Here is a 57,671-nt window from a genome sequence, read left to right on the forward strand (position 1 = left end):
ACTCAATGGTATAAGAGGCTTGTTCCTCTGTAGGTTGGTTTAGGTTTAAAACCGAATTTGCTAGATACTGAATCGCATCTAGCACAGAACCATCAGTACCAATTAATACCTGAATTTGTTCTGTAGTCAAATTAGTTTGATCGATTGTCAACCAGTAATTATCTGGTTCTGGGGAATCGCCGTCTTGAGATTGGGTAGTTTCTAAATGACCCTGAATCTGTGCAGGGACTCCAGTGAGTTCCAGCAGGGTTTTTAACCACTGCTGACCTCGCTGCATCGAAATGTTGCTCATGATCCCCCTGTAGCCTTTTTCTTGGCACTTTTCGGTTCAAATGGCAATGCTTTTTGTTCGGTCACTGTTACTTCTTTCTCCTGGGTTTCTACAATTTTTTGTAGTTCTTCTGGTAGAGGTTCGCGGGAAAGAATATAAGTTTGTGCGGTTTGGAAAATATTACCAATCACCATATACATCAGCACCCCGGCTGGTAGGGGGAAGAACAAAAACATACCAGAAAAAATGACTGGAGTGATTTTGTTAACTGTATCCTGCTGCGGATTGCCACCACTGGAATTTTGCCCAGAGAGCATTTGGCTAACATAAAGGCTGATTCCAAAGAAGACGATCATGGCGACAATATCCCAGTGGATTGTACCATCTGGATCTTGTGCCCCAACCCTGCCTAAAGCATCAATGAATAAAAAGCCTTTTTCTGCTGCTAATCCGGGGATTGTTCCTTGAATGCTAACTTCTCCTGGTTGCAAGGCTTCTACATTGCCATCTACATCAATTTTTATCCGATCTTCCCCTTTGGTGACTTTCCAATCAGGAACTAGCTTATTTTCTGGGTGTTCTGCTAAAAGTACCTGAAAGGGTTTGCCCTCAACAGTCTGATATTGGATCTTAGTTTGTTCTCCCACAGCTAGTTTGTTACCACTGGGAAGGATTGCAGCTACTTTAACGTGTTCTCCATCCGCAACATAAATATTTTGGGGAGCAGTAGCAAAGGCTTGCGGTTGAATTTGCTCGATTTGTTCTGCGGGAAGAATTTGCAGGTTAACGCTGTAGTTTGCACTTGCAAAAGGCGAACCCCGCAAGGTGGCAAACAACGCTAATAAGACCGGCATTTGTACTAGTAATGGAAAACAGCCTGCTAAGGGGTTGCCAAATTCTTTTTGAACATTGACCATTTCCTCTTGCTGCTTTTGCGGTTCATCCTTGTAGCGCTCTTTAATTTCTGCCATCCGCTTCTGCATCAGAGGTTGTACAATTCGCATCTTCCGCATATTGCGAATTGAGCCAGCACTCAGGGGATAGAGCGCGAAGCGGACTATCAATGTCAAAGCAACGATCGCCAATCCGTAGCTAGGCACAATACCATAGAAGAAATCTATGATTGGCAGCATCACGTTGTTCGAGAGAAAGCCGATACCAAAATCCATTATTCTGAATTCAACCTGAGGTACTGTAAACTGACTGAATCTAATTTATCTAAATCATAAATTATGTGCGACTACCCTTAGCTACGGATAGCCGCACAATTAAATGGGAATTGGGCATTGAGAATTGGGCATTGGGAATTGGTAAATAACCAATAGTTTTTCTTCCCCTGCTCCCTGCCCCCTGCCCCTCTGCTTCCCCTGCTCATCACTTATTAGCAGTGGCGCTATATTCGGGATTTTTCGCAGCAATTCTTTCGTTGATGTAGTCATAGACTTCCCGGAATTTGGGAATTGCACGCAATTCGAGACGGCTGCCATTTTTTAAGGTTAGTACCATATCTCCCCACAAGCCAATGCCACGGGGGATTGTAACGACTTTGACAATTTCTGAGTAAATTATGTCAGTGCGATCGCGCCCCTGCCAACCTCCGCTCACCGTAACTCGGCGATCGGTAATGCGGAAACGCAGCCACAACGCTCTGACAATTGCCCCGACTGTTAATGGTATCCCAACAATGGTTAGCCCAATCAACAGGTTGACAATTAAATCCCCAATATGAGGACCACCTTCATAATAAACATCTTCACGAATTCCCATCGAACACCTCAGCTTGTGCCAACAACTGCTCTAATTCTTGCAGAAATTGTGGGCTTACGCACTTAGATTCTGCTGCTGTAGGTTTGACAATGAACACTAATCGCCATCCTGGTGATAATTTGGGCAGCAAATTATATAAAGCAGAAGTAATTTGCCGTTTGATTCGGTTGCGAACCACTGCCCTTTTGCTGACTTTTGTACTTATGGAAATTCCAATCCGCGTGCTGGCAAGAGTTCTTAAGTCAATTGGTTGTGTAGTTTTAGTGGCAGTGTCCAAAGAAGGTTTTCTTGAAAACAACGGCTTTAAGGCTCTCAATGTTAAATAAGAGCCATTACGCCGAATTCCTTCCCGGAAAACTGCCTGAAAATCCTTGCGGGATTTTAGCCGATTTGCTTTAGGCAAAGCCACAGATACTTTTTAACTCAATATGCCCTAAACGCTCAAACGATGACGGCCCTTCTTTCTCCTAGCGCTAATCACGTTTCTACCGTCTGGTGTCCGCATTCTGGCGCGAAAGCCAGAGGTTCTTTTTCTTTTACGGCTAGTACCGCCCAGTGTTCTTTTCATACCCTTCTCCTTTTAGGTGATTTTTATAAAAACTCACAATCTCTAATTGTATCACTTTTTTGGAAAATTGGGAATTTTAGCATGGGTAATCGGGCATTGATTACACCCACTCACCACTCAGCACTCACTACTCAACACTCTTAATTAATGCTCAAAATCCATGTTCCCATGTAGCGCAATAGTGGTACATCGCCAGGAGAAAGCACTTGACAGTTAAAGTAGTAAACTCCGCCGAAAGATGGGTTTTTCACGTTAGATAAGACTACCTCAACTGCGCTACCTGCTGGGACTGGCTCTTGAGGATAAATATTAATCAATTTACCTTCTTTGTCCCACTTAACCTCAGAAAGGGGAACAGCTTTGCCTTTGACTCGGACTTCAATTTTTTTCTGGTCAAAAGTTCCTTTGTAATAATTAGGGTAGGTAATGGCAAATTGACCAACTGCCAATTTCATTCTTTTCGCTGGAATTCTTAATATATATCGATCCCAACCATTGGCTTGTCCACCAAAATCTAACCGAAAGGGTAGTTGATTTTCGGCTTTAACGCCGCTAAATAGAGTAAATCCAGGTAAACTTTGTGCCCAAGTCAGGGCTGGAAATCCAGTCACTAAACAGCTAGTCACGGCTAAAGCGGAAAGTAAACGTCGCATAATTGAGCTTCCTCACCAAAAAATAAATCTGTTATCTAAAATAACCGTGTGTTAGTATTCGTTACTAAAGTTTACTACTCACTTCCTGACAATTGACGTTCAGGAAGAATAAAAAGTGCCATCCTACCTGATGTTTGGAGGACAGCAAAATTGCTTAGTTATAAATTTTACACTTAATCAATTTATTTTATGACCCTTACAGAATGCTGATTTGATAACTAGGTTGGTCAAATTTTCAACTAAATAGAAACATAGTTACGATTGGATTATGTTTCTAAATATGTATAAGTGTATCTAAATTTGGGAATTTTGTTATAAAAGTTGAGGTATTGAATCAGCGATCGCCAGTTAAGTTGGGCTAAATTGATTAAAATGAGTTGGAATCAAAGTCGTAATCATTAAAATTTGATTTGGAAATTATAAAGCTTTCAAAATTGGGTCAATATTACTCTATAAGAAAGGAATACCAAAATTTCTCAATCCCGAAAATAAGCTGAAGATAAAGATGCAAAATTTGGGAATCAATTTAGGATGTGCAATACGTAACCCTGTTTGCAACTATCTGAGAATATGACATCTGCGAGCGGCAAAGTCAGGCTTTGCCTGGATAGCTAAGATTGGGAGAGGAAAGTTTCAACGTTCAATCAATCTACAAGTAAAAGTCATGGCTGATGTTCCTTCCTAAGTACTATAAATACGGGATATCCCTCATCTAGACAATCGCTTACTTGGCAGAGATTAGGTATTTATCTTCAGGAGATTTCATGAGAATAGCAGTTGCTAAAGAAATTGAAGTTTGTGAACGTCGTGTGGCATTAATTCCTGACACCGTTGCTCGATTGGTAAAACAAGGTTCGGAAGTTTGGGTAGAAACAGGTGCAGGAGAGCGATCATTTTTCAGCGATTCTGATTATGAAGCCGCAGGAGCCACAATAATCGGTGATACTGCCAAATTATGGGGCGAAACAGATATTCTTTTAAAAGTTAGTCCACCACAAGAACGAGAAGATGGACGCTCAGAAGTTGATTTGTTAAAGGAAGGGGCTGTATTAGTCAGTTTCCTCAATCCTTTAGGCAATCCTGTTGTAGCACAGCAACTAGCAAATCGGAAAATTACAGCCTTGAGTATGGAAATGATTCCCCGTACTACTAGGGCGCAAAGTATGGATGCTTTGTCCTCACAAGCTTCATTAGCAGGTTACAAGGCTGTATTAATTGCGGCAGCTGCATTACCGAAATATTTCCCGATGTTAACCACAGCCGCAGGTACGATCGCTCCAGCGAAAGTATTTATTATGGGCGCTGGTGTAGCCGGATTGCAAGCGATCGCCACCGCTAGACGTTTGGGAGCAGTGGTAGAAGCCTTTGATATCCGTCCCGCCGTTAAAGAAGAAGTGCAAAGCTTAGGCGCAAAATTTGTTGAAGTCAAATTAGAAGAAGAAACCGTCGCCGCAGGTGGTTACGCCAAGGAAATTTCTGAGGCTAGCAAACAACGCACCCAAGAAGTTGTCGCCGAACACGTCAAAAATTCTGATGTTGTAATTACTACCGCCCAAGTACCTGGAAGACAAGCACCACGGCTAGTTACAGAAGAAATGGTGGCACAAATGAAACCAGGTTCAGTAATTGTGGATTTGGCTGCTGAACAGGGTGGTAACTGTGCCTGCACCGAACCCGGCAAAGATATTGTATGGAATGGCGTAACAATTATCGGCCCCATCAATCTCCCATCATCGATGCCAATTCACGCCAGCCAATTGTATGCCAAGAACGTAACATCGTTAATTCAACTGCTAATTAAAGACAAAGCTTTGCAGGTGGACTTTAGCGACGACATCGTTGATGCAGCTTGCGTTACCCACGCTGGTGAAATTCGCAATCAACGAGTGCGGGATGCACTACAAGCTTTGAATACTCAACAACCGGCGGTTAATTAGGGACTGGGAATTAGGGACTAGGGACTAGTGACTGGGGACTAGGAAATAGATAGTTAGCAATACTTTCTCAGTACCCAATACACCAATACCCAATCCCCAGTACCCAATACCCACTTATAAAAGGAGTTTTGATTTTCATGACAGAGGCATTACTTGCTGCTTTGTTTGTATTTGTTTTGGCATCTTTTATTGGCTTTGAAGTCATCAACAAAATCCCACCGACTCTACACACGCCTTTAATGTCAGGCTCAAATGCGATTTCTGGCATTGCCGTACTGGGAGCAATAGTTGCTGCTGGTGCGAGAGATACAAGTGTGTCAGTAATTCTCGGTTTGATTGCTGTGGTATTGGCAACAGTCAACGTTGTGGGTGGTTTTTTAGTGACAGATAGAATGTTGCAAATGTTCAAGAAGAAGGAGATTAAGGCGTGAGCGACTTTTTACCAACTGGCATTCAACTGACGTACTTAGTCGCTGCATCGTTATTCATTCTGGGCTTGAAAAAGCTGGGATCGCCTGCTACAGCGAGGAACGGTAATATTGTAGCGGCTGTGGGGATGCTACTGGCAATTGTGGCAACAATGCTCGATCAGCACGTGTTGAACTACGAGATGATATTGTTAGGCTTGGCCATTGGATCGGGAATTGGTGCGATCGTTGCCTACAAAGTCCAAATGACCGAAATGCCCCAAATGGTGGGTTTACTCAACGGTTTGGGCGGTGCGGCTTCCGCATTAGTAGCCGTTGCCGAATTCTGGCGGTTATTAGATAGTTCGCAACCGATACCGCTAGATGTGAACATTTCCATGCTGTTAGACGTGTTAATCGGTGGTGTTACCTTCACAGGTAGCTTTCTCGCCTTTGCCAAATTGCAAGGTTTAATTAGCGGTTCTCCGATTACATTTCCATTCCAGCAACCATTTAACCTCTTGCTTCTGGGTGCTTATATAGTAGGTAGTGCCTACTTAATCATCACACCAGATAGCTTACCAATATTCTTGGGAGTGGTTGGCGTTTCTTTAGTGTTGGGCGTGATGTTCGTCATCCCCATTGGTGGCGGCGATATGCCAGTAGTAATCTCGCTGTTGAACTCGTTGTCAGGTGTGGCGGCGGCGGCGGCTGGATTCGTGGTGATGAACAATATGTTAATCATCGCTGGTGCTTTGGTAGGAGCATCTGGCTTAATCCTCACCGAAATTATGTGTAAGGCGATGAACCGCTCCTTATTTAGTGTGCTGTTCAGCGCTTTTGGTACTGGTTCTAGTTCTGGTGGTGCTGCTGCTAGTGGTGGTGCAACCGATCAAACCGTCCGCAGCATTGATCCTGAAGAAGGGGCGATGATGTTGGGTTATGCCCGTTCTGTGGTAATTGTGCCTGGTTATGGTATGGCAGTTGCCCAAGCGCAACATAGCGTCCGGGAATTATCAGATCAGTTAGAACGGATGGGTGTTGATGTCAAGTATGCCATTCACCCCGTTGCTGGAAGAATGCCGGGGCACATGAATGTGTTACTAGCGGAGGCAAATGTGCCTTATACCCAGTTGTACGACATGGATGATATTAATCCCCAGTTTGAACAAGCAGATGTGGCTTTAATAATTGGGGCAAATGATGTGGTAAATCCGGCGGCGCGGAGTGATAAAAATAGCCCGATTTATGGTATGCCGATTTTGGAAGTAGATCGGGCGAAGCAGACGATTGTGATTAAGCGCGGGATGAGTACGGGTTTTGCCGGTGTAGATAATGAGTTGTTCTACAAGGATAAAACGACGATGCTTTTTGGTAGCGCTAAGGATATGGTGGCGAAGTTGGTTTCGGAAGTGAAGCAACTTTAACGAACCGCAAAGGGCGCAAAGTAAAAAAAGAATATAGAGAGTTTATTTGCCTTGGGGGTGTGATATTCCCAGGGCAATTTTTTTAGTTAATCAAAAAATACTTATGTCATTAGGGGTATTTATAGAAAACTTTTTTGTTTTAGTTTATGTTTAAATTCATTAAAGGTGAACTTACCTTTTTTTATAAATTATTATTTTGAACTAATTTTCTGAGAATAATTATGATGTTAATCTTTGTGTCCATATAATTTTTCCATATAATCCCCATAATCTATTAATTTCTTTAGATCACATGAAACTATTAATTCTTTCAAATCAAGACCTACATCTAGGGGCATCGAAAATGTCATATAGTCATCATCTTGAGCAACAATTCTCATTGTACGTGCCAATCTATCATGAGTTTGTGAAAATTGGAGCCAATAGTATTTTACAGGATAGTTTATAACTTCATTGAAGGGAGGTTTTAAATCGTAAATTAGTTTTTCTTCTAGCGCTCTCAGATTATCGTGTGATAAGTTATTAAAAGAACTAGTGTAAATTACTACAGAAGTATTGCCAACTAACTTTTGAATTAACTCTTGAATAAATTTGAAAGCCCTTATTTTATGATGGTTTTGCCAACGCTTTTCAATAGTTTGCTGGGTTGCTACTCCTATATAGAGAATTTGACTAAAATCCTCCAATTCTTTTTTATTGTTTAGTGCTACAACATAAATACCAGGTAAATTAGGTAATGATTGAAGGTCATTCAGATCATAAGTTTTTCCAGAGTAAAAAAAATTAGAAAAAGTTTTTATGTCTGTTGTCAGTTTCTTTACTGTTAATATATCTAGCATTTCGTTATGTAAATATAATATTGTTTATATCTGCTACAATGTTCTCAACCTCTGGGCAGAGTAAAAGATTGCTGTATACATTAGGGATACAACAATACTTGTCTCCTAAATATCATCTACTATACTACAATTAGTATAATTTATAGCATAGTAAATATTTAACCGCTATCATGCGATCGCTCTCTCTTTCCTCTGTCTTCTCTGCGCCTATAAAACTTCGTTAAAAAAGGCGATCGCCTACAAATCTCCAGCGTGCGATCGCTCTTTCTCTGTCGTTTGTTAAAAAAGGCGATCGCCTGCAAAATTTCTAGAGTGCGTAGGCAAAGCCCGCCGCAGGCATCGCACAATTCCACAAAATAACTAACTTGACTTACTTTGGAAAATATCGATAAATATCTTTACGATGTAGCACACGCTGAAATATTAGTGTTTCACCGTCAAATATAATTCCGATCCGATAATCACCTATACGAATACGATAAATATCATCATATCCTTGCAGCTTTTTGATATTAGTAATTTCTTCAAAATTATCTATTTGTGGTATTTCTTCAAAAGCAAGTATTTTAATCGTCTCATAGTAAGGTGTACTTTTAAGTCCTTTTAAATCTTTAATAAAACTGGATAAATACTGTGTATTCACTCTCTTTCTAATTCGGCTAATGCTTCATTAATATTTAATGGTATTTCTTGTTGTACTTCCTTTATTGCTAATATCAATCCTTCATCTTCAATCACTTCTAATAAGCGTAGATAGTCTTGAAAATCTATAATTACTTTACGAATGTTACCTTGAGTATCTGTGATTAATTCTTCCGCAAATGGGTATTGATTGGTTTTCATTTGAGTATTAGTGTTTGTAATCATAGAGAATTTGATTACCTTTACATAGTACAAGTATAGAATATTTTGAGTGGCGATCGCTTCACTACAACTTTGCGCCAAACAAAAAAGCGATCGCCTACAAAATCTCCATAGTGCGATCGCTCGGTTCATTTTCTAAATTTCTTGCCATTCTATAGCATCAATAAAAATAGATAGATGTTTTTTATTGCTTGTGGCAATAATAACTTCATACCCGAAATTAGCAACTAAAATAGTTAGCGTGCATGGCTATTTTAGTTTCCTGATACAGTGCCAACACTTAGATAATATCCAATGAATCAAGAATAGGTTCCTGAGCGAGGTAAGTGTAATCAATTAAGCGATCGCACTTCCTGTTCCTCTGTGTCCTCTGCGGTTCGTGAAAAAGCGATCGCCTGACACGGCAGTTTTGATTTTGAGTCTTCCCAAGTCCCGACGCTAAGACTTACCCTAGATTTTAATCCCCAAGCCCCAGTCTTAAGGATCAATTTAAGGCGAAGGTAGGGTCGTTAAGTGCTAATCTGAAAGGTGACATTGCTTAATTTTATGTCTTCTCCGACCTTATCTGAAATCTAGCTTCACTCATTAGGCGCAGCATGGTAACAACCGCAGAAAAAACAAACATTGGTTACATTACCCAAATCATTGGCCCAGTTGTAGACGTTAAATTTCCCGGCGGGAAATTGCCACAAATCTACAACGCTTTGAAAATCAAAGGCACCAATGAGGCTGGACAGGAAATCAACATCACCGTTGAAGTACAGCAACTGCTGGGCGACAACCAGGTGCGGACTGTTGCGATGAGTTCTACCGAAGGCTTAGTGCGCGGTTTTGAAGTCGCCGATACAGGCGCTCCCATTAACGTGCCAGTTGGTAAAGCAACCTTGGGTAGAATTTTCAACGTTCTTGGCGAACCTGTAGACAACAGAGGCCCAGTAAATGCTGAGGCCAGTTTACCCATCCACCGCTCTGCTCCCAAATTCACTGACCTGGAAACCAAACCTTCGGTGTTTGAGACTGGGATTAAAGTTGTTGACCTTCTGACTCCCTATCGACGCGGCGGTAAGATTGGTCTATTCGGCGGTGCTGGTGTTGGTAAAACCGTAATCATGATGGAGTTGATCAACAACATCGCTACCCAGCATGGTGGGGTATCCGTATTTGCTGGCGTGGGTGAACGTACCCGTGAAGGCAATGACCTCTACAACGAAATGATTGAGTCTGGGGTTATCAACAAAGACAACCTCAACGAATCAAAAATTGCTCTAGTTTACGGTCAAATGAACGAACCACCCGGAGCTAGAATGCGGGTTGGTCTTTCGGGATTGACAGTAGCAGAGTACTTCCGCGATGTAAACAAGCAAGACGTGCTGCTGTTTATTGATAACATTTTCCGGTTTGTACAAGCAGGTTCGGAAGTATCCGCACTACTGGGTCGGATGCCTTCTGCGGTAGGATATCAGCCCACATTGGCAACCGATGTAGGTGAACTGCAAGAGCGGATTACCTCGACTACAGAGGGTTCCATTACCTCGATTCAAGCGGTGTACGTACCTGCGGATGACCTCACAGACCCCGCACCTGCTACTACTTTCGCCCACTTGGACGGAACCACTGTACTGTCTCGCGGTTTGGCTGCTAAAGGAATTTATCCCGCAGTTGACCCACTTGGTTCGACTTCTACCATGCTCCAACCAAATATTGTTGGTGACGAACACTACAATACTGCTCGGGCGGTGCAATCAACTTTGCAACGTTACAAAGAACTCCAAGATATTATCGCCATTCTCGGTTTGGATGAATTGTCTGAAGAAGACCGTCTCATCGTGGCACGGGCGCGGAAAGTTGAGCGCTTCTTGTCTCAGCCATTCTTTGTAGCAGAAGTATTTACCGGTTCTCCTGGTAAATATGTGAAGTTGGAAGATACCATCAAAGGCTTCCAAAAAATTCTGTCTGGTGAGTTGGATGCTCTGCCAGAACAGGCTTTCTACTTGGTTGGCGATATTAACGAAGCGATCGCTAAAGCTGAAAAAATCAAAGGTTAGTCATTAGTCATTGGTCATTGGTCATTAGTCATTAGTTCAACTGCTAATGACTAATGGCAATTACAAAAGACAAAGGATAAAGGACGAAGGACAAAGGACAAATGACATTAACCGTTCGTGTAATTTCCCCAGATAAAACAGTCTGGGATGCCCCAGCTGAAGAAGTAGTTTTACCTAGTACTACTGGTCAATTAGGTATCTTAACTGGACACGCCCCACTTTTGACCGCCCTGGATACTGGTGTAATGCGAGTTCGCGGCGCTAAAAATCAGAATTGGGAAGCGATCGCCCTTTTGGGTGGCTTTGCCGAAGTCGAAGAGAACGAAGTGACAATTCTGGTTAACGGCGCTGAACGTGGCGACAAAATTAACCTAGAAGAAGCTCGTGCTGCTTACAACCAAGCAGAAGCGGGACTCACTCAAGTCTCAGCAGACGATCGCCAAGCCCAAATTAAGGCAAATCAAGCCTTTAAACGCGCCCGCGCTCGGTTTCAAGCGGCTGGCGGTTTGGTCTAATTTAACTTTCTATTTCAACTTTGTAGGTTGGGCAATGTCCAACCTACAAATTGTTTATGAAGATGAACTCAGGAGTCAGGAGCCAGAATGCAGTCTGGATTCTGTATGGGTGCTAAAAGTTTCTCCGTAAATGGATGGAGTATTCTGAATCCTTATTTATTAAATTTAAAAAAAATTACGTCAAGTTTAAGAAATCGAGGCAAGCTTTGTTGAAGTGTTAACTTAGCTAATTAGTTGCCCAAATGGGCACAATTTATGAAAAGCTTTTCATCTTTGCTTGGCACTCGTAAACAAAATAAGGTAGTTCGTTTTGCAGCATCTATCGTAGCAACTTTAGCGATGGCTGCGCCAACGTCTTTGGCGATCGCTAGCAGTATTCATTCTGCCAATGCTACTCCTGTAAAAGCAACTACTGCAAAAGAAATAACTTCGGTATCAGTCCAGCTAAATCAGACTACACCAAATATTGCTCAGTTACCAATTAGCAGGACTCAATATCAAACTGCTGGAATCGATCCTGTTGTACTAGTTCCCATATTGCTTGTCGGCGGTTTAGTTATATTCGTCCCCCTATTCTTTGGCGGACTAGTAGTTATTGGCGAACGTGAAGTTGGCATTGTGGTAAGGAAATTTACCCTTTCCGGGCGCGGACTCCCCGCCGGAAGTTTGATAGCCCTCAACGGAGAAGCAGGCTTACAGGCAGATACTCTAGCTCCTGGTTGGCACTGGGGCTATTGGCCTTGGCAGTATTCTGTCAAGAAAGAAGCGGTAATTGTCGTTCCCCAAGGGGAAATCGCCTTGATTGTGGCAGCAGATGGTCGACCCAACCCACCAGAGCGGATTTTGGGTAAAATCGTGGGTTGTGATAATTTCCAAGATGCTCGAAAATTCCTTACCGAAGGTGGTGAAAAAGGTCGGCAGATGGGTTTTCTCACCGCAGGTACGTACCGGATTAACACCGCCCTGTTTAAAGTCATCATGGCATCAAATGCCAGCGCTCATGGCATGGCTCCAGAACAGTTGCGGGTGTACAGTCTTGCATCTGACAAAGTTGGCATCGTTACTACCTTAGATGGTGTACCAATTTCTGCTGGTGAACTTGCAGGCCCCATAATTGAGGGACACGACAACTTCCAAAATGGTTACAAATTTATTCAGGGAGGCGGACGGCGAGGTTTACAAGAACAGATTCTACTTTCTGGTTCTTGGAACTTGAATCCTTGGTTTGTCCAGGTTGAACAAGTACCCATGACAGAAATTCCCATTGGGTATGTGGGTGTGGTGATTTCTTTCGTAGGTAAGGCACATCAAGATGTCAGTGGTGCAGCTTTCACCCACGGTAACTTGGTGAATCAGGGACATAAAGGTGTGTGGGTAGAACCGTTATATCCTGGTAAGCACCCGATTAATTCCCGGATTATGAAGATTGAACTCGTGCCAACGACCAATATCGTCTTAAACTGGTCGGGTCGGACTGAACGCCACAGCTATGATGCTAAACTGGCTTCTTTAACAGTGCGATCGCGGGATGGGTTTGCCTTTGATTTAGAAGTAGCGCAAATTATCCATGTGGGTGCTTTAGATGCCCCGAAGGTAATTTCTCGTGTTGGTGCTATGCAAAATCTGGTAGACCATGTATTAGAACCAACTATCGGTAATTATTTCCGCAACTCAGCCCAAGACTATACTGTACTAGACTTTTTGACGGCTCGGAGTGAACGACAAGCTGAAGCTGCTGAGTATATTAAAACAGCATTGCGGGCTTATGACGTGCAAGCGATCGATACCCTCATTGGTGATATCCAGCCACCAGCATCGTTAATGCAGACACAGACAGACCGGAAAATTGCCGAAGAAGAACGCAAGACTTATGAAGTCCAGCAGATGGCGCAAACCCAACGGCAGCAGCTTGTCCGGGAAACGGCGCTGGCTGATATTCAGCAAGAAATGGTAAAATCGGAGCAGAGTGTACATATTGCTGACCTAAAAGCCCAAGCTCAAATTAAGCAAGCGACCGGTGAAGCCGAGGGGACAAAACTCCGGTCAATTGCTGAGGCTGAAGGTATTCGCGCCACAGGTAACGCCAAAGCTGAAACCTACCGCGCTGGTGTGGAAGCCTTGGGTTCACAAGGTTATACAGCAATGCAACTAATGCAGATTATAGGCGATCGCAATGTTCGCTTAATTCCAGATGTTTTAGTTGGTAGCAACGGTAGCAATAACGGCTTAGTGGATGGGTTACTATCCATGATTTTATGGAATCAAACTGGTAAGGGTGAATTGACACCAACACCTTTGCATCCACAACCAGTAGTTACCAAAGGACAGCCAACTACAGAAAACGGTCTTCCACCGATAGTTGTAAATTTCCCTGTAGATAAGTAACATCAGGAACATGAGGTAGGGGCATAATATTCTTGTGCCCTTACAAAAAACAAACGGCTATATCTTTTTGTGGACATCTTGTAGGCAGGGAAATTTTGCTGTTACAAGAACGCTATCGTTTAATGAAGCAAATTGGTAAAGGGGGATTCTGCAAAACCTTCCTCGCTGTAGACGAAGGTCAGTTTCCTCCAATTCCTTGCGTTGTTCAAGAATTATCGCTGGGATCTGAAACGTCTAAAACCTACCAGCAAAAAGCCCAAAAGCTAGAAGAATTAGGGAACCATCCGCAAATTCCCGCTTTAATGGCTTATTTCCAGCAGGATGAGCATTTTTATTTAGTGCAAGAGTTTATTGCAGGCACTAATTTAGCTCAGGTGGTTGAAGAAGAAGGCGCTTTTAATGAAACTCAGATTTGGCAACTCTTAGAAGATGTGTTGCCAGTTTTGCAGTTTATTAGCGATCGCAACATAATTCACCGCGATATTAAACCCCACAATATCATCCGTAGATCCCCAATTACCAAGAAGGGAGATTTCGTCATAGTCGATTTTACCACTGCGAAAATCGTCACAGAAATCGATCGGTTAACATTGGAAACCAGTATTGGCAGTCCAGAATACGCTGCACCAGAGCAGACAAAGGGAAAAGCCGTTTTCGCTAGTGATTTATATAGCTTGGGTGTAACTTGTATTTACTTACTTACCCAAATTTCTCCCTTTGATTTATTTGATATTGCAAATAATTGCTGGGTTTGGCAACAATATCTTACTACTAAGGTTAGCGATGTCTGGCGACAAGACTCAAAGAGTCTACGCTTGGCGCAAATCCTCGACAAGCTGCTGCAAAACGCTATTACCCAACGCTTTCAATCAGCGAATGAAGTCATGCAAGTAATGGGTATGGAATATAAAACTCAAAAATTTAAACTACCAAATCCTCCTTGGCGATGCTTGCATACCTTAACTGGGCATTCTGGGACATTAAGTGGTGTGAATGCCCTTGCCATCAGTCCTGACGATTACACTTTAGCCAGTGCTAATGATGACAAAAACATCAAATTGTGGGATTTAAATACCCAAAAAGTTCTAGCTACCTTATCAGGACATTTTCAAGCTGTAAAATCAGTTGCTTTCAGTCCTGATGGGCAGATTCTCGCTAGTGGTAGCGATGATAAAACTATCAAATTATGGCAGTTTGAGACATTAAAGGAAATCTGCACCTTAGTGGGACACTCACACGCTGTAAAATCAGTTGCTTTCAGTCCTGATGGGCAGATTCTCGCTAGTGGTAGCTGGGATAAGACAATTAAACTTTGGGATGTAAATACTGGCAGAGAAATTTACACCATCGCTGGACACCAATTACAGGTAAATTCAGTAGCCTTTAGTCCTCAAGGACAGCTTTTAGCCAGCGCTAGTTATGACAGAACGATTCGCCTGTGGCAGATACCAAGAAGAGATAGGGGAGCAGGGGGCAGGGAGCAGGGGGATATAAATAGTGCTGAGTTAAAAGATCATCCACAAGGAACGGAGGAAATTCCCCCTTTCTCCCTGCCTTCTGCCCCCTTGCCTCATTTCCCCCTGCCCCCTGCCCCCTGCCCCTTTCCCCCTGCCCCCTTGCCTCATGTTCAAAACCGCCCATGCTATAGCTTGTTAAGCACCCTTTCGGGTCATGCATGGGCGGTTTTGACAGTCGCTTTTAGTCCCGATGGGAAAATTTTGGCGACGGGTAGTGATGATAACACTATTAAATTGTGGGACGTAAACACGGGTCAGCTAATTTGCACACTTGTAGGCCATTCTTGGTCTGTGGTGGCTGTGGCTTTTACTGCCGATGGCGAAACACTCCTAAGTGCAAGTTGCGACAAAACAGTTAAACTTTGGAAGTTAAGCACAGCAGAAGAGATTGTTACTCTCTCTGGTCATGTAGACTCAGTATCTGCTGTTGCTGTGAGCAAAGTTAGACAATTAATTGCAAGTGGCAGCAAAGACAAGACTATCAAACTGTGGCAGCTTGTAGAATAGCGCGATGCCGAATAGCCCGTCGTAGACATCGCTAATATTGTAATATCAGGCGCTACCTGTGAAGGCAACCTCTGGAAATTTCAACTGAGCTTCTGCCATTGGACGGTTTCTGCCTTCCTCTTGCCAGTAGTTAATCACTTCTGTCGCTTTATTAAGCAACTCGACACGATCCACATCAGTAATCCAATGTTTGGACTCTAATTCCTTTTTTAATTCTTCCCAGGCATCATTTCTGGGCCAAAAAAAGTACTTAGTCAAAGGACTTGTACCTTTGCCGACAATTTGATCGACTGCTAGAGCAACGTTTTCGTCTAACCACAGAATTTTCAAAATAAACTTGGTCAATCACACCTCCGGGAATTTCCGGGCATTACTGAACTAGGATAGCGATCGCTTATTTTAACGCAATACCCCATCAAATGACCAAACTGTGATTGGATTGGGTTAGCATAAGGTGTAAGTCGGCGCTAACAAAGATGCTTGTGACCGAAACAGACCCATGATACAGAGCAAGTAAATTTGTTTATGGGAATTTTGAATTTTGAATTTAAAGCGAAGCGACGCAATCTCACTTCTCGCCAGAGGAAGCCCTTGACCCGAATTTTTTACCTGAGTCATAAGCGCATTATGATGATTTAAAATTCTTTTGCTTCTTACTCCATGACTCAACCAACTTCTGCAAAAGCGATCGCTATTTTTGATATTGATGGCGTTGTACGCGATGTTAGCGGTTCCTATCGTCGGGCGATCGCAGATACCGTAGAATATTTTACTACCCAAGCATATCGTCCAACCCCATTGGATATTGACCAACTGAAGTCTGAAGGCGTATGGAATAACGATTGGGAAGCATCGCAGGAATTAATTTACCGCTACTTTGAAAGCCAAGGACAGAGCCGCGAGCAACTGCAACTAGATTACAGTGCGATCGTTGCGTTTTTTCAATCGCGTTACCGAGGCTCAGATCCAAACAATTTTACAGGGTATATCTGTAATGAACCCTTATTATTACAACCCAGCTATTTAGAACAACTTACCCAAGCCGGGATTGCTTGGGGATTTTTTAGCGGTGCAACTCGTGCTTCCGCTAACTATGTATTGGAAAAACGCTTGGGTTTGGAATCTCCGGTGTTGATTGCGATGGAAGATGCACCAGGAAAACCAGACCCCACTGGACTTTTCGCTACAGTTCGTGAGTTAGAAAATGGAATTGAGCAAAGATTAGCTGTAGTGTATGTGGGAGATACGGTAGCAGACATGTATACCGTCGAGAAAGCGCGGAGTCTAGATTCTGCTCGCACTTGGTTTGGTGTAGGGGTTTTACCGCCTCACGTACAGGAAACAGCAGCGCGTAGTGATGCTTATGGTGAGACACTAATAGCAGCAGGAGCAGCAATAGTTTTGCGTAATGTCCAGGAATTGACCCCAAGGCAGATTCAAGAATTGGTAAGTTCATCTTCCTAATCTGTGTTCTAAGATTAATCAAGCTACGGGTGCATGAATAACTAGCTGATAACAATCTTCCTCCAATTATTGGGAAATTAATAAAAATGTCTGCACTTAAACTACCTAACGGGCCTCAAACTCACCCTTGGATACAGATGTATCACTGGCTTACTAATCCCTTAGAATATATAGAAGCCTGTACTAAAAGTTATGGTGATATCTTCACCCTCCAACTTGGATCAAATTTTGCTCCTCAAGTCTTCATTAGCAATCCCCAGGCAATTCAGCAGATTTTTACTACAGATCCAAAACAGTTAGACTCTGGTGAATCAGCAGGGATTAAAGCACCTTTATTAGGACAGCAATCATTACTGTCACTAGATGGAAAGCCTCATCAGCGACAACGAAAGCTGTTAACACCCCCCTTGCACGGGGAACGAATGCTGGCTTATGGTGAGTTAATCCGTGAAATCACAGAGCAAGTCAGTAGCCAGTGGCAGGTTGGAGAAACCTTTACAGTTTTGCCGTCTATGCAAGAAATCTCTTTTCAAGTGATTTTGAAGGCTGTATTTGGTCTAGAAGATGGCCCACGTTACAAGAAACTCAGCCAACTCCTAATTAAAATCCTAAATCCCAAAATCCCTTTATTAAGGACAGTTCTGCTTATTTTCTCATCACTGCGACAGGATTTAGGAGCGTGGAGTCCTTGGGGGAAATACTTGCGTTTACGGCAGCAAATCGATCAACTTATCTACGCCCAAATTCAAGAACGCAAAGCACAACCCAATCTATCTGGAACTGATATTTTATCTTTGATGATGGCTGCTCGTGATGAAGCGGGAGAGCCGATGACAGACTTAGAATTACGTGATGAACTGATGACCTTATTAGTGGCAGGTCATGAAACTACTGCAACTTCCTTATCATGGGCGCTGTACTGGATTCACCATCGGCCGCAGGTACGGGAAAAACTGTTGCAAGAACTAGATAGTTTGGGTAAAAGACCAGATGCAAACACTATTTTCCGATTGCCTTATTTGAATGCTGTCTGTTCTGAAACACTACGTCTTTACCCAGTGGCAACGTCGGCACTAAATCGATTGGTTAAATCACCCCTACAAATTGGGGGATACAACTTTGAGCCTGGAACTATACTAATTCCCTCTATTTATTTGACCCATCATCGAGAAGATTTATATCCTGAGTCGAAGCAATTTAAGCCAGAGCGTTTTCTGGAACGACAATTTTCTCCTTATGAGTATTTACCCTTTGGTGGCGGGAACCGTCGCTGTATTGGCATGGCATTTGCCTTGTTTGAGATGAAATTGGTGTTGGCAACAGTACTGTCTCACTGGGAGATGGAACTGGCTGATAGCAAACCAGTGCAGCCAGTGCGTAAGGGTTTGCTATTTAGTCCAGCAGGTGGTGTGAAGATGGTGGTGAAGGGGAAACGTTCTCAAAATCAGCCCATCCTTCAGACTAGTTCTAGTTCAGCGTGAAGAATTTTAGAATGCAGCTTACCAGGGAGGCATTTGCTATCAAAAACGTTGTAGATATGGTAGACGAAATTATTGCAGGAACGTCCCTTGAAGTCAGGTCTTTATAAGGATGTTCAAAGAATCCGGTCAGGAAATTGGAACGGATAAAACAAGTCTAAGTTCATCATCAACTTCATTCTGATTATTGTGTTTAAGCCAAGACAGGCTTACCTGTAGAAACAGCCTGCTCAATAATCTCAGCCGCTCGACTTACCCCCCCAGCCGCAAGAGTAGCTGCTTGTAATCTGAGGGCATTCTGTTTATAAGATTCTTCTGTCAACACGCGCTTGATAGCATTTTTCAATCTGGGAACATTCAGTTTTTTGAGGGTGACAAGCTCACCTGTCCCTGTCCAAGCAATCCGCGCTGCTACTCCTGGCTGGTCATTAGCAACTGGAATCGCCACCATTGGCACTCCTTTTTTGAGACATTCCATTGTTGTATTCATTCCCGCATGAGTAATCATGAGGGTGGCTCTTTCCAGCACTTCTAATTGAGGTGCATACTCAACTACTAAAGGATTTCCTGCCAAGTTTGGTAATGATTCTGGTTTAGCAGAACCTCCCAGAGAAATCACTAACTGAGCATCCAAATCTTCACAAGCTGAAGCAATAGTCTGAAAAACCCAAATCAGACGATTTTGTAATGTTCCCATCGAAGCATAAATTAACGGTTTCCCCGTCAATTTTTCGTAGGGGAAAGAAACAGGTGCTCGACTGGCTGAAGTATGATAGCTTCCCGTGAAATGGAACCAAGGAGCTAATTCTTCTCTGGGAAATTCAAACTCAGCAGGTGCATTACTTATTTGAGCTAGTGGAGAGTAACCATCTTTAAGACTAGAGTACAGGGGTAATTTCCACTCTCGACGATATTCATTAATCAAATCTTCAAGTGGTTTGACGACGCTATTAAGTAACGTGTAACCTATTTCGTTGCGTAAACGTGCCCACCCAGCTGGGCTATACTTCCAAGTTGTGAAAAAAGGAGGAATACTAGGTTCTTGATTCAGCACCACAGCGCTGCACACAATAATGAAAGGAATTTTCAGAAACTCGGCAATTGTCCCTCCCTCTGGTGAACTTTGGTTTACTAGCAAAGCTTCTACGCCTGCTGCTTTAATTGCTGCTGGAGCCTCTTGGAGTGTCACAGATGAAACAAGCTTCAGCAGGTCAATAGTGTATCGCAACGCAGCCAATCCCCGCAGTTGACCTAATTTGGCAAAGGTTTCTGCTGTTGAGCCAGGAATAAAATCTTTTTCACCAATTGCTTGGAATTCTATTCCTGCTGCCAGTACCTTAGATTGAGTATCGAGTGAGCCAAAGAAGGTGACGCGATGCCCACGTCGTTGAAGTTCCTGCCCCAAGGGAAGCATAGTGTTAAGAGGGCCGGTTGCTCCACCAGGACAGATGATACCAAAATGAGTCACGATCAATGCCTCTACTGGATTTTTAAGAATTTATCCAAAGCTGACACCATACTGGGTGGCCAACGGCGGATATTTTTTACCCAATCAATATCTTTGTAGCGGCTATCAAGTCCATAGGCTGCTACCCAGTTGCTTTCAGCTTCACCTTGTTCTCCATTTACCCAATATGCAGCTGTGAGGGCGGCACGCACATCAGCAAATTTGGAGTATTTACGGGCGATATTTCGCATTTCCCGGATTGCTTGCTCTTTTTGACCAGTTTCATAGAGGGCGAGAGCATAGTTAGCACGGGCAAAGGCAAAATTTGGGGCTATCTCATTAGATTTTTTGTAGTCCGCGATCGCATCTTCCCATTTTCCTAAACCTGTTTTGGCATTTCCCCGATTGTTATATGCCATCGCATCTTTAGGATCTAGTTCTAAGACATGATTATAATCTGCGATCGCATCTTCCCATTTTCCCAACCCTTCCAACGCCGCCCCCCGATTTAAATATGGATCGGTGACATTCGGCGCTAGTTCTATGGCTTTGTTATAATCTGCCAGCGCCTCTTGTAACTTATTCTGACTCACCCGCGAATTTCCTCGGTTACTCCACGCCCCCGCATTCGTCGGAAATTGCTCAATAATCTTTGTCCAAAAAGTTTCAGCTGTCGCAAAATCACCTTGATTTGTCGCTGCAAATGCTTGATTTGCCCATTCATCTCCTTGCTTTAACTGTTCTTCAGTAATGGGCGGTTGAGATTGTGCCATCACTGGAGTACCCCAGCCAAACACAAGTAATAGACTTAGAAAAATACCAATTAACTTAATCATCTAGGTTTACCTGTATCTAGGTGGGGAATTGGGAATTGGGAATTGGGAATTGGGAATTGGGAATTGGGAATGGTGAGCAGAGGGGAAAAAGGTAATTTTTATCTCTCCCATGCCCCATGCCCAATGCCCCATGCCCAATACCCATAATTACAATAATGACAACTGTTCATTAGGCGGCGTGAATCCCAAATGCTTATATGCTGCCTTAGTCGCCATCCTGCCGCGATGAGTTCTAGTTAAATACCCAATCTGCATGAGGTAAGGTTCGTACACTTCTTCAATTGTTTGGGTATCTTCACCCGTTGCGGCTGCCATTGTTTCCAATCCCACTGGGCCGCCATTAAATTGTTCAATTATCACACTCAGCATCTGGCGGTCTGTCCAATCTAAACCGCAAGGATCTACTTGGAATAGTTGCAGTGCCTCAGATGCAACGCTTTCATTAATCTCGCCAGATACTTTTACTTCCGCATAATCACGGACTCGCTTTAGTAGTCTATTGGCAATTCGTGGCGTTCCGCGCGAACGACGGGCAATTTCTGTTGCACCATCTTGTGTAACAGGGGTTTTGAGTAATTGAGCGGTTCGCAGTACAATTTGAGTCAGTTCGTCAACTTCGTAAAATCGGAGTTTTTGAATTAAACCGAAGCGATCGCGCAGTGGTGAAGTTAAAGCACCAACACGAGTTGTAGCTCCCACTAGAGTAAATTTTGACAGTGGCAAACTTCTAATCCGAGCGCTGGAACCCTTGCCGATAGTAATATCTAAGCGATAATCTTCCATCGCCGGATAGAGAATTTCCTCCGTCATCCGCGAGAGGCGATGAATTTCATCTACAAATAAAATATCACCTGGTTTCATATTTACCAGTAGCCCGACAATATCTCGTGGACGTTCTAGGGCTGGCGCACTAGTAATTTTGTAATTTACCCCCATTTCCGATGCTAAAATCATTGCCATTGTGGTTTTACCCAATCCAGGCGGCCCATACAGCAGTAAGTGATCTAACACCTCACCACGAGACTTGGCTGCTTTAATGGCAATATCTAGCACATCCTTTAAATCTTTTTGCCCAATGTAATCGGCAAATCGGTGCGGACGAATACCCTCTTCCTGCTGTTCTTGTTCATCAACAGCAGCTTCAGGCTTCAAAATATTTTCTGTGGATGGTGTTTTCGCCAACTCTCGACGCTGCTTTGGTTCTCCGTTGGGTTCTGGAGGCTGTTTTTTCGAGGAGATTATCGCCATAATTCAGCTATCTAGTGTTAAGGGACTGGGGACTGGGGACTGGGGACTGGGGAGTAGAGAAGGGAATAGGTTACACAGGTTATAGGGTACAGATTATTCATCTATAACCTGTCGCCTGTCACCTCTCCCCTAATTCCAATGCCCCATGCCCAATGCCCATGAAAATTTTCGTTTGAGAATACCCGCGCCAATTTAAAATTTAAATTCCGGTCAATTACCCAGAAGTACAAAAGTTATTATGTTATCTAAAAGAATCTTACCGTGCTTAGATGTGAAGGCGGGACGGGTTGTAAAAGGAGTTAACTTTGTCAATCTCCAAGATGCAGGCGATCCGGTAGAACTGGCCAAGGTTTACAACGAAGCCGGTGCTGATGAGTTAGTATTTCTGGATATTACAGCTACTCATGAAGACCGAGCTACAATTTTAGATGTGGTCTACCGGACTGCTGAACAGGTCTTTATTCCATTGACTGTGGGTGGTGGCATTCAATCCTTAGAAAATGTTAAAGCTTTGTTACGAGCGGGCGCAGATAAGGTTAGTATTAATTCTGCGGCAGTGCGGGAACCAGACTTGATTAATCGGGCAAGCGATCGCTTTGGTAATCAGTGCATAGTTGTTGCTATTGATGCCAGACGCAGAAATAACCCGGAGAATCCAGGTTGGGATGTGTATGTGCGGGGTGGCAGGGAAAATACAGGCTTAGATGCTCTACTTTGGGCACAGGAAGTTGAAAAACGGGGGGCCGGTGAACTGCTGATCACAAGTATGGATGCTGATGGAACCCAAGCCGGGTATGATATCGAGATTACACGGGCTATTGCAAACGCTGTAGAAATTCCAGTCATTGCTTCTGGTGGTGCAGGTAATTGTGAACATATTTACACAGCCCTAACTGAAGGCAAAGCTGAAGCAGCACTACTGGCATCGCTATTACATTACGGACAATTAAGCGTAGCGGAAATCAAAAATTATTTGCGCGATCGCAATGTGCCAGTAAGAACATTATCTTGATGCATATCTTGATCCATAAATTTTCAATGAATGACATCTATCTGCGGTTAGACACACTTACCAAAAAGGGTGTTAATATTATTTTACAAGTATTAACAAATATTAAAAAATATGTTGCTTCCTATTTTACTTTTTGATGTAGCTTTGGTAGCTTGGTCGCTGCACCTAATGGAAAGAGCCTATGAGAGTAAAGAATTTTCTCTCATGTTGGCTGGTACATTGGTTGCTCTGGCTGCTGCTGCTATGTTAGTAGTTTACTTTCTAATGGGACACTGTATGACATATTTGTTGCAAGTCTCCTTGTGATAGCTGAGTGCTAAAGAAGATATTTAAAATTTAGTTCCCACAAAAGCTTGACAAACTACTAAAAATTAAGCCATTATATATAATGGATTTCAAGGGGTTATAGCGCAGTTGGTAGCGCACCTCAATGGCATTGAGGGGGTCAGCGGTTCGAATCCGCTTAGCTCCATTATTAAGACTCCAAGACAGGTTAGAAGTAGTTTTACTTTCAACTTTGAATTGACCGCCAATCAAAGGTAATGCTTGAACAGAGGTGCGGCAAAGTTATGATGAAAAAGGTTTAATCCAACGGAGTTTAATTGCGATATCAAGAGCGATCGCAGCAAAGGTAAACCAAAATAAACTTTCTGCTGCTAATATCAAAAAAGGCCAAATTGTGGTGTGATTCTCTATTTGGGTTAATCCGCGCACCAAGCCAAAAGCCAACACACCGCCAGCTTTGAGTTGGGGATTTTTATCTGAGCGGATGATATAGCGGTAGGTTACACCAAATAGTAAGCCTGTAAAAGTTGCGATCGCAATTTTTTCCCACAAGTGCCAGTTAGCATCACTGTGCAGACTTACGAGGCTCTGAAAATACTTTGCTAGTACAAAAGTATTCAACAGACTGACAAGCACAAAAGCAAAACACACAGATAAACCTCCAACTATTCCAGCCTTGAGGGATTCTATGCGTTCTGCAATTAATTCGGGATCTAAAGTTGAGTTCACTCTATATTTAAATTAGGGATTAGGTATCGGATAAATTTTTCCTTAGTCTCTAATATGATAAATGCTAGAGCAGCTTTACAATTCATTAAATGCTGCTATTATATGGGAATTTTGATGATAAACTCAGTTCCCATGCCTGGTTGAGAATTTACATCTAATATACCTTTGTGTTTCTCTACAACTATTTCATAAGCGATCGACAAGCCAAGTCCAGTGCCTTTGCCAACGGTTTTTGTAGTAAACAACGGCTCAAACAAATGTTTTTTAAGCCGTTCAGGAATCCCAATCCCATTATCAGCAATCCGAATTACAACCAATTGTTCAGAATTTACTTCTGTTGAAATTTTAATCTCAGGAATTAGATTGCTCATTTTGCCTTGGATTATAGCTTCATCAAGGGCATCAATTGCATTTGCTAGAATGTTCATAAATACTTGATTCATCTGTCCTAGATAGCAATTTACCTCTGGTAATACTCCATAACTTTTAATAACTTCAATGCGGGGACGATCGCCATTAGCTTTGAGGCGGTGTTGCAAAATCATTAGCGTACTATCTAATCCTTGATGCAAATTAGCCGATATTGTTGTATCGCTATCCGAGCGGCAGAAGCTACGGAGTGAATTAGAAAGGTTCTGAATTCGTTCACTCCCTATCTGGAGTGAGTTCAAAATTTTTACCATATCTTCGAGAACGAAGTTCAGATCCAATTTTTCAATCGCAGTGGTAATTTTGGCTGTTGGGTTGGGATACTCTTGTTCATACAGTAAGAGCAACTCGGTTACTCCTGCAATATATTCTTCCAACGGGGGAATATTGCTAGAAATAAAGTTGATGGGGTTGTTGATTTCATGGCCAATACCAGCGATTAACTCTCCGAGTGTTGAGAGTTTTTCTTGCTGTACGAGTTGGACTTGGGCTTGTTGCAAAGCCTTGGTGCGATCGCTAACTTGTTGTTCCAAAGATTCAGTCAATTTTTTGAGTTGCAAATGCACGCGCACTCTAGCAATGACTTCCTCTTGGGCAAAGGGTTTCGGGATATAGTCTACTGCACCAAGAGAAAATCCCTTGGTTTTGCTTTCCGTATCTGCTAAAGCAGTGGTGAAAATAATCGGAATGTTTTGGGTGACGGGATTAGCTTTGAGGCGACGACAAGTTTCAAATCCATCAATACCGGGCATTTGTACATCCAGCAAAATCAACTCTGGTTGATTGCGTTCAGCTTGAGCGATCGCAGTTTCTCCATCAACTGCAACACGGAAACGAAAACCCTCGCTATTAAGCGCTGCACATAGGACAGATAAATTTGTCGGATTATCATCGACAATTAAAATAAATCCGTTAGGGGGTTTGATCATGATGAATTTAAAATTGGAATTTAACTGAAATTAATCGATATATTGTTCAATAAAAGTTTCCAAACGTTTAAGTTGGAAATTACTAGCAAGCTGCGTAAGTTGCTGGGAAAAAAGATTCAGCTTCTCATCAGATGCAGAAAGTTGTTCAACAAGTTCTAAAATATTTTGAATATCGCCATCTTGTGCTAGCTCGAGTAGCTCTTGCAACACCTCTTTGCTAGGATGAACTATTTCATTTTGTTCATTAAAACTATCTTTAGAGGTTTTTTTGATCGCATCTACTTTAGTGTCAAAAATCCATTGTAGTTGCAAAAACTGTCGTAGCATTTCTAGAAGATTTTCAGCTTCTATAGGCTTTGGTAAAAAGGCATCTGCACCTACATCAATACTCTTGTGCTGGTCGACTGCAAACACACTTGCTGACGAAGCGACGATCGGAATCTCTTTAAATGCTCCCACCTGACGTAAACGATTTATTAACTCAAATCCATCCAATATCGGCATCACTAAATCAGTGATAATTATGTCTGGTTCGTTGGCTAGAGACTGTACCCATGCTTCCTGACCATTACTAGCTTCTACAACAGTAAACCCAATCGGCTCTAGTAAATTTACAATTACCGATCGGTTTTCCCATTTATCATCCGCAATCAAAATGGTGCGTCTTTGTCCTTGATAACCGATAATAGTTCCCTGCTCAACTACTCTAGAAACCTTTGCCCAATCTTTAGATTCTGAAAATTTTGCCTCAAACCAAAAAGTGCTACCTTTGCCAAATTCACTTTGCACCTGAATTCGACCACCCATTAACAAAACAATTTTTTGGCTGATTGCTAATCCTAAGCCTGTACCTTCAGATTGTCGTTTCTGACTCCCCACTTGCTCAAAGGGTTGAAAGATTTTCTCAGCTTGTTCAGGGTTTATGCCAGTGCCAGTATCTATTACCTCAAAGCGAATTTTATAGTTATTTTTTCCATTAGCATTTGATTCTCGCTCGATGACGTAAGCTTTGAAAGTGACACTGCCTTGATGAGTAAATTTCATCGCATTACTAAGCAAGTTAATCAGTACTTGCCGCAAACGTTTTTCATCAGCATGAATACCCGTTGGCAAATCAGGATCTAGTTCGACGTGAAAGGCGATGACTTTTTGTTCTGCCCTGATGCGGCAAATTTCAGTCACGCTATCTATAAAGGCAGGCAAGTAGAAATCAACAGGATACAATTCCAACTTCCGGGCTTCGATCTTGGAGAGATCCAGGACATCATTAATTAAGGTTAAAAGATGAGAACCACATTGATAAATAACGCTGAGTCCTTTACGTCCTTTTTCACTCAAAGATTCTGTGCGTTGGAGAATTTGTGTATAGCCCAGGATACCGTTAAGAGGTGTGCGTAGTTCATGACTCATATTGGCGAGAAATTCACTTTTAGCTTGGCTGGAGTTTTGAGTAACTTCCTGTGCAATACGTAGTTCTTTTTCGATGCGCTTGCGCTCTACAATTTCAGTTGTAAGTATTAGATTGATAGCTTCTAGCTGGGCAGGGCTGGGTAGTGTGAGAGCTTGAGGCATCAGGTAAAATAACGCAAATGCCGTGTATATGGAAATAATGGCAGTTATAGCTTTTAAACCACCTGCAACCCAATAGTTTGGATGCCAAAGCGTCCAAATATCCATTATGTGTCCAGTACCGCAGGCAATAATAAAAGCACCAAATAACAAAAACACCCCATTGAAAGGAACGTCTTTGCGCTTGGAAATAAAGTAAATCAGTAGGAAGGGAATAGAATAATATGCCAGAGCGATCGTAGCATCAGAAATAATGTGCAGCCAAACTAATCCAGTTTGCCAGAGATAACAATGTCCGTGGGGAATAAAACCGTTAGATTGGAAAGGATAGTTGAAAAATGTCGGCATAATACTAGGGGTTGTTGGATTTGAAATATATACCCGTAACCCTAGTATTCCCAAACCATTAAGTGGTAAAGCGCGATCGCTATTTTTTTACATTAGTCTTTATTAATGCTTGAAGTACTAAGTACCAAGAAAGATGATGTATATTTTGCATAGGCATAGCCCGTCGTAGACATTGCCCGCCAAAGTTACAATCCCGTTTATAAAAAAATCTCAGCCTGCCCAATCCCTGTATGATAAATATTAGAAACCTTTTGTAATTATTTGAAAAGCGGGACTATGGAGATTTTGACACTAGGTTGGGTATCGCTGTTAGTTGTGTTCACTTGGTCAATTGCAATGGTAGTTTGGGGACGTAACGGACTGTAGAGGCATTGTGGAAAGTCCATTTTTGAGTATTTTAACAATAGTAGCCATAGTGCTGCTCGTAGTAGTTACTGGTGGTATTGGTTATTTAACCGTGGCAGATTGGCGCGATCGCCGTCGCCGAGACGAAGACAAACGCACCAGCCGCAGCGCCACTCCCAAGCGGCGATGATTTTTCGTGGTTGAAAAATGTTATTGTAGGGACGCGATAGTATCGTGTCCCTACATTGTTTTTTGGTATTCCAAGGAAATAACTGTTACCTTTGCGATCGCTAGGGGAATCATGAGATAGAAGACTTTCAATATTTAAAGTCCCATTGGGAATGGAAAACTCCTCTACTACTCAACCCATACAACCAAATTCAGAACAGCAAGAATCTCATTCACGTCAGAATGAGCAACAAAAAGCTTTATCTGGAGTTATTGCCCGCATCCGCGAGTCTCTAGATATAGACGCAATCTTCAAAATTACAGTCACTGAAGTCCGCCAACTTCTGAAAAGCGATCGGGTTTGCGTGTTTCGTTTCTATCCTGATTTGGCATGGGAAGGGGAATTTATCTATGAAGATGTGGCAACAGAATGGGATTCGGCACTAGCAGCTAAACTGCGCGACCACTGCTTTAGTGAGGAGTTCGCAGAATTATATCAGCAAGGTCGGATTAGAGCAATAACTGATATTTATCAAGTTGATGCTAGTGATTGCTACATCCAGATTCTGGAAAAATTCCAAGTACGTGCCAATATAACTGCCCCCTTGATAAAAGGTAAAAATTTATGGGGATTATTATGTATTCATCAGTGTAGTAATTCTCGGCAATGGGAAGCATCAGAAATTGAGTTTGTGCAATTAATCGCCGAACATCTAGGAGTTGCTTTGCAGCAAGCAGATTACATAGAACAAGTAAAACTCCAATCGGCACAACTAGCACAAGCAGAAGCCAGAGAAAAAGCAGCCCAATGGCAAAAAACCATAGCCATTACTATTGAAAAAATTCGTCAGTCTCTAGATTTGGAAAACATTTTCCATACAACCACCGCAGAACTGAGAACTTTGCTAAATGCTGACCGCGTGGCTATTTATCGCTTCAATCCCGATTGGAGTGGTGAATTCGTGTTTGAATCAGTGGCAGAAGGCTGGATCTCCCTCATGGATCAACAGTCGCAACAGCCAGAATTGAAAGAAAACGTCAGTGAATGTAGTGCCAAAGATTTAGCTAAACCCCCAGTTGCTGATACTTATTTACAAGATGCAAAAGGTGGTAGTTTTAGCAACTGTGAAGTATACCGAATTTGTAATGATATTTACAATTCAGGCTTTAGCGATTGCTACATTAAAATCTTAGAAATTTATCAGGCAAGAGCGTATGTAATCATTGCCATTTACCACGGTCAGAAACTCTGGGGCTTGCTAGCAGTTTACCAGAACACTGGAATCCGTGAGTGGCAAAAAGATGAGGTTTACTTGCTTACCCAAGTGGGCACACAATTAGGTGTGGCTTTGCAGCAAGCGGAATTTATTCAACAAATGCAAATCCAAGCAGCAGAGATCGGTAAAGCTGCGGAAAGGCAAAGGGCATTGGCGAACACCGTAGAAAAAATTCGTCAGTCCTTGGAAATTGAAGCCATTTTTAAAACCACAACTCAAGAAGTTCGTCGGCTATTAGAAGTGGAACGAGTCGCAATTTACCGCTTCTATCCTGATTGGAGTGGGGAATTTGTGGCTGATTCCATCGTTGATGGCTGGACACCAACGGTTAAGCCGCAGCCAGTGACAGAAGGCGTTCTTGTGCAACGAAAGCAAGCGGGTAAGTATGCACGAAATGAAGCTTTTGTACCAATTTCTCAGGGCGAGAAGTTGTGGGGATTGTTAGTAGCTTATCAAAACTCTCAACCTCGTTATTGGCAAGATGAGGAAATCAATTTATTAGCACAAGTTGGCGTTCAATTGGGAGTAGCATTACAGCAAGCTGAGTCCTTGAAACAGATGCAGGTACAGGCGCAAAAACTCGCTAAAGCCGCCGAACGACAACGAAAAGCGACCGAAAGAGAGAAAGCATTAGCCACAACAGTGGAAAAAATTCGCCAGTCTCTTGATATTGATACCATCTTTGCCACCAGTACAGAAGAAGTCCGCCGATTATTGGAAGTCGACCGAGTCACAATCTATCGATTCCGGGCTGATTGGAGTGGCGAATTTGTTGCCGAGTCATTAGCCCAAGGTTCGCCATCTGTAAGGGAAATTGTACCTGCGATGTCTACGACGGGCGTAGCTGCCGCAAATAATTTCTTGCAAGAATCCCAAGGCGGAGATTTTGCTAGTGGGAAAAGTCTTGCTATTAACGATATTTACAGTACTGATGATTCTATTTCTTATATTGCCCTCCTTGAGCTAATGGAGGCTAGGGCATACATGATTGTGCCAATTTTTCAGGGTGAGAAACTTTGGGGATTATTAGCAGCTTATCAAAATATCAAACCCCGTGATTGGCAAGAAGATGAGGTAGATTTGCTTATGCAGATTGGTACTCAATTAGGGGTAGGACTTCAGCAAGCGGAATTACTCGCACAAACTCAACGACAGAAAGAAGAAATCACCCAGACTCTGAAAGAATTACAAAATACTCAGAGCCAGTTGATTCAAAGTGAAAAAATGGCAGGCTTAGGACAGTTAGTTGCTGGTATAGCGCATGAAATTAACAACCCCATTAGTTTCATTTACGGTAACATCACTTATGTTACAGAACATACCGAAAGTTTATTTAAGTTACTGCGCCTTTACCAGAAACAGTATCCTAAGACAACAGAGGAAATTAAAAAACAAGTAGCAGCATTGGATTTAGATTTTATTAGTGATGACTTGCCAAAAATTCTCACTTCAATGAAGATAGGAGCAGATCGGATCTCTCAATTAGTTTTATCGTTACGGAGTTTTTCTCGAATTGACGAATCAGGAATGAAGCCAGTCGATCTGCATGAAGGCATCGACAGCACTTTGCTAATTCTACAACATCGGCTGCAACCACAGACTAATTCTTTTGGTATTGAGGTAGTTAAAGAATATGGTGAATTCCCTCCAGTAGTCTGCTACGCAGCCCAGATGAATCAAGTATTTATGAATATTCTCAACAATGCGATCGATGCACTGGAAAACTCAGCAACTAGTAGAAAAAAAATTGACAATCCTAAAATTTGGATTCGTACAGAAGTCATCGAAGAGAATACTATTCTGATTTGCATCGCTGACAATGGTTGTGGGATTCCAGAAATAGTGCGATCGCGCATTTTTGAACCTTTCTTTACCACCAAACAACCCGGACAAGGTACTGGTTTAGGGTTATCTATTAGCTACCAAATTATTGTCGAAAAACATGGTGGTAATATCAAGTGTGTTTCCAAACCTGGTAACGGTTGTGAGTTCTGGATAGAAATCCCGATAAAAAGGATAGTTAACTAAGGGACTTCCAAAAAAATATCCCATCCCTACGGGAGGCTACGCAACGCTTTAAAGGCAGGGGGCAGGGGGCAGGGAGAGAGAAAGTCGTAGTGAAGTTCAAAAATTGGATAATTTATTTTCTAGAGTTCCCTAAGAAAAAATCAGGTGATGTCTTCTGAAACAGTAGGGTAAGGGTTGGTGGGCTTATCTATGAGACGCTACGCATAGCCTGCTTCTTTGTAGGGGTACGATGGGCTTTCCTGTGGAACGCTACGATAACGCCTACACTTTTTTAACGAACCACAAAGACGCGATCGCAGAAGAGTTTCGGATTTAGCCTTTATACTAGATAGCAAAAAGTTAATTTCAAGAGGGTATGGACTTTTGTCAATTTTAGAACTCAATAACATGCTAAATCGTAAAGGATGATAACTGCGTAGCGCGGCTAGAAGATTACAAGGGCTAAATTCGTTTACAATTTAGTTTTACGCTATATGATTCTAAGGTAGTTTAATAAGTATCGAAGTGTTATAATTTTTAATCAACATTAACCTATTTTCGTACCCTGGATAGATACATATTATGAAAGCTATGTATAAAATCCATTTGCAAAACTTTTGAATATCCATAAGATAAACATAGATATAAAAAATTGCTTTTAGTCAAGCCGTCATACCTGGATTGGGCGTAGGTGCGGCTTCATCCTCACACTTTCACCGAGCAGCAGCTTATGAATTTATCCTCAGCAAGACAATATTTTTACCAGGAAATTCAGCAGGCTGACGAGCATATTGACCTAGCAAAGGCAGCTTTATATATTGCACAAGAAGAATATCCCAAGCTAGATCCAGAAAAATATCTTAACGCCCTTGATACAATGGCATGGGAGCTTCAAGAACGCCTACCAGACTCACGATATCCTTTGCGGATCGTTCAAAATATTAATCAGTATCTATACGAAGATTTAAAGTTTTCTGGAAATCAAATTGACTATTACGACCCGCGCAACAGCTTTTTCAATGATGTAATTGACCGCCGATTGGGGATTCCTATTAGCTTGGCGTTGGTTTACCTGGAGGTTGCCCGGCGAATTGATTTTCCGATGGTAGGTGTGGGGATGCCGGGGCATTTCCTAATCCGCCTGGATGTTCCAGATATAGAGATTTTTGTGGATGCCTTCAATGGTGGTGAAATAATATTCGCTCAAGATTGCCAGGAACGGCTGTCTCAAATTTATCAGCAACCCGTGACGCTACAACCAGAATTTTTAGCCATAGTTAGTAATCGGCAATTTTTGGCGCGGATGCTGACAAATTTAAAATTTATTTACCTTAAACAACAAGAGTTAGAAAAAACCCTCGCAGCAATTGAACGGATTTTATTGCTGTTTCCTAATTTAACTTTAGAGTTGCGCGATCGCGGTCTGATCTCCTATCAACTTGGTAACTACCCCCAAGCAGTAGGCGATTTACAAAATTATTTAGCAAAAGTTCCTGATGCCCAAGATGCATCAATGATTCGGCGGCTACTTACTGAATTGGGTAATGAAGAATAGGGAATGGGGAAGAAGCAAGGGAGCAGGCAGCAGGAAGATTAGTTTTCTCCTCCGCTCTTTTGAATTCCCAATTACCAATTCCCAATTCCTAATTCCCAACTCAATGATGTGCTAAGGTAGTTAAGTGAGAATAAAATTCGGTTACAGCGTTTGTTTTTAGTATTGACAGGCTTTTTCCTTTTGGTCTTAACAAGCTTGTCTCCGAAATCTAAATCTCTACACACCTATGATTTTGGAGATAACGCATGTCAATTTATGTAGGCAATCTATCCTACGAGGTAACATCAGAAGACCTCACATCAGTTTTTGCTGAACATGGTTCTGTAAAGCGTGTTCAGTTACCTACTGACCGTGAAACTGGTCGTCCACGCGGCTTTGCTTTCGTAGAGATGGGTACAGAAGCTGAAGAAACAGCTGCCATTGAAGCTCTTGATGGTGCTGAGTGGATGGGACGCGACCTCAAAGTTAACAAGGCTAAACCGAAGGAAGATAGAAGTGGTTCCTTTGGTGGTGGCGATCGTCGTGGTGGCGGTGGTGGTGGATACAATCGTGGACGCTACTAAGCTTTAATTAATATCAAAAATTAAGTTTTAACGTTTAACGTTTTCAGGGCAGATTAATGATTCTGCCCTTTTTGCTCTCCGGTCTACTGGATTATTCAAAATTGCCCTATTTTCTTGAGAAAAGTAATTTTGACACAACCATTACCTGGGAAAAACACAAGGGTAATTTGGCAAGGCAAAGATATCCAAATATGGGAGATGCTTAATTAACTTTGTAAGCAGAATTTACATAGGCGTTATCAATAAACAAAGGCACGCAATCACTAATGTTGTAAGCTGCGGACAGTTCAACATCTGACTCAAAACCTTTTTCAATCAACTCTTTACCCGAACTACATTTTTTTAAGTACCCCAGTAAATCTTGCTGGAAAGCTTGAAATGTTGCCACAGCAACTTCTGCCTCTGGTGATAGACTGCCATGTAAATAACTGAGAATTGCTCCAGCACCAATTAAATCTTCAAATGCAGGACGTAGGCTATCATCTTCTTTCCACCTCTCACCAGCAGGAATCACAGCGATTTTATCGCCATACTTTTGAGCAAACTCCGCTACAGCTTGGCAATTTCGCAAGCAACCAGCCAAAGTTGATGTATTCCCTGTTTGTAAAGTTAGAAAAGACCCATTAGGTGACGGTAAAACTAGTCTAGTTCCAGCAGTAATTTCAGCTACCGATTTTGGCGACAGAGAATATCCAGTTGTAGTCCAACGTTGTCTCTGACTTGCCAACTCTGCTTGCACTGACTTGGCGTAATCTATGGCTGATTCATCTTTATATGCGTAGGGAAAAATTATCGCGCCGTTGTTAGTGGCAATTTCTACGCAGGTAGAAAAAGAGAGAACGTCAACTATCACAATTACATCACTGATGGGGGCAAGTTGAGCAACTCCTTGTGCGCCCCATTCACAGCGTAAATTAAACTCTGATTGATTGTAAATCATTGGAGCGATCGCAAAAGCAATATGATAAAAATCAAACCACTAAAAAGTAGAAAACCCTTAAATTAAATTTGCAGGAATGCACAAAACTAATCCTCTTTTTGCTGAGGTGCTGGAATACATAGAAGCTGAAGGAAGTCAAATTGACTTAGAGAATGAGCCAAAGCGAGTATTAAGTCATGATGCTGGCAAATTTACGCGGAGTTAGTTAAGCAAAAGATACTTAAACAGTAGTGTTTTTACTTAAACAACTTCCCTACCTAAAATATATGGGTTGATAGCGATGTCTACGGCGGGCTGCGCCTACGCAATGATTTGTCTACCTGAAGTGTCCACCATTCGCTAAACTCAGAAATGCTGCGTTATTCCTCATCATGTCTGATTCTCAAACTGTTAGTGCTGCTGTTGCCAAACTCTACAATACATATCCCTTTCCGCCGGAAGCTTTGTTGGATGAACCACCTCCAGGCTATAACTGGCGCTGGAATTGGCTAGCCGCTCATAATTTCTGCACAGGTCAAAAACCCCAAAAGCAAGATATTCGGATTTTAGATGCAGGTTGCGGTACTGGTGTAAGTACAGAGTACTTGGTTCACCTCAACCCCCAAGCTTCTGTTGTGGGAATTGACCTCAGTACTGGTGCTTTAGATGTAGCAAAAGAACGTTGTCAGCGTTCTGGGGCTAACCGTGTTGAGTTTCATCACCTCAGCTTGTTTGATGTGGAACAGTTACCAGGTGAGTTTGATTTAATTAACTGTGTTGGCGTTTTGCATCATACCCTCGATCCAATTCGCGGTATTCAAGCTTTGGCAAAAAAGTTGGCTCCAGGCGGCTTGATGCACATTTTTGTGTACGGTGAGTTGGGACGCTGGGAAATTCAACTCATGCAAAAAGCGATCGCACTTCTGCAAGGTGACAAAAAAGGCGACTACCGCGATGGTGTCCAAGTCGGGCGAAAAATATTTGCTTCTTTACCAGAAAATAACCGAATTGTCAAATACGAAAAGCAGCGCTGGTCATTAGAAAATCACAAGGATGAACATTTTGCTGATATGTACGTTCATCCTCAAGAAATTGACTACAACATTGAGACGCTGTTTGAATTAATTGATGCTTCGGGATTAGAGTTTATTGGTTTCTCAAATCCGAGTTTCTGGGATTTGGAAAGGCTTTTGGGCAAAGCACCAGAGTTAGTAGAACGGGCAAAAGATTTGAGCGATCGCCAGCTTTATCGCCTGATAGAATTACTAGATCCAGAAGTAACTCATTACGAATTTTTCCTCGGTCGTCCTCCCTTAGCCAAAGCTGACTGGTCAGAAGATAATGCTTTATTGGCAGCGATTCCCGAACTTAATCCTTGTCTTGAAGGATTTCCCAGTCAATGCTTCTTTAATTACAATTACCAAATTGTTAATTTATCTGTACCAGAGTTTGAATTTATGCAAAAATGTGATGCTAATTCTACAGTTGCAGATATTTTAACAGATGTGCAACTGGGATTAGATGAAGTAAGAGCGCTTCTTCAGCAGCAACTGATTTTATTGACACCAGCTTAATAAAACTGAACTCTGTTACTGGCTTAACAAAGGCAATTTATACTCATGGTGATGAGCGATCGCCCATCACCACTTTTGGTAAATTAATGTAAATTAGGAAAGTACCCAAGAAACAGGGTATTGCACATCCTAAAAGTTGGAGTTTTTTGGAATTTAGCAGTGGTGCGATTTTTAATGACAAGCCGCTACTCTACAATTTCTGATTTGCGGTACGTCCATACACTCCTCAAGCACCAGTTGATTTTATTGACACCGACTTAATTCAAACACCAAGATGTTATGTAACGACTTTGGAGGAGGATAATCCACTCAAAAAAGCTGGAATTGGAAGAAAATTTGAATTTTCCGGCAAAGATTATTGATTATTCATCCGCACACTCCCTTACATCATCAGCCACTCTCTTACTTCAGGGAGCGCAATTTTACTGACTGTCTAAGGTTGACAAGAAGTTAATTGTTTTTTCCTAAAGTATTGTTACCGGATCGTGATATGATTCAGCTGACTGAATGTGCAGTCATCATAATTTAGCTGTACTGGTTTCAAGTCTCGTGAGCTTGTCAGACGAATCAATTGCGCCCACTCCGACAACGCAACAAGATGCTAAAACTGGTTCTGGAGACACAGAATCAGGTAACTCTATGCAAGAGTTTTATCAACTCTTCCAGCGATTGTTGGTAATCACGCTTGTCTTGACGGGGGTTATTTTTATCTCTGTGTGGATTTTTTATTCCTTAAACATTGCCCTAAATTATTTAATTGGGGCGTGTACAGGTGTGGTTTACTTAAAAATGTTGGCTAGAGACGTTGAGCAACTTGGTAGTGAAAAAACCAGTTTGAGCAAAACTCGTTTTGCTCTATTTATTGGAGTCATGATCGTAGCAACTCAATGGCGTGAGCTACAGATTTTGCCCATATTTTTGGGATTTCTAACTTACAAAGCCACGCTCCTCGTCTATATGGTGCAAATTGCGTTCATTCCTGATTCTTAAAAAGTTCAGGCTCACAAAGATAGTAATCCCATCCTCGCTTGTTGGGGAAAAAGCTTGAAGAATGCAAATGCTTAGTGTCTTAAACGCCTTTAATTCTTTTCCCCTCGCCGAATTAGAAGTAGGTCATCATTTCTACTGGCAGTTGGGCAATCTTAAAATTCATGGGCAAGTTTTTCTCACCTCATGGTTTGTGATTAGCATTTTAGTAGTGGCTTCAATAGCTGCTACTCGCAACGCACAAAGAATTCCCAAGGGTATCCAGAATTTGATGGAATACGCCCTAGAATTTATTCGTGATTTGGCCAAAAACCAACTTGGTGAGAAAGAGTACCGCCCTTGGGTGCCATTTATTGGCACATTGTTCTTGTTTATTTTCGTATCGAACTGGTCAGGGGCACTAATTCCTTGGAAGCTCATCAAGCTACCTTCGGGCGAATTGGCTGCTCCCACCAACGACATCAATACGACTGTTGCATTGGCACTGCTAACTTCCTTAGCGTACTTTTACGCGGGTTTTAGCAAACGGGGTTTAGGCTACTTTAAGAAATATATAGAGCCAACACCCGTTTTGTTGCCGATCGCAATTCTTGAAGATTTCACCAAGCCACTCTCCCTAAGCTTCCGGCTATTTGGTAATATTTTGGCGGATGAATTGGTTGTAGCGGTATTGGTGCTGCTAGTTCCTCTATTTGTACCTCTGCCTGTAATGGCCTTGGGTTTATTTACCAGTGCCATTCAAGCCCTGGTTTTCGCCACCCTAGCCGGAGCATACATTCATGAGGCAATGGAGGGGCATGGCGGAGATGAGCATGAGGAGCATTAAACTTCTCAGTTGATAGCACAGTTCCAAGAGCATATTCGCTCAAAACATCGCAAAGCGCGATTTAAAAGAAGCGAGTGCAGCGTGAAAATCACGTTTCTAATCGTTAACGTACTTTTGTTAGTTTTGTAATCAAAGCAAGGAAAATCAACATGGATCCATTAGTTCAGGCTGCTTCAGTTCTCGCTGCTGCTTTAGCGATTGGTTTAGCTGCAATTGGCCCTGGTATTGGTCAAGGTAACGCTGCTGGACAAGCAGTAGAAGGTATTGCTCGTCAACCTGAAGCAGAAGGAAAAATTCGCGGTACTCTGCTATTAACCTTGGCATTCATGGAATCCTTGACTATCTATGGTCTAGTAATTGCCTTGGTATTGCTGTTTGCTAATCCTTTCGGCTAATACCTGAAAATTTTTGCGAGTGTGGAGACGTGAACCATCACGCCTCTACAATCAAAATCTTTTGGGTATCGTAATATTTCTAATGTTCAGTTGACCCTTGTTGGCTATGGGTCTCTAAAATATGAAAGGTTGGATGACGTTGCTAGCCATGAAAACTGCTACTCCAGCCAAAGAGGAGACAAATGTTTGATTTCGATGCTACCTTGCCCTTCATGGCATTGCAATTCCTGCTACTAGCAGCTTTATTGAATGCAATTTTCTATAAGCCACTGACCAAGGTACTAGACGATCGCGATAATTACATCCGAACGAATACCCTTGAGGCGAAAGAAAGCTTGGCTAAAGCCGAGCGCTTGGCTACCGAATATGAGCAGCAACTCGCAGACGCTCGCAGACAATCGCAAGCTACTGTAGAAGCCGCTCAACTTGAAGCTAAGAAAATTACTGCCGAAAAAATCGCTGAAGCCCAAAAGGAAGCTCAGTCTCAACGAGAACAAGCTTCTGTTGAAATAGAACAACAAAAGCAAGAAGCTTTTCGCACCTTAGAGCAACAAGTTGATGCTTTAAGTCGGCAGATTCTAGAAAAACTATTGGGGCCAACTCCAGTTAGATAAGCTAACGAGATTGGTTCTGTGTAAAGCATACGCGCAACTGGCCCCTAGTCCAGAGCGCTTAATTAAGTGTCAAAAAAAGGCACTTTTTCCCTTCTGGGGAAAAGATACTTAAATTTCCTTTCCTTGGGGAAAGATACTTAATTTCCCTTCGGGAAAATACAACGTATTAGCAAGCGAGCAGCGCACTTGTAAATGGGTATCATGGGGACATTCTTATTACTTGCCGCAGAAGCGAACGCTGTTCACTCTGAATTGGCAGAAGGCGCAGCAGAAGGTGGTTTCGGTCTAAACCTAGACATTTTTGAAACCAATCTGATTAATCTAACGATTCTGGTTGGCATCTTATTCTACTTCGGACGTAAAGTTTTAAGCAATATCCTGAACGAGCGACAATCCAATATTGCCACCGCAATTCAGGAAGCAGAAGGGCGCTTAAAAGAGGCAAAGACAGCCCTTTCCCAAGCGCAAGAGCAGTTGAAGCAATCTCAGGCAGAAGCAGAACGTATCCGCCAATCGGCTGTAGAAAACGCGCAAAAATCGAAAGAAGCCTTGTTAGCGAAGGCAGCGCAAGACGTAGAACGCTTGAAACAGACGGCAGCAGCAGATTTAAACACCGAAACCGAGCGAGCGATCGCTCAACTACGGCAACGAGTTGCTACACTAGCATTGCAGAAAGTCGAATCACAGCTTAAAGGTGGGATTGCCGACGATGCTCAACAAAGTTTAATTGACCGCAGCATCGCACAACTGGGAGGCAATGTATGACAAGTCAGGTAGCAACAGCCGAAGTCGCACAACCTTATGCACAGGCGCTTTTGTCAATAGCGCAATCGAAAAATTTGACAGAAGAGTTCGGGGAAGATGCGCGGACTTTTCTGGGACTGCTCAAGGCAGACAAACAGCTACAAAACTTCTTCAGCAACCCGTTTATTCAGTCTGAGAACAAAAAAGCTCTCATCAAACAAATACTCGGTGAAGGCGCTAACCCCTACTTACGTAACTTTTTGTTAGTGCTAGTAGACAAACGCCGTATTGCATTCTTGGAATCGATTTTTCAACAATATCTGGCGCTGTTGCGGCAGCTGAATCAAACCGTATTAGCGGAAGTAATTTCAGCCGTTCCCCTCACAGAAGCTCAACAGCAGGCAATTACAGAAAAAGTCATTGCCATAACTAATGCTCGCCAGGTAGAACTAGAAACCAAGGTAGATAGTGAGTTAATTGGTGGTGTGATCATTAAAGTAGGTTCGCAGGTAATTGATGCCAGTATCCGGGGTCAACTGCGTCGCCTTTCATTGCGCTTAACTAATAGCTAAAAAATTGGGACTGGGGACTGGGGGCTGGGTACTGGGGACTAGGAAAAAGATTATAGTCATAAATTCTTTCCATCCCTAATCCCTAATCCCCAGTCTCTAATCCCTAGTCCCTTATACTTCCGTCTCGAAAGCAAACAAGATAGACACATGAGCATATCAATTAGACCTGACGAAATTAGCAGCATTATCCAACAACAAATCGAGCAATACGATCAAGAGGTCAAAGTTGCTAACGTTGGTACCGTCTTACAAGTAGGTGACGGTATTGCCCGGATCTATGGTCTGGAAAAGGCTATGTCTGGGGAACTTTTGGAATTTGAAGATGGCACAATTGGTATCGCCCAGAACTTAGAAGAAGACAACGTGGGCGCGGTGTTGATGGGTGAAGGGTTGGAAATTCAAGAAGGTAGTTCTGTAACCGCTACTGGTAGAATTGCTCAGATTCCAGTAGGACAAGCCTTAATTGGACGTGTTGTAGACGCTTTGGGTCGCCCCATTGATGGTAAGGGAGACATAAAATCCTCAGACAGCCGTTTGATTGAATCTCCTGCACCTGGTATTATTGCTCGTCGGTCTGTACACGAACCCATGCAAACGGGGATTACAGCTATCGACTCAATGATTCCCATCGGTCGGGGTCAACGAGAATTGATTATTGGCGATCGCCAAACCGGAAAAACTGCGATCGCGATCGACACCATCATCAACCAAAAAGAAGAAGATGTAGTTTGTGTATACGTTGCGATCGGTCAAAAAGCTTCTACTGTAGCTAACGTGGTGCAGACATTGCAAGAAAAAGGCGCGATGGATTACACCGTCGTCGTTGCTGCTAACGCCAGTGACCCTGCAACCCTGCAATATCTAGCTCCTTACACAGGCGCAACTATTGCCGAGTACTTTATGTACAACGGTAAAGCTACCCTGGTAATTTACGACGATCTTTCCAAGCAAGCCCAAGCTTATCGTCAAATGTCCCTGTTGCTACGTCGTCCACCCGGACGCGAAGCTTACCCTGGAGATGTATTCTACATTCACTCCCGCTTGCTAGAAAGAGCAGCAAAGCTGAGTGACGAATTAGGTAAAGGCAGCATGACCGCCCTACCAATCATCGAAACCCAAGCCGGTGACGTATCAGCATACATTCCCACCAACGTAATTTCTATTACCGATGGTCAGATATTCCTGTCTTCTGACTTGTTTAACGCTGGTATCCGTCCGGCTGTAAACCCTGGTATTTCCGTATCCCGTGTGGGTTCTGCGGCTCAAACCAAGGCAATGAAAAAGGTTGCCGGTAAGATTAAATTGGAATTGGCGCAATTTGACGACTTGCAAGCCTTTGCACAATTTGCTTCTGACTTAGATAAAGCCACTCAAGACCAGTTGGCGCGGGGTCAACGGTTGCGCGAACTTCTTAAGCAGCCACAAAATTCGCCACTCTCAGTATACGAGCAAGTAGCGATTTTATACGCTGGTATTAATGGTTACTTAGATGATGTACCTGTAAATCAAATAACCACCTTTACCAAAGGTCTACGTGATTACTTAAAGGGTGGTAAATATGCCCAAGGAGTACAAGGATCTAAAGCATTAGGTGATGCAGAAGAAGCTGCTTTGAAGGAAGCGCTGACCGAATACAAAAAGACCTTCAAAGCTACAGCGTAATTAGTCATTAGTCATTGGTCATTGGTGAGCCAGTGCGGTCTTCTCCCAGGGGGAGACGCTAAAAGCGATGGGGGTTTCCCCCATAAGCAACTGGCGAACCCGAAGGGTCATTGGTATAGAACTAATGACTACTGACTAATGATAAAGGACAAATGACTAACTACTAAGGAAAAAAATATGGCCAATCTAAAAGCAATACGCGATCGCATCCAGTCGGTCAAAAACACCAAAAAAATCACAGAAGCCATGCGCCTCGTAGCTGCGGCTAGAGTGCGTCGGGCGCAAGAACAAGTGCTAGCGACTCGCCCCTTTGCCGATCGCTTGGCACAAGTATTATATGGTTTGCAAAGCCGTCTGCGCTTTGAAGAAGCAAACCTACCACTACTGAGAAAAAGAGAAGTTAAGTCAGTTGGGCTGTTAGTAATTTCAGGCGATCGCGGTCTATGCGGGGGCTACAATAGTAACGTTATCCGTCGTGCAGAAAACCGCGCCAAAGAAATCAAAGCAGAAGGTTTAGACTATCAATTCGTACTAGTTGGGCGCAAAGCTACACAATACTTTCAACGCCGCGATCAGCCCATTGATGCTACCTACAGTGGTTTAGAGCAAATCCCCACCGCAGAAGAAGCCAATCAGATTGCTGAACAACTACTTTCCTTATTCCTTTCGGAAGAAGTTGACCGCATCGAGTTAATCTACACCAGATTCCTTTCCTTGGTTAGCTCCCGTCCTGTCATCCAAACCTTGCTACCTCTAGATCCGCAAGGACTAGAAGCAGGCGATGACGAAATCTTCCGCTTGACAACCCGTGGCGGTAAATTTGAAGTCGAACGGGAAAAAGTTACTAATCAAGTCCGCACGTTGGCTCCTGACATGATTTTCGAGCAAGATCCAGTACAGATCCTCGATTCTCTGTTACCTCTCTATCTGAGTAACCAGCTATTGCGGGCGTTGCAAGAATCCGCTGCTAGCGAACTAGCAGCGCGGATGACAGCTATGAGTAATGCCAGTGAAAATGCGGGTGAATTGATTAATACCCTCACACTGTCTTACAACAAAGCTCGACAAGCTGCAATTACCCAAGAACTCCTTGAGGTTGTAGGTGGTGCTGAAGCACTAACTTAGAAAAATACTTGTTGTGGATTGTGACAAATAGCCAATTGCTAATGGTTTCAAAATTAGCGATTGGCTATTTCCAGTAATTAGAGCCATATATCCTGACTTTGATAACTACGAATTACGAATTACGAATTACGAATTACGAATTACCAAATCCCGTATTATAATTGAAATATAGAAGCGCATGGGTCCGTCACGGTTTCGACAGGTTGGCGAACGCTGCTCTGTGATTCAGGTCGAGAGTGAGTCTCCTCTCGCAAATCAAAGGCTCAAACAAAAAGTAAATGCGAATAACATCGTTAACTTTGCTCGTAAGGATGCTCTAGTAGCTGCCTAAACACCTCTTATAGGTTCGAGCGTCTTTAGTTTGACTCCGTTAAGGACTGAAGACCAAACCCCAACGGATGCTCTAGTAAGCGTTCTTTGGTTGGCTTGCTAGCTAAGATTAAATCAGAGCATCCTACGTTCGGGATAATGAACGATTCCCGCCTTGAGGGTCAGAAAGGCTAAACCTGTGAATGAGCGGGGGGTCAATACCCAATTTGGACAGCAGTTCGACTCTGCTCGGATCCACTAAGAATAAATAACAAGTCCACCAAGCAGTTGAATGTTTAGGTGGATTTTATTTTATTAAGAAGAATTCAGAACTCAGAATTCAATATGAATTCTGTACGACTGGGTGATAGCGGAGCGGTAGCGAGTTCACGAGCATCTGAATATTGGTTTAAAACCTTGCCCGTAGTCAAGCGAAACAAATTTTCAACATTATTCCTTATTAATACTCTCTCAATACGGTTCGGATAAGCATTTTTCATTTTCCTTGTGGTCTGGGGAATGGGTTTGCGGGAAAAGGGTAAAGGATGTATTCAAAACCTTTCCCCTTTTCCCTTTCCCCTTTAACCGAACCGTATTGAATACTCTCTCCCTTTGTGGGTTGAGTATTCTGAATTCTGTTAGCGGATAGCTAAGGTTTAGCCCATTCTGAATTCTGACTCCTGTTTATTAAACAGAATTAAGTTGTATATTTTGAACAAAAAAGCGAATAGCGAATCAGTGTACCCCTCCCCAAAATCTAGCTACGTGTAGTGTCTCGTAGATAACGTTTGGATCGTGGGGGTTTAAGACTCGCACAAAAAGGTTTCTGAATTTTTCTTTAACAGTTATTGTTATTCAGCTAATTATTTTTAATAATTCTGTTCTTGAAGTTGTTTGCGTGCGCTTCCAAACTTCCTTCCCCTTTGTTTAAGTACCCGTCGTAACCGATCTGCACTTAAGCTTACCTGACGTTCAGATGCCAGTTTATTTGCTAATTGTTTCGAGTTATAAGTCTGTGAATCTTGAGCTAAACAATTTTCTAGATAAACTAAATCTGATTCTGAATATCGGGGTTTTCCACCTCTACCGGGAGCATCCCACAGACCTGCTAAACCCATCTTTTCCCAACGATGAAGGGTTTGACGAACTGTGGAAATTGCCCAGTTTAAGCCTTTAGCAATTTGCTCATTTTTTAAGCCGCGATTATTCAGCAGTAAGACTTGAGCGCGATCTTTGGTGCGTTGAGGAACATCTTTAGCTTTTCTTAACTCTTCTAAAGTCAGTTTTTCTTGCTCAGTTAGAAAGACTTTTAATCTGCATCCCATAATTAATAACCTTTTGCACAGTTAATTTTTACTATTTTTACTTGTGTTTATTTACGCCTGTATCCTTGATAATTTACGTATTTAGTAGCACACTCCCAAATTGAACTAAAAACGTTAATGATGACATTATTTCAAAGGGTGCTACGCAATAAGTATTGGCTTTAGAACGCTATTAAAGTTTGCAATTTATCATCAGCAATGGAATTTTATAAAAATTCAGGCATATCAGAAAAGACAGCATTAGCCTGTAGAGGCAAATTTATGCAATAGCCATAAGCTATAGCGTAAAACTCTGACAATAACAATTTGCTAGCGTTGTCCTGATTAATTTCTAAAACCAATAATAAAGGACTGTATCATTAAAATTCTGAGATGATTCGGATGTTTATGATGATTTATCGAAACTTTAAAAAGAATTTTTAGGATAATTCATATTTAAATGAGCGGGAAATCATACATATACAAGCCTAGTTGCTTGTTATTCAACTCATCTCTGGAAACTTGTCTTTATTATCTCCAAAAAATACTTGTTTTGTCCGCTTTACATAAAATTTATATTTTACTTCACAAAATTATTGGTTGAGACAAAAATATATTCAACACTTATTGCAGAGCAAAAATTTTATATTGGCCTCACTATTTTCCTACTTTTCCTACCTTTCCCACTTTTCCTAATTTTCCTACTTCTTGATAATATAGCGTCTTTAAAAAATAGCTATTAATCTATTTTATTAATATAATTATTTTGCATCATAATTACAGAGCTTCTTTATAAATCTTGGTATATTTTTAACATTTATACTTTATTTCCAAAAATTGACTTTAACTTCTCAACTTATCGGTTTAGGTAGGCAAGAGTCAAGAGGCAAGCTATGAGCAAACTTTTTGAGTTATCCTGAGTTTTTTCAAAAATCAGATAAGTAGGTCGGCGTGAAAAAACCAAAGTATGTAAAGATAAGTAAATACGTAGAATGCATCTATCGAGGTGACTAAGACATGGGCGCTCGTTTAAGGGTATTTCTGACTCGTGAGCAGGATAAAACTTTATTAAATCTAAGAACTGTGGATATACTACAAAAAGTCAAAGATCGAGCAGAGGTCATCAGGTTAAATGCAGATGGCTGGTATGTTGAAAAAATAGCTGCTCATTTTAACTGGACTCTACAAACAGTTAGAGAAGTTTTACATAAATGGAAAAAGCTTGGTCTGGAAGGACTTTGAGATAAAGTCGGTCGAGGAGGGAAACCGAAATGGAAGGAGTCAGACATAGTTTTCTTAGAAGAATGTCTTAAAAAAGAACCACGCACATACAATAGTTTTCAATTAGCTCAAAAATTAGAATGCGATCGCCAAATTAAACTGAGTCCTGACAGATTAAGACGGGTACTCAAAAAAAGGGGGTAATCTGGAAACGAAGCAGAAAAAGCCATAAACGAAAACAAGACCCTGTAATAAAGGAAAAAAAGCAAGCAGACTTAGATATGTTGCAGTTAGCTGCTGCTAGCGGAGAAATAGACTTAAAGTATTTAGATGAATCAGGGTTTTGTCTGTGGAGTGAACCAGGCTACACCTATTACTTTAGAGGTGAGCAAAAACGTTTGGAACAAACAAAACGTCGTGGTCGCCGACTCAGCATTATCGGGTTCCTTCAACCTTTGATCAGTTTTGTTTACGGTTTAGTTATCGGGGGTGTTAACCGCAAGTCTTATATCCAAATGATGGAGCAAGAAGCCCAAGATGCCCAAAAAACTGGACGTATTCGCGTAATTGTGCAAGATAATGGGCCGATACATCGATGCCATGAGGTACAAAAACTTTGGTCAAAGTGGGAGAGCATGGGTTTATACATCTTCTTTTTACCTAAATATTGTTCCGAAATGAATCCAATTGAATTGGAATGGCAACATCTCAAAAAAGATGAACTCTCAGGGCAAACATTTAATGATGAATTAGACCTTGCTTACGCAGTCATTAGTGGTGTTCAAACTAGGGGAGAAAGAGGAAACTACAGTATAAAACGTGTTAAATTTAACTCTGATTCTGCTAGTTAACTTTTCGTTACATACTTAAGATTTTTCCCACCCACTTACTTATGAGTTCTATATAATAGTTCTAGATTTAGGGCATTGATTTTGATGTCTTCAATTTTGATTTTTAGATAATATAAAGAAAATGATGTTTTTAAAATAGGATAAAATCAGATAAATTTTAAAATTAGATACTCAGTATAATTTTTAGAATTAAATAATATTAAGTAGATTTTTTGAGTCATGTTTTTTGCTAGAAAACAGCCATATTTGATACAAGTTAAATTTGTCAAAAACTGATATTCATTACAACTTAAACAAAAAATAATAGAGACAATGGGGGCAGAAGAAAAACCTGACAATTTGCGCTCGGAGACGAATAATGGTAGCGATGTCTACGACAGGCAATGCCCACGCAGAGAACGTTCAACATCGGCTAACTATACAAACTGTAGAAATTGCCCCTAATACAACGGCGATTCGCTCTCTTGATTGGGATCGCGATCGCTTCGATATCGAATTCGGGCTGCAAAACGGCACAACCTACAATTCATATCTAATTAGGGGTGAACAAACAGTTTTGATTGATACTTCTCACCAGAAGTTTCGCAATCTATATTTAGAGACTCTAAAAGGTCTTGTTAACCCCAAGACAATTGATTACATAATTGTTAGTCACACAGAGCCAGACCATAGCGGCTTAGTAGAAGATGTTCTCCAGTTAGCTCCTAGAGCTACTGTTTTAGCATCAAAAGTTGCGCTTCAATTTTTAGAAGGGTTAGTCCACGATCCATTTTCTAAGCGAGTTGTCAAAACTGGCGATCGCATAGATATTGGCAAAGGACACGAAATGGAATTCGTGAGTGCGCCTAACCTGCACTGGCCGGATACAATTTTTAGCTTTGACCGCAAAACCCAAATTCTCTACACCTGTGATGCCTTTGGGATGCATTTTTGTGACGATCGCACCTTCGATGAAGATTTAGAAGCGATCGAAGCTGACTTTAGATTTTATTACGACTGCTTGATGGGCCCTAACGCTCGTTCGCTGCTGAATGCCATGAAGCGGATGGGTGACTTAGGAAAGATTAATATAATTGCCAATGGTCACGGCCCTTTACTATACCACCATCTAGATGTTCTAACTGGGTGCTACGAAAATTGGAGCCAGAGACAAGCTAAAGCAGAAACCACAGTTGGCTTATTTTTTGTCTCAGAATACGGTTATGGCGAACGCCTTGGCCATGCAATTGCCGAAGGTATCCTAAAAACTGGTGTTGGCGTAGAAGTACTGGATTTGAGTACTGCTGAGAGTCAAGAAATTCAAGAACTAGCCGGGAGAGCAGCTGGCATCATTATCGGTATGCCCCCAAGTACCGCCGCCGCGGCCCAAGCTGGTATCAGTTCGCTGCTAGCTGTCGCCAAAAACAAACAAGTAGTCGGACTGTTTGAATGTTACGGTGGGGATGATGAACCCATCGATACACTCCGCAGAAAGTTTATCGACTCTGGCATCAAAGAAGCCTTCCCAGCCATTCGGATTAAAGAAGCTCCCACTGCATCTACATTCCAGTTGTGTGAAGAAGCGGGTAAAGACTTGGGACAATTGCTAGTGCGCGATCGCAACATCAAGCAGATCAAGTCTCTTGATGTCAACATGGAAAAGGCGTTGGGTCGCATTAGTAGTGGACTGTATATAGTCACTACTAAAAAAGATAATGTCTCAAGTGCAATGCTGGCATCCTGGGTAACGCAAGCGAGTTTGCAACCATTAGGATTAACAATTGCCGTTGCTAAAGACCGCGCCATTGATTCCTTAATGCAAGTAGGCGATCGCTTCGTCCTCAACGTTTTGGAAGAAGGCAATTATCAAGAATTGAAAAAGCATTTCCTGAAGCGCTTACATCCTGGTGCTGACCGATTTGCAGGAGTAAAAACTCAAACCGCTAAAAACGGTTCTCCGATTCTAACTGATGCTTTGGCATACATGGAATGTGAAATACAGAGCAGCATGGAATGCAGCGACCACTGGATTTTATACTGCACCGTCCAAGAAGGTCGTGTTTCCAAACACGATGGGTTGACAGCCGTTCGCCATCGCAAAGTAGGTAATTACTACTAAAGATTGGGGATTGGGCATTGGGCATGGGGCATGGACTATTTTCCCTGTCTCCCTCATCTTCCCCAATTCCCAATTCCCAATTTCCAATGCCCAATGCCCAATTCGCTAACTTTTAACAGCTATGATCAATTCCAAGCCACGCGACGTACAAGTTCTACCAATTGCTACAAATACTAAGGCTCTAAGGGCACGTAGTTGGTCACGTCTGCGGTTTGAAATTGAATACGCACTTGAAAGAGGTACTACCTCCAATTGCTATTTAATTGAAGCTGATAAAACCGCACTTATCGATCCACCACCAGAAAGCTTCACCGAAGTTTATTTAGAGGCATTGCGGCAGACTTTAGATTTACAAAGTTTGGATTATATAATCCTGGGTCATTTTAGCCCTAATCGAGTTGCAACCCTCAAAGCAATTTTAGAACTGGCACCACAGATAACTTTTGTCTGTTCTCTTCCCGGTGCAAACAATTTGCGTGCTGCTTTCTTAGAGCAAGATTTGAATGTCTTGGTGATGCGGGGGAAAGAAACTCTGGATTTAGGCAAAGGTCATGTTTTAAAATTCTTCCCCACTCCCAGTCCACGTTGGCCGGAAGGACTTTGTACCTACGACCAACAAACCCAAATTCTCTACACAGATAAGTTATTTGCAACTCATCTGTGTGGTGATGAAGCGTTTGATGATAATTGGGAAGCCCTTAAAGAAGACCAGCGTTACTACTTTAACTGCCTGATGGCTCCCCAAACTCCTCACGTGCAGGCAGCTTTGGAGAAAATATCAGATTTGCAGGTGAGAATGTATGCTGTGGGTCACGGCCCATTGGTACGCACCAGCTTAATTGAACTTACCAAAGCTTATGGAGAGTGGAGTCGTTCTCATAACGATCGCGAGATTTCTGTTGCTTTACTTTACGCTTCAGCTTACGGCAATACGGCGACTTTAGCACAAGCGATCGCTCTGGGATTAACTAAAGGTGGAGTTGCAGTCAAATCGATTAACTGTGAATTTGCTACCCCTGATGAAATTCGCATCAACCTAGCACAATCAGAAGGTTTTATCATTGGTTCTCCTACCATCGGTGGTCATGCGCCAACTCCCATTCATACTGCTTTAGGGATTGTGATCTCAAGCGGTGACAACAGCAAACTCGCTGGTGTATTTGGTTCATACGGCTGGAGTGGCGAAGCTTTTGACTTAATCGAAGGTAAACTCCGCGATTCTGGATATCGCTTTGGCTTTGACACCTTGAAGGTGAAGTTTAAACCTGATGATGTCACACTCAAATTCTGTGAAGAACTAGGTACAGATTTTGCCCAAGCATTGAAAAAAGCTAAAAAAGTCCGCGTACCACAACAAGCCGCTACCCCAGTAGAACAGGCTGTTGGTCGGATTGTTGGTTCCGTCTGTGTGATTACAGCGAAACAAGGAGAAGTGTCCACTGCAATGTTAGGCGCTTGGGTTTCTCAAGCTACCTTTAATCCACCTGGACTAACTGTTGCGATCGCCAAAGACCGAGCGATCGAATCTTTGATGTATCCAGGCGGTAAGTTTGCCTTAAATATTCTACCTGAAGGCAATCACCAAGATTACATGAAGCATTTCCGTAAATCTTTCGCGCCTGGGGAAGACCGATTCTCCAACTTTAGTACAGCAGTTGCAGATAATGGCTGTACAGTCCTCACCGACGCTTTAGCATATTTGGAATGCTCAGTCAATCAACGTCTAGAATGTGGGGATCATTGGGTTGTGTATGCAACTGTGGACGAAGGTAAATTGCTCAAACCTGATGCTGTTACTGCTATCAACCACCGTAAAACTGGCACTCATTATTAGATAGTGAGAAATTTAATCTAACGAAACCGCCTAAGCTCAAATATAGCTAAGGCACTCTATTACAAAAATTTTCTTTTTGATTATGGGATGGGCATCTTGCCTGTCCCAATTTTTTGTCGAGATGCAATGCAAGCTAAATGCGGAACAGCTTCGGGAGTTGCAAAGATATCTATTTAGCCTGCTTTTGTTTGCCCGTCAAAAAGCTGACCGATGGGAGGATGTAAAATAATAAAAATAATGTGTCCAATTTCAGTATTAAAGCGGAAACAACATAAATTCCTTTTATGGAATTCCGCAATTGTCACCAGGACAATTGCAAAATCGCAGTGTAGCCTTTAACTAGAAAAAGAGTATCAGGCAATTGCTAGACACAATGCCAAATATGGCCCCTAAACTTTTATAATATTTGTTGCTCTTATGACTCCAAAACACACCAAAATTAAATTTCCCCTTTGGCAATATCTGAACCAGCCTTTATTTAGTCAAGATACTAAATTAGTATTGAATCCCCAACGCTTCGCATTTATCTGGCATCTTCGGCTTCTAGAACGCTGTTGGGCTAAAGAATGTGATGCCAAAGGGCCTCAACAGCATTAGCTATCTGGAAAGCCGTCAAACTAAGCCTCGTCTACAGAACGAGGCTTTTTGCCATCAAGTAAAGCACTGACAGTCATATCTCCCATAACATTAATTGCGGTACGGCAGCGATCCAAAAACCAATCTATGGTAACTAGCAAAGCAATGTACTGGGTAGGTAAGCCTACAGAAGTGAACACTAATGTCATCGTTACCAGTCCAGCATTGGGAATATTCGCCGCACCTACAGATGCAAAAATTGAGGTCAGGATGACAATTAACTGTTGTCCTAGAGTCAGATGTTGCCCAATTAATTGAGAAATATACAACGCAGACATTGCTTCGTAAAGGGCAGTGCCATCATTATTAAAATTTGCCCCGACTAATGCCCCCAAAGCAGCAGAAGATTCCCTCAAGCCGACTTTTGTTTGCAAAACCTCAAAGGTTACGGGCATTGCTGCCGCAGAGGATGAAGTTGAGAAAGCTGTCAAAAAGGCATCAGAACCGCCAGCGAGGAATTTTAACGGGTGTACCCAAGAACCAAATTTTACTCTAGTGAGGTAGTAACAAGCCTGCAATGCCAGTGCTAACAGCACCGCCAGGATAAATGCACCTAAAGATTTAAATGGTGCAAATCCTTGCATAGCAACTGTTTTAGCAACAATCCCAAAGACGGCGAAAGGTACTAAGGCAATTACCCAGTTGAGGACGCGGACTACCGCCTCAAATAATATTCCGATGACATCCTCTATCGGCTGGTATCCTTTTTTTCCTTGGGCGATTTGTTCCGATTTTAATCCCCGCAGGACGATGCCAAAACTTAGGGCAATCACAATTAGTTGAATGACATTATTATCAACTAACGGCTTGAGGACAGCTTCTGGTACAGCATCTTTGAGTATTCCCCAAGGATCAATACTTTGAGTAGTTATTTGTGTAGTTGTTGAGGTGCTTACATTGCCCCAAGTTCCCGGACGCAGCACATTCGCTACCAAAAGTCCTACTAAAATAGCTACGGTAGTGTTAGTTAAAAGTAGCACTGCCAGCCGCCGTCCGGCTGTACCGGGGATGTTGGTAGTCATTAAGGTGTGCAGCACCGCTACCAAAATTAAGGGCGTAGCTAGGGCGCGGAGAGCTTTTAACACCAACTCAGCCGGAATTGCTAAATTGTTAATTAAGGTGGCATTACTGGGATTGGGATTCCCCGCACCAAGGGCAATTCCGACACTGACTGCGGCTATTAGGGCGATGAGAATTTGCAATGTGAGAGGGATACGCTGCCACCAAGGGCTAGCTTTGGTTTCAGACGAAGTAGTACTCTCTGTTTCACTCATTAGTTAGATGCTGATTAACTACTGTAACTATTAAAACAACACTGATGACAGTGACAATTTCGGAAAAAGAACAGCTTTAATTTTAGTTAAAAACTGCTAATGTAATATTCCATTGCTTTGCAAAATCTAGCTCGAAAGGGTATACCACAAGGTAGTCCCCTATAGATATCTTGGCTTGTAGTTGGAGATGCTTATGTCCTTTGTACCTTTACATATTCACAGTGACTACAGTCTACTAGATGGGGCAAGTCAACTACCAGAACTGGTGGATCAAGCGATCACACTGGGGATGAAAGCGATCGCCCTTACCGATCATGGTGTCATGTATGGAGCCGTCGAACTGATCAAAATCTGCCGTAGTCAAAATATTAAGCCGATTATCGGCAATGAAATGTATGTAATTAACGGCGACATTGAAAAACAAGAACGCCGTCCGAAATATCATCAAGTTGTTTTAGCTAAAAATACTAAAGGTTACAAACATTTAGTCAAATTAACTACTATTTCTCACCTCCAAGGTGTGCAAGGCAAAGGGATCTTTTCTCGTCCTTGTATTAATAAAGATTTACTCAAACAATATCATGAAGGTTTAATTGTCACTAGTGCTTGTTTAGGTGGAGAAGTTCCCCAAGCAATTCTCAGTGGTAGGCCAGATGCAGCCCGGAAAGTTGCTCAGTGGTATAAAGATGTATTTGGTGATGATTATTATTTAGAAATTCAAGACCACGGTTCCCAAGAAGACCGAATTGTGAATGTAGAAATAGTGAAAATTGCTAGGGAACTAGGCATTAAAATTGTTGCCACTAATGATTCACATTTTATTTCTTGTTTTGATGTTGAAGCCCACGACGCTTTGCTATGCATTCAAACTGGCAAGCTAATTATTGAAGATAAGCGGATGCGTTATAGCGGCACAGAGTATCTCAAATCTGGTGAGGAGATGCGGCAGCTATTTCGTGACCATTTACCGGATGATGTGATTGCAGAGGCTGTAGCTACCACTGAAAAAGTAGCCGATAAAGTCGAGCCTTACCATATCATGGGTGAGCCTCAGATTCCTACACCCCCCATTCCCTCCGGTCATACTGCTGACACTTATGCCGAAGATGTTGCATGGAACGGACTTTTAGAACGCTTAAATCGCAAATCTCGCCAAGAAGTCGATTCCGTCTATAAAGAAAGATTGGAATACGAACTCAAAATGATTCAGCAGATGGGTTTTTCCAAATACTTTTTAGTTGTTTGGGATTACATCAAATTTGCTAGAGATAATAACATTCCTGTGGGGCCAGGTCGGGGTTCTGCGGCTGGTTCATTAGTTGCTTATGCAATGCGAATTACTAATATTGACCCTGTGCATCATGGGCTACTATTTGAACGTTTTTTGAACCCAGAACGTAAATCCATGCCTGATATTGATACAGACTTCTGTATTGAACAACGGGATAAAGTTATTGATTATGTAACTGAAAAATATGGTGCAGATAGAGTTGCCCAAATTATTACTTTTAACCGTCTAACTTCTAAAGCAGTTTTGAAAGATGTCGCCAGAGTATTAAATATTCCATACGGGGAAGCTGATAAAATGGCGAAAATGATCCCTGTGGTGCGTGGGAAACCAACGAAACTCAAGGTGATGGTTTCTGATAAAACTCCAGAACCAGAGTTTAAGGAGAAATATGATAGAGAACCGCACGTTCGCCATTGGCTTGATATGGCGATGCGAATTGAAGGAACTAATAAAACCTTTGGTGTTCATGCCGCCGGGGTGGTAATTTCAGATGAACCACTTGATGAAATTGTCCCGCTACAGAAGAATAATGACGGTTCCGTGATTACCCAATACTTCATGGAAGACTTGGAATCAATGGGTTTGTTGAAAATGGATTTCCTGGGTTTACGGAACTTGACGTTGATTCAAAAAACTGTAGATTTGATTCAAGAAACGAGAGGATATCGTGTCGATCCCGATGAAATTCCCCGCCAGGAAAGAAAAGCCCAAAGGATATTAGCTAAAGGTGAACATAGCAGTTTACCTAAAGATGTACAAAAAACTTATGAATTATTAGAAGCAGGTGAGTTAGAAGGAGTATTTCAATTAGAATCTTCTGGGATGCGTCAGATAGTGCGAGATTTAAAGCCTTCTAATATAGAAGATATTTCTTCAATTTTGGCACTTTATCGGCCGGGGCCATTAGATGCAGGGCTGATTCCTAAATTTATTAACCGCAAACATGGTCGAGAAAATATTGATTATCAACACACTGTTTTAGAACCAATATTAGACGAAACCTATGGAATTATGGTCTATCAAGAGCAAATCATGAAAATTGCTCAGGATATGGCTGGATATTCTTTAGGACAAGCTGACTTACTGCGTCGGGCGATGGGTAAAAAGAAAGTTTCTGAGATGCAAAAGCAGCGAGAAAAATTCGTGGATGGCGCAGCGAAAAATGGTGTACAGAAAAAAGTTGCGGATGAATTATTTGAGCAAATGTTGAAGTTTGCTGAATATTGTTTGAGCTATGACACGGAAATATTAACAGTAGAATATGGATTGTTGCCCATTGGCGAGATTGTAGAAAAACGCATTGAATGTACTGTATACAGCGTTGATAATAATGGGAATATTTATACGCAGCCTGTGGCACAGTGGCACGATCGCGGCCAGCAAGAGGTGTTTGAGTATTGTTTAGAAGATGGTTCAGTAATTCGGGCGACAAAAGACCATAAATTTATGACTGTTGATGGTCAAATGTTGCCAATTGATGAGATATTTGAGCAGGAATTGGATTTGATGAGGGTTGAGGGTTTGCCGAATTGATGTTCCTATGTCTTGAAGTTATAGGATTATTAACGCAAAAATATTAAATACAAGTAAGAGAAACGAACCGCAAAGGACGCAAAGGACGCGAAGAAAGAAAAGAAAGAATCAGATCCGGGTGCTCATGCCGTTGGTGCAAACATGAAACAAAATCTTGAAGCCAAATGAGTATTAAACAGCGATCGCTCCAATAATGGGTGTTCATAGCGGCGATCTTTATAGAGAAAGGGTGATGCTATGCTTGCTATAAAAAGGATTGAGGATACAGTACGATGAAAACTCGCAGCTTTACAGTCCTCATTTATAAAGAGGACGATATGTATATAGCTGAGTGTCCCGAAGTTGGTACGGTTGATCGGGGAGAGACAATTAAACAAGCAATTACTAGCTTAAGAGAGGCAACGCAGCTTTACTTAGAGGAATTCCCTTACCTGAAACATCTCCAAGATAGAAGCATAAGGTTACATCTAGTGACACGATCGAAGTAGGTCATATTTTTTTGTTGTCCTATGAAGATATTGGTGCTGAATGCCGGATCGAGTACCCAAAAGAGTTGTCTGTATGAAATTGCAGATGAGGCTTTCTCCACCGAAGCATCTCAACCCCTTTGGGAAGGGAAAATCAACTGGACTCAAGATCGCGGTGTAGCAGAAATTGAGGTTAAAACTGCTACGGGTGCAAAACTGCAAGAATCAATTTCTGATGATTCCCCACAGGCACACCTCACCTATATGCTTCATACGCTTACTGATGGTGCTACCAAAGTAATAGATCGGTTGTCAGAAATCGATGTGGTGGGGCATCGGATAGTACACGGAGGACACGATTATCGAGATAGTGTAGTAATCACTGAGGATGTTAAAAAGGCGATCGCTAGTTTATCTAATCTAGCTCCAGCACATAATCCAGCTGCTTTGGAAGGCATAAAAGCAATTGAAAAAATCTTAAAAGATGTCACTCAAGTAGCAGTCTTTGATACCGGATTCCATGCTACTTTACCCGACGCAGCAGCAATCTATCCCGGCCCTTATGAGTGGGTAGAACAAGGAATCCGTCGCTATGGGTTTCATGGCATCAGTCATCAATACTGTTCTCAACGTGCTGCCCAAATTCTCGGACAAGATGTTCCACCTGAGCGCTTAATTACGTGTCATTTGGGGAATGGTTGCTCTTTAGCGGCGATTAAAAACGGCCGCAGTATTGACACCACAATGGGATTCACGCCCTTAGACGGATTGATGATGGGTAGTCGTTCTGGTTCAATCGATCCAGGAATTCTGATTTATCTGTTGCAGCACTACGATTACTCTGTTGAAAAGCTGGATGATATCTTAAATAAAGGTTCTGGGTTAAAGGGAATTTCAGGTGTATCTAGCGATATGCGGGAAGTGAGAGAAGCGATGTCTACGACGGGCTACGCCTACGCTCAAGGTAATTCCCGCGCTAAACTAGCGTGGGATATCTACGTACATCGTTTGCGTTCTGGTATGGGTGCAATGCTTACCAGTTTGGGTGGATTAGATGCTTTAGTATTCACAGCAGGCGTGGGCGAACACTCTGCGGAAATTCGCCAAGCCGCCTGTGAAGCCTTTGGTTTTTTGGGATTGAAGCTCGATCTTAATAAAAATCAGCAGCAGCCAGTGGATGAAGATATTGCTACAACTGACTCAGCAGTACGGGTATTAGTTATTCATACTCAAGAAGATTGGGCGATCGCTGGGCAGTGTTGGCAACTTTTGCAAAAATAAAAATAGGATTTACCTAAAAAATTTATAAATACTCGTAACGAAAGAAAGCAATGTAAAAATAATTTTCCAAATCCGTGGTCTTATAAAGCTTAAAATATACTCTGCAAGTTTTGGGGCGAGAAATGACGAAAACGGCAAGAATAAAGACTCAACATCCCTATAGTTACTAATAGCACTAACAACGATGGGGATGAGACAAATCAGCGTCCATATCAACCAATTGATAAATTTAGAGTTGATGGAACTACGTCTTTGCAATTGATTGACAAGTACATAGCGAGTAGTAGCAAATAGTATAGTCAAGCCGATCAAAGCAAATGTTGATAGTATCCAGTTTGCTGGATGTAAATTGTAGACTAAAAAACCAGCCGGGAACAGCGAAGCTATCTCCCAAACTAGCAGATTTAGTTTAGTCCGAAAGCAATTTAATATTTGTTCAGTCAACCAATAATGAGCAGATAAAATTGGTGAAAAGTTGGAATTTTGCATAAAATCCAACTTAATTTTGTGGAATATATCACCATGAATCAGAACTGTACTTTGCAAAATAATGTCTTTCTCTTCATCAGCATTTGAAGTTGATTCAGCCTGTTCATAGTAAGAATTAAAGGTAAGTCCAGGTTGTAAGTTTGTTTTGTCTCGTGCAGTTCTATTCAGAAAAGATTTTATCATGTTGACTATAACAGTAACGTAAAAAAAATTACTAACCTCTTTTTCAGTAATTTCTTTTTTCTTCCCGAACACAACATTATTGCTAAAACAG

Annotated in this window: 54 protein-coding genes, 1 tRNA gene, 1 other RNA gene and 1 pseudogene (2 of these 57 cut by a window edge); 35 read left to right on the forward strand and 22 right to left on the reverse strand. The window is 42.1% G+C overall.

Annotated elements, in window-relative coordinates; genetic code table 11:
• The 6 genes from RMZ41_RS20925 to RMZ41_RS20950 all read right to left on the reverse strand — a co-directional run.
• Positions 1-292, reverse strand: the 5' portion of a protein-coding gene (locus tag RMZ41_RS20925; protein ID WP_322642668.1) for a protein jag. It extends 239 nt beyond the left edge of the window; the window shows 292 of its 531 coding nt (coding positions 1-292); the start codon lies at positions 290-292; its stop codon lies beyond the left edge, outside the window.
• Positions 289-1,440, reverse strand: a complete 1,152-nt coding sequence (yidC, locus tag RMZ41_RS20930) for a membrane protein insertase YidC (RefSeq protein WP_322642667.1) — start codon at positions 1,438-1,440, stop codon at positions 289-291. The genes RMZ41_RS20925 and yidC overlap by 4 nt, the downstream gene beginning before the upstream one ends.
• Positions 1,441-1,645: 205 nt before the next feature.
• On the reverse strand, positions 1,646-2,038 hold the full coding sequence (locus tag RMZ41_RS20935) for a PH domain-containing protein (protein WP_174711260.1): 393 nt from the start codon (positions 2,036-2,038) through the stop codon (positions 1,646-1,648).
• Positions 2,025-2,447 carry a ribonuclease P protein component gene (gene rnpA / locus RMZ41_RS20940; RefSeq protein WP_322642666.1) on the reverse strand — a complete coding sequence of 141 codons (423 nt, stop codon included), beginning with the start codon at positions 2,445-2,447 and terminating at the stop codon, positions 2,025-2,027. Before rnpA ends, RMZ41_RS20935 begins: the two co-directional genes overlap by 14 nt.
• 24 nt (positions 2,448-2,471) lie before the next feature.
• Positions 2,472-2,606: a 50S ribosomal protein L34 gene (gene rpmH, locus RMZ41_RS20945; RefSeq protein ID WP_099102484.1), complete on the reverse strand. Its 135-nt coding sequence runs from the start codon at positions 2,604-2,606 to the stop codon at positions 2,472-2,474.
• Between the two features lie 140 nt (positions 2,607-2,746).
• Positions 2,747-3,259: a DUF2808 domain-containing protein gene (locus RMZ41_RS20950; RefSeq protein ID WP_322642665.1), complete on the reverse strand. Its 513-nt coding sequence runs from the start codon at positions 3,257-3,259 to the stop codon at positions 2,747-2,749.
• Between the two features lie 764 nt (positions 3,260-4,023).
• Here RMZ41_RS20950 and RMZ41_RS20955 point away from each other — a divergent pair.
• From RMZ41_RS20955 to RMZ41_RS20965, 3 genes are all read left to right on the forward strand, one after another.
• Positions 4,024-5,196, forward strand: coding sequence for a Re/Si-specific NAD(P)(+) transhydrogenase subunit alpha (locus RMZ41_RS20955; protein WP_322642664.1), 1,173 nt, complete (start codon positions 4,024-4,026; stop codon positions 5,194-5,196).
• Positions 5,197-5,333: 137 nt separating this feature from the next.
• On the forward strand, positions 5,334-5,627 hold the full coding sequence (locus RMZ41_RS20960) for an NAD(P) transhydrogenase subunit alpha (RefSeq protein ID WP_100900811.1): 294 nt from the start codon (positions 5,334-5,336) through the stop codon (positions 5,625-5,627).
• Positions 5,624-7,030, forward strand: coding sequence for an NAD(P)(+) transhydrogenase (Re/Si-specific) subunit beta (locus RMZ41_RS20965; RefSeq protein WP_322642663.1), 1,407 nt, complete (start codon positions 5,624-5,626; stop codon positions 7,028-7,030). The genes RMZ41_RS20960 and RMZ41_RS20965 overlap by 4 nt, the downstream gene beginning before the upstream one ends.
• Positions 7,031-7,257: 227 nt before the next feature.
• On the opposite strand, the gene RMZ41_RS20970 is transcribed toward RMZ41_RS20965, so the two are convergent.
• The 4 genes from RMZ41_RS20970 to RMZ41_RS20985 form a co-directional block, all read right to left on the reverse strand.
• The gene (locus tag RMZ41_RS20970) at positions 7,258-7,869 is read right to left on the reverse strand and encodes a hypothetical protein (RefSeq protein WP_322642662.1); all 612 of its coding nucleotides are present in this window, start codon (positions 7,867-7,869) and stop codon (positions 7,258-7,260) included.
• Positions 7,870-8,027: 158 nt separating this feature from the next.
• Positions 8,028-8,222 carry a hypothetical protein gene (locus RMZ41_RS20975; RefSeq protein WP_322642661.1) on the reverse strand — a complete coding sequence of 65 codons (195 nt, stop codon included), beginning with the start codon at positions 8,220-8,222 and terminating at the stop codon, positions 8,028-8,030.
• Positions 8,223-8,239: 17 nt separating this feature from the next.
• Positions 8,240-8,512 carry a type II toxin-antitoxin system RelE family toxin gene (locus RMZ41_RS20980; RefSeq protein ID WP_322642660.1) on the reverse strand — a complete coding sequence of 91 codons (273 nt, stop codon included), beginning with the start codon at positions 8,510-8,512 and terminating at the stop codon, positions 8,240-8,242.
• Entirely contained in the window at positions 8,509-8,865 is a 357-nt protein-coding gene (locus RMZ41_RS20985) for a hypothetical protein (protein WP_322642659.1), read from the reverse strand. The genes RMZ41_RS20980 and RMZ41_RS20985 overlap by 4 nt, the downstream gene beginning before the upstream one ends.
• A gap of 464 nt (positions 8,866-9,329) precedes the next feature.
• Here RMZ41_RS20985 and atpD point away from each other — a divergent pair, with 464 nt between their 5' ends.
• From atpD to RMZ41_RS21005, 4 genes are all read left to right on the forward strand, one after another.
• On the forward strand, positions 9,330-10,778 hold the full coding sequence (atpD, locus tag RMZ41_RS20990) for a F0F1 ATP synthase subunit beta (protein WP_322642658.1): 1,449 nt from the start codon (positions 9,330-9,332) through the stop codon (positions 10,776-10,778).
• A 101-nt stretch (positions 10,779-10,879) separates the two neighbouring features.
• Positions 10,880-11,293 (forward strand): ATP synthase F1 subunit epsilon, encoded by a 414-nt coding sequence (gene atpC, locus RMZ41_RS20995; protein ID WP_322642657.1) that lies wholly within the window; start codon positions 10,880-10,882, stop codon positions 11,291-11,293.
• 255 nt (positions 11,294-11,548) lie between these two features.
• A complete protein-coding gene (locus tag RMZ41_RS21000; RefSeq protein ID WP_322642656.1) occupies positions 11,549-13,678 on the forward strand; it encodes a flotillin family protein in 2,130 nt (709 codons plus the stop codon).
• A 122-nt stretch (positions 13,679-13,800) separates the two neighbouring features.
• Positions 13,801-15,702 (forward strand): serine/threonine-protein kinase, encoded by a 1,902-nt coding sequence (locus RMZ41_RS21005; protein WP_322734396.1) that lies wholly within the window; start codon positions 13,801-13,803, stop codon positions 15,700-15,702.
• 45 nt (positions 15,703-15,747) lie between these two features.
• Here RMZ41_RS21005 and RMZ41_RS21010 read toward each other — a convergent pair whose 3' ends face one another.
• The gene (locus RMZ41_RS21010) at positions 15,748-16,047 is read right to left on the reverse strand and encodes a 30S ribosomal protein PSRP-3 (RefSeq protein ID WP_069071048.1); all 300 of its coding nucleotides are present in this window, start codon (positions 16,045-16,047) and stop codon (positions 15,748-15,750) included.
• Positions 16,048-16,362: 315 nt separating this feature from the next.
• Here RMZ41_RS21010 and RMZ41_RS21015 point away from each other — a divergent pair, with 315 nt between their 5' ends.
• Positions 16,363-17,166: a TIGR01548 family HAD-type hydrolase gene (locus RMZ41_RS21015; protein WP_322641172.1), complete on the forward strand. Its 804-nt coding sequence runs from the start codon at positions 16,363-16,365 to the stop codon at positions 17,164-17,166.
• A gap of 86 nt (positions 17,167-17,252) precedes the next feature.
• On the forward strand, positions 17,253-18,647 hold the full coding sequence (locus RMZ41_RS21020) for a cytochrome P450 (protein WP_322641171.1): 1,395 nt from the start codon (positions 17,253-17,255) through the stop codon (positions 18,645-18,647).
• Between the two features lie 190 nt (positions 18,648-18,837).
• Here the strand turns inward: RMZ41_RS21020 and RMZ41_RS21025 are convergent, their stop codons facing one another.
• From RMZ41_RS21025 to ruvB, 3 genes are all read right to left on the reverse strand, one after another.
• Entirely contained in the window at positions 18,838-20,112 is a 1,275-nt protein-coding gene (locus tag RMZ41_RS21025) for a glycosyltransferase (RefSeq protein ID WP_322641170.1), read from the reverse strand.
• Positions 20,113-20,123: 11 nt separating this feature from the next.
• Positions 20,124-20,927: a tetratricopeptide repeat protein gene (locus RMZ41_RS21030; protein WP_322641169.1), complete on the reverse strand. Its 804-nt coding sequence runs from the start codon at positions 20,925-20,927 to the stop codon at positions 20,124-20,126.
• 147 nt (positions 20,928-21,074) lie between these two features.
• Positions 21,075-22,175, reverse strand: a complete 1,101-nt coding sequence (gene ruvB, locus RMZ41_RS21035; RefSeq protein ID WP_322641168.1) for a Holliday junction branch migration DNA helicase RuvB — start codon at positions 22,173-22,175, stop codon at positions 21,075-21,077.
• A gap of 238 nt (positions 22,176-22,413) precedes the next feature.
• Here ruvB and hisF point away from each other — a divergent pair, with 238 nt between their 5' ends.
• The 3 genes from hisF to RMZ41_RS21050 all read left to right on the forward strand — a co-directional run bounded on the left by hisF (position 22,414) and on the right by RMZ41_RS21050 (position 23,659).
• Entirely contained in the window at positions 22,414-23,187 is a 774-nt protein-coding gene (gene hisF, locus RMZ41_RS21040; RefSeq protein ID WP_322641167.1) for an imidazole glycerol phosphate synthase subunit HisF, read from the forward strand.
• Positions 23,188-23,298: 111 nt separating this feature from the next.
• Positions 23,299-23,493, forward strand: a complete 195-nt coding sequence (locus RMZ41_RS21045; RefSeq protein WP_100901219.1) for a hypothetical protein — start codon at positions 23,299-23,301, stop codon at positions 23,491-23,493.
• 93 nt (positions 23,494-23,586) lie between these two features.
• Positions 23,587-23,659 (forward strand) — tRNA-Ala (locus tag RMZ41_RS21050).
• Positions 23,660-23,754: 95 nt separating this feature from the next.
• On the opposite strand, the gene RMZ41_RS21055 is transcribed toward RMZ41_RS21050, so the two are convergent.
• The 3 genes from RMZ41_RS21055 to RMZ41_RS21065 form a co-directional block, all read right to left on the reverse strand.
• Positions 23,755-24,201: a hypothetical protein gene (locus tag RMZ41_RS21055; protein ID WP_322641166.1), complete on the reverse strand. Its 447-nt coding sequence runs from the start codon at positions 24,199-24,201 to the stop codon at positions 23,755-23,757.
• Positions 24,202-24,299: 98 nt separating this feature from the next.
• Positions 24,300-25,559 (reverse strand): response regulator, encoded by a 1,260-nt coding sequence (locus tag RMZ41_RS21060; protein WP_322641165.1) that lies wholly within the window; start codon positions 25,557-25,559, stop codon positions 24,300-24,302.
• 30 nt (positions 25,560-25,589) lie between these two features.
• Positions 25,590-27,476 carry an ATP-binding protein gene (locus RMZ41_RS21065; protein WP_322641164.1) on the reverse strand — a complete coding sequence of 629 codons (1,887 nt, stop codon included), beginning with the start codon at positions 27,474-27,476 and terminating at the stop codon, positions 25,590-25,592.
• 276 nt (positions 27,477-27,752) lie between these two features.
• Between RMZ41_RS21065 and petN the strand changes: the two genes are divergently transcribed.
• The 5 genes from petN to RMZ41_RS21090 all read left to right on the forward strand — a co-directional run bounded on the left by petN (position 27,753) and on the right by RMZ41_RS21090 (position 33,391).
• On the forward strand, positions 27,753-27,842 hold the full coding sequence (petN, locus tag RMZ41_RS21070; protein WP_012408302.1) for a cytochrome b6-f complex subunit PetN: 90 nt from the start codon (positions 27,753-27,755) through the stop codon (positions 27,840-27,842).
• Positions 27,843-27,864: 22 nt separating this feature from the next.
• On the forward strand, positions 27,865-28,011 hold the full coding sequence (locus RMZ41_RS21075; protein WP_322734397.1) for a hypothetical protein: 147 nt from the start codon (positions 27,865-27,867) through the stop codon (positions 28,009-28,011).
• A 151-nt stretch (positions 28,012-28,162) separates the two neighbouring features.
• Positions 28,163-31,294, forward strand: a complete 3,132-nt coding sequence (locus RMZ41_RS21080; RefSeq protein WP_322641162.1) for a GAF domain-containing protein — start codon at positions 28,163-28,165, stop codon at positions 31,292-31,294.
• Between the two features lie 709 nt (positions 31,295-32,003).
• A complete protein-coding gene (locus tag RMZ41_RS21085; RefSeq protein ID WP_322641161.1) occupies positions 32,004-32,828 on the forward strand; it encodes a SirB1 family protein in 825 nt (274 codons plus the stop codon).
• A 245-nt stretch (positions 32,829-33,073) separates the two neighbouring features.
• On the forward strand, positions 33,074-33,391 hold the full coding sequence (locus tag RMZ41_RS21090; protein ID WP_322641160.1) for an RNA-binding protein: 318 nt from the start codon (positions 33,074-33,076) through the stop codon (positions 33,389-33,391).
• A gap of 202 nt (positions 33,392-33,593) precedes the next feature.
• Here the strand turns inward: RMZ41_RS21090 and RMZ41_RS21095 are convergent, their stop codons facing one another.
• Positions 33,594-34,331: a 2-phosphosulfolactate phosphatase gene (locus RMZ41_RS21095; RefSeq protein ID WP_322641159.1), complete on the reverse strand. Its 738-nt coding sequence runs from the start codon at positions 34,329-34,331 to the stop codon at positions 33,594-33,596.
• Between the two features lie 76 nt (positions 34,332-34,407).
• On the opposite strand from RMZ41_RS21095, the gene RMZ41_RS21100 reads away from it, so the two are divergent.
• On the forward strand, positions 34,408-34,536 hold the full coding sequence (locus tag RMZ41_RS21100) for a hypothetical protein (protein WP_322641158.1): 129 nt from the start codon (positions 34,408-34,410) through the stop codon (positions 34,534-34,536).
• Between the two features lie 166 nt (positions 34,537-34,702).
• Complete coding sequence (locus tag RMZ41_RS21105) at positions 34,703-35,884, forward strand: class I SAM-dependent methyltransferase (RefSeq protein ID WP_322641157.1); 1,182 nt, start codon at positions 34,703-34,705, stop codon at positions 35,882-35,884.
• 43 nt (positions 35,885-35,927) lie between these two features.
• Here the strand turns inward: RMZ41_RS21105 and RMZ41_RS21110 are convergent, their stop codons facing one another.
• Positions 35,928-36,065, reverse strand: a complete 138-nt coding sequence (locus tag RMZ41_RS21110) for a hypothetical protein (RefSeq protein WP_322641156.1) — start codon at positions 36,063-36,065, stop codon at positions 35,928-35,930.
• Positions 36,066-36,391: 326 nt separating this feature from the next.
• Here RMZ41_RS21110 and RMZ41_RS21115 point away from each other — a divergent pair, with 326 nt between their 5' ends.
• From RMZ41_RS21115 to ssrA, 9 genes are all read left to right on the forward strand, one after another.
• Entirely contained in the window at positions 36,392-36,874 is a 483-nt protein-coding gene (locus RMZ41_RS21115; RefSeq protein ID WP_322641155.1) for an ATP synthase subunit I, read from the forward strand.
• Between the two features lie 61 nt (positions 36,875-36,935).
• Positions 36,936-37,697, forward strand: a complete 762-nt coding sequence (gene atpB / locus RMZ41_RS21120) for a F0F1 ATP synthase subunit A (protein ID WP_175586935.1) — start codon at positions 36,936-36,938, stop codon at positions 37,695-37,697.
• Positions 37,698-37,846: 149 nt separating this feature from the next.
• A complete protein-coding gene (atpE, locus tag RMZ41_RS21125; protein ID WP_012411162.1) occupies positions 37,847-38,092 on the forward strand; it encodes an ATP synthase F0 subunit C in 246 nt (81 codons plus the stop codon).
• A 182-nt stretch (positions 38,093-38,274) separates the two neighbouring features.
• Positions 38,275-38,706 (forward strand): F0F1 ATP synthase subunit B', encoded by a 432-nt coding sequence (locus RMZ41_RS21130; protein ID WP_118167294.1) that lies wholly within the window; start codon positions 38,275-38,277, stop codon positions 38,704-38,706.
• Between the two features lie 192 nt (positions 38,707-38,898).
• Positions 38,899-39,471: a F0F1 ATP synthase subunit B gene (locus RMZ41_RS21135; RefSeq protein ID WP_322641154.1), complete on the forward strand. Its 573-nt coding sequence runs from the start codon at positions 38,899-38,901 to the stop codon at positions 39,469-39,471.
• A complete protein-coding gene (atpH, locus tag RMZ41_RS21140; RefSeq protein WP_322641153.1) occupies positions 39,468-40,022 on the forward strand; it encodes an ATP synthase F1 subunit delta in 555 nt (184 codons plus the stop codon). The genes RMZ41_RS21135 and atpH overlap by 4 nt, the downstream gene beginning before the upstream one ends.
• A gap of 147 nt (positions 40,023-40,169) precedes the next feature.
• A complete protein-coding gene (atpA, locus tag RMZ41_RS21145) occupies positions 40,170-41,684 on the forward strand; it encodes a F0F1 ATP synthase subunit alpha (protein ID WP_322641152.1) in 1,515 nt (504 codons plus the stop codon).
• A 177-nt stretch (positions 41,685-41,861) separates the two neighbouring features.
• Positions 41,862-42,809: a F0F1 ATP synthase subunit gamma gene (locus RMZ41_RS21150; RefSeq protein WP_322641151.1), complete on the forward strand. Its 948-nt coding sequence runs from the start codon at positions 41,862-41,864 to the stop codon at positions 42,807-42,809.
• Between the two features lie 180 nt (positions 42,810-42,989).
• Positions 42,990-43,379, forward strand: a transfer-messenger RNA (tmRNA) gene (ssrA, locus tag RMZ41_RS21155).
• Between the two features lie 608 nt (positions 43,380-43,987).
• Here the strand turns inward: ssrA and RMZ41_RS21160 are convergent.
• Positions 43,988-44,443 carry a helix-turn-helix domain-containing protein gene (locus RMZ41_RS21160; RefSeq protein ID WP_322641150.1) on the reverse strand — a complete coding sequence of 152 codons (456 nt, stop codon included), beginning with the start codon at positions 44,441-44,443 and terminating at the stop codon, positions 43,988-43,990.
• A 996-nt stretch (positions 44,444-45,439) separates the two neighbouring features.
• Here RMZ41_RS21160 and RMZ41_RS21165 point away from each other — a divergent pair.
• The 4 genes and pseudogenes from RMZ41_RS21165 to RMZ41_RS21180 all read left to right on the forward strand — a co-directional run bounded on the left by RMZ41_RS21165 (position 45,440) and on the right by RMZ41_RS21180 (position 51,023).
• Positions 45,440-46,494: pseudogene (locus tag RMZ41_RS21165) on the forward strand (IS630 family transposase).
• 358 nt (positions 46,495-46,852) lie between these two features.
• Positions 46,853-48,592 (forward strand): diflavin flavoprotein, encoded by a 1,740-nt coding sequence (locus RMZ41_RS21170; protein ID WP_322641149.1) that lies wholly within the window; start codon positions 46,853-46,855, stop codon positions 48,590-48,592.
• Positions 48,593-48,713: 121 nt separating this feature from the next.
• Positions 48,714-50,426 (forward strand): diflavin flavoprotein, encoded by a 1,713-nt coding sequence (locus RMZ41_RS21175; protein WP_322641148.1) that lies wholly within the window; start codon positions 48,714-48,716, stop codon positions 50,424-50,426.
• Between the two features lie 417 nt (positions 50,427-50,843).
• Complete coding sequence (locus RMZ41_RS21180) at positions 50,844-51,023, forward strand: hypothetical protein (RefSeq protein WP_322641147.1); 180 nt, start codon at positions 50,844-50,846, stop codon at positions 51,021-51,023.
• 20 nt (positions 51,024-51,043) lie between these two features.
• On the opposite strand, the gene RMZ41_RS21185 is transcribed toward RMZ41_RS21180, so the two are convergent.
• Positions 51,044-52,336: a dicarboxylate/amino acid:cation symporter gene (locus tag RMZ41_RS21185; RefSeq protein WP_322641146.1), complete on the reverse strand. Its 1,293-nt coding sequence runs from the start codon at positions 52,334-52,336 to the stop codon at positions 51,044-51,046.
• A gap of 193 nt (positions 52,337-52,529) precedes the next feature.
• Between RMZ41_RS21185 and RMZ41_RS21190 the strand changes: the two genes are divergently transcribed.
• The 3 genes from RMZ41_RS21190 to RMZ41_RS21200 all read left to right on the forward strand — a co-directional run bounded on the left by RMZ41_RS21190 (position 52,530) and on the right by RMZ41_RS21200 (position 56,908).
• Positions 52,530-55,160: a DNA polymerase III subunit alpha gene (locus RMZ41_RS21190; RefSeq protein WP_322641145.1), complete on the forward strand. Its 2,631-nt coding sequence runs from the start codon at positions 52,530-52,532 to the stop codon at positions 55,158-55,160.
• A 272-nt stretch (positions 55,161-55,432) separates the two neighbouring features.
• Positions 55,433-55,648, forward strand: coding sequence for a type II toxin-antitoxin system HicB family antitoxin (locus RMZ41_RS21195; RefSeq protein WP_322641144.1), 216 nt, complete (start codon positions 55,433-55,435; stop codon positions 55,646-55,648).
• Positions 55,649-55,669: 21 nt separating this feature from the next.
• Positions 55,670-56,908, forward strand: a complete 1,239-nt coding sequence (locus RMZ41_RS21200; RefSeq protein ID WP_322641143.1) for an acetate kinase — start codon at positions 55,670-55,672, stop codon at positions 56,906-56,908.
• Positions 56,909-56,917: 9 nt separating this feature from the next.
• On the opposite strand, the gene RMZ41_RS21205 is transcribed toward RMZ41_RS21200, so the two are convergent.
• A protein-coding gene (locus RMZ41_RS21205) for a hypothetical protein (RefSeq protein ID WP_322641142.1) crosses the window boundary here: on the reverse strand, positions 56,918-57,671 show its 3' portion. 218 nt of this gene lie beyond the right edge of the window; 754 of the gene's 972 nt are visible here — the last part of the coding sequence; its start codon lies beyond the right edge, outside the window; the stop codon is at positions 56,918-56,920.

This window comes from Nostoc sp. DedVER02, from assembly GCF_034530675.2.
Taxonomy (GTDB): Bacteria; Cyanobacteriota; Cyanobacteriia; order Cyanobacteriales; family Nostocaceae; genus Nostoc.

What these genes read in the sequence shown, in the direction of transcription:
- RMZ41_RS21200 (WP_322641143.1), top strand. Translation starts at nt 55,670, where the DNA reads ATGAAGATATTGGTGCTGAATGCCGGATCGAGTACCCAAAAGAGTTGT.
- RMZ41_RS21150 (WP_322641151.1), top strand. Translation starts at nt 41,862, where the DNA reads ATGGCCAATCTAAAAGCAATACGCGATCGCATCCAGTCGGTCAAAAAC.
- atpH (WP_322641153.1), top strand. Translation starts at nt 39,468, where the DNA reads ATGACAAGTCAGGTAGCAACAGCCGAAGTCGCACAACCTTATGCACAG.
- RMZ41_RS21105 (WP_322641157.1), top strand. Translation starts at nt 34,703, where the DNA reads ATGTCTGATTCTCAAACTGTTAGTGCTGCTGTTGCCAAACTCTACAAT.
- RMZ41_RS21135 (WP_322641154.1), top strand. Translation starts at nt 38,899, where the DNA reads ATGGGTATCATGGGGACATTCTTATTACTTGCCGCAGAAGCGAACGCT.
- RMZ41_RS20955 (WP_322642664.1), top strand. Translation starts at nt 4,024, where the DNA reads ATGAGAATAGCAGTTGCTAAAGAAATTGAAGTTTGTGAACGTCGTGTG.
- RMZ41_RS21115 (WP_322641155.1), top strand. Translation starts at nt 36,392, where the DNA reads ATGTGCAGTCATCATAATTTAGCTGTACTGGTTTCAAGTCTCGTGAGC.
- atpC (WP_322642657.1), top strand. Translation starts at nt 10,880, where the DNA reads ATGACATTAACCGTTCGTGTAATTTCCCCAGATAAAACAGTCTGGGAT.
- yidC (WP_322642667.1), bottom strand. Translation starts at nt 1,440, where the DNA reads ATGGATTTTGGTATCGGCTTTCTCTCGAACAACGTGATGCTGCCAATC.
- RMZ41_RS21090 (WP_322641160.1), top strand. Translation starts at nt 33,074, where the DNA reads ATGTCAATTTATGTAGGCAATCTATCCTACGAGGTAACATCAGAAGAC.
- RMZ41_RS21130 (WP_118167294.1), top strand. Translation starts at nt 38,275, where the DNA reads ATGTTTGATTTCGATGCTACCTTGCCCTTCATGGCATTGCAATTCCTG.
- RMZ41_RS21190 (WP_322641145.1), top strand. Translation starts at nt 52,530, where the DNA reads ATGTCCTTTGTACCTTTACATATTCACAGTGACTACAGTCTACTAGAT.
- RMZ41_RS20960 (WP_100900811.1), top strand. Translation starts at nt 5,334, where the DNA reads ATGACAGAGGCATTACTTGCTGCTTTGTTTGTATTTGTTTTGGCATCT.
- RMZ41_RS21065 (WP_322641164.1), bottom strand. Translation starts at nt 27,476, where the DNA reads ATGCCGACATTTTTCAACTATCCTTTCCAATCTAACGGTTTTATTCCC.
- RMZ41_RS21180 (WP_322641147.1), top strand. Translation starts at nt 50,844, where the DNA reads ATGACTCCAAAACACACCAAAATTAAATTTCCCCTTTGGCAATATCTG.
- RMZ41_RS21195 (WP_322641144.1), top strand. Translation starts at nt 55,433, where the DNA reads ATGAAAACTCGCAGCTTTACAGTCCTCATTTATAAAGAGGACGATATG.
- RMZ41_RS20935 (WP_174711260.1), bottom strand. Translation starts at nt 2,038, where the DNA reads ATGGGAATTCGTGAAGATGTTTATTATGAAGGTGGTCCTCATATTGGG.
- RMZ41_RS21045 (WP_100901219.1), top strand. Translation starts at nt 23,299, where the DNA reads ATGTTGCTTCCTATTTTACTTTTTGATGTAGCTTTGGTAGCTTGGTCG.
- RMZ41_RS21060 (WP_322641165.1), bottom strand. Translation starts at nt 25,559, where the DNA reads ATGATCAAACCCCCTAACGGATTTATTTTAATTGTCGATGATAATCCG.
- RMZ41_RS21160 (WP_322641150.1), bottom strand. Translation starts at nt 44,443, where the DNA reads ATGGGATGCAGATTAAAAGTCTTTCTAACTGAGCAAGAAAAACTGACT.
- RMZ41_RS21030 (WP_322641169.1), bottom strand. Translation starts at nt 20,927, where the DNA reads ATGATTAAGTTAATTGGTATTTTTCTAAGTCTATTACTTGTGTTTGGC.
- RMZ41_RS21080 (WP_322641162.1), top strand. Translation starts at nt 28,163, where the DNA reads ATGGAAAACTCCTCTACTACTCAACCCATACAACCAAATTCAGAACAG.
- RMZ41_RS21095 (WP_322641159.1), bottom strand. Translation starts at nt 34,331, where the DNA reads ATGATTTACAATCAATCAGAGTTTAATTTACGCTGTGAATGGGGCGCA.
- RMZ41_RS20970 (WP_322642662.1), bottom strand. Translation starts at nt 7,869, where the DNA reads ATGCTAGATATATTAACAGTAAAGAAACTGACAACAGACATAAAAACT.
- RMZ41_RS21100 (WP_322641158.1), top strand. Translation starts at nt 34,408, where the DNA reads ATGCACAAAACTAATCCTCTTTTTGCTGAGGTGCTGGAATACATAGAA.
- RMZ41_RS21000 (WP_322642656.1), top strand. Translation starts at nt 11,549, where the DNA reads ATGAAAAGCTTTTCATCTTTGCTTGGCACTCGTAAACAAAATAAGGTA.
- RMZ41_RS21185 (WP_322641146.1), bottom strand. Translation starts at nt 52,336, where the DNA reads ATGAGTGAAACAGAGAGTACTACTTCGTCTGAAACCAAAGCTAGCCCT.
- rpmH (WP_099102484.1), bottom strand. Translation starts at nt 2,606, where the DNA reads ATGAAAAGAACACTGGGCGGTACTAGCCGTAAAAGAAAAAGAACCTCT.
- RMZ41_RS20985 (WP_322642659.1), bottom strand. Translation starts at nt 8,865, where the DNA reads ATGAACCGAGCGATCGCACTATGGAGATTTTGTAGGCGATCGCTTTTT.
- atpE (WP_012411162.1), top strand. Translation starts at nt 37,847, where the DNA reads ATGGATCCATTAGTTCAGGCTGCTTCAGTTCTCGCTGCTGCTTTAGCG.
- atpB (WP_175586935.1), top strand. Translation starts at nt 36,936, where the DNA reads ATGCAAATGCTTAGTGTCTTAAACGCCTTTAATTCTTTTCCCCTCGCC.
- petN (WP_012408302.1), top strand. Translation starts at nt 27,753, where the DNA reads ATGGAGATTTTGACACTAGGTTGGGTATCGCTGTTAGTTGTGTTCACT.
- RMZ41_RS20950 (WP_322642665.1), bottom strand. Translation starts at nt 3,259, where the DNA reads ATGCGACGTTTACTTTCCGCTTTAGCCGTGACTAGCTGTTTAGTGACT.
- atpD (WP_322642658.1), top strand. Translation starts at nt 9,330, where the DNA reads ATGGTAACAACCGCAGAAAAAACAAACATTGGTTACATTACCCAAATC.
- RMZ41_RS21005 (WP_322734396.1), top strand. Translation starts at nt 13,801, where the DNA reads ATGAAGCAAATTGGTAAAGGGGGATTCTGCAAAACCTTCCTCGCTGTA.
- RMZ41_RS21020 (WP_322641171.1), top strand. Translation starts at nt 17,253, where the DNA reads ATGTCTGCACTTAAACTACCTAACGGGCCTCAAACTCACCCTTGGATA.
- RMZ41_RS21085 (WP_322641161.1), top strand. Translation starts at nt 32,004, where the DNA reads ATGAATTTATCCTCAGCAAGACAATATTTTTACCAGGAAATTCAGCAG.
- ruvB (WP_322641168.1), bottom strand. Translation starts at nt 22,175, where the DNA reads ATGGCGATAATCTCCTCGAAAAAACAGCCTCCAGAACCCAACGGAGAA.
- RMZ41_RS21170 (WP_322641149.1), top strand. Translation starts at nt 46,853, where the DNA reads ATGGTAGCGATGTCTACGACAGGCAATGCCCACGCAGAGAACGTTCAA.
- atpA (WP_322641152.1), top strand. Translation starts at nt 40,170, where the DNA reads ATGAGCATATCAATTAGACCTGACGAAATTAGCAGCATTATCCAACAA.
- RMZ41_RS21015 (WP_322641172.1), top strand. Translation starts at nt 16,363, where the DNA reads ATGACTCAACCAACTTCTGCAAAAGCGATCGCTATTTTTGATATTGAT.
- RMZ41_RS21175 (WP_322641148.1), top strand. Translation starts at nt 48,714, where the DNA reads ATGATCAATTCCAAGCCACGCGACGTACAAGTTCTACCAATTGCTACA.
- hisF (WP_322641167.1), top strand. Translation starts at nt 22,414, where the DNA reads ATGTTATCTAAAAGAATCTTACCGTGCTTAGATGTGAAGGCGGGACGG.